At 61.7% G+C, this 55,300-nt stretch carries 62 protein-coding genes and 1 other RNA gene (1 of these 63 only partly in view); 37 read left to right on the top strand and 26 right to left on the bottom strand.

From position 1 onward, the window contains the following. Positions 1-729 carry the 5' end (the start) of an extracellular solute-binding protein gene (locus NNA36_RS12965; RefSeq protein WP_255107648.1) on the bottom strand. The gene continues 1,206 nt to the left of window position 1, outside the view, so only the first 729 of its 1,935 coding nucleotides appear in the window; it begins with the start codon at positions 727-729; the stop codon falls past the left edge of the window. Positions 730-928: 199 nt separating this feature from the next. Continuing rightward, on the bottom strand, positions 929-1,450 hold the full coding sequence (locus NNA36_RS12970; RefSeq protein WP_255107650.1) for a cytochrome c family protein: 522 nt from the start codon (positions 1,448-1,450) through the stop codon (positions 929-931). A gap of 119 nt (positions 1,451-1,569) precedes the next feature. Here NNA36_RS12970 and NNA36_RS12975 point away from each other — a divergent pair, with 119 nt between their 5' ends. After that, on the top strand, positions 1,570-2,406 hold the full coding sequence (locus NNA36_RS12975; RefSeq protein WP_255107653.1) for a prephenate dehydratase: 837 nt from the start codon (positions 1,570-1,572) through the stop codon (positions 2,404-2,406). Positions 2,407-2,420: 14 nt separating this feature from the next. Here NNA36_RS12975 and NNA36_RS12980 read toward each other — a convergent pair whose 3' ends face one another. After that, the gene (locus NNA36_RS12980) at positions 2,421-3,296 is read right to left on the bottom strand and encodes a LysR family transcriptional regulator (protein ID WP_255107654.1); all 876 of its coding nucleotides are present in this window, start codon (positions 3,294-3,296) and stop codon (positions 2,421-2,423) included. Between the two features lie 132 nt (positions 3,297-3,428). On the opposite strand from NNA36_RS12980, the gene NNA36_RS12985 reads away from it, so the two are divergent. Continuing rightward, entirely contained in the window at positions 3,429-4,328 is a 900-nt protein-coding gene (locus NNA36_RS12985) for a TauD/TfdA family dioxygenase (protein WP_255107656.1), read from the top strand. A gap of 45 nt (positions 4,329-4,373) precedes the next feature. On the opposite strand, the gene NNA36_RS12990 is transcribed toward NNA36_RS12985, so the two are convergent. Beyond that, positions 4,374-5,369: a zinc-binding dehydrogenase gene (locus NNA36_RS12990; RefSeq protein ID WP_255107659.1), complete on the bottom strand. Its 996-nt coding sequence runs from the start codon at positions 5,367-5,369 to the stop codon at positions 4,374-4,376. 95 nt (positions 5,370-5,464) lie between these two features. Between NNA36_RS12990 and NNA36_RS12995 the strand changes: the two genes are divergently transcribed. Beyond that, on the top strand, positions 5,465-6,319 hold the full coding sequence (locus NNA36_RS12995) for a LysR family transcriptional regulator (RefSeq protein ID WP_255107661.1): 855 nt from the start codon (positions 5,465-5,467) through the stop codon (positions 6,317-6,319). Positions 6,320-6,322: 3 nt separating this feature from the next. On the opposite strand, the gene NNA36_RS13000 is transcribed toward NNA36_RS12995, so the two are convergent. Continuing rightward, positions 6,323-6,790, bottom strand: a complete 468-nt coding sequence (locus tag NNA36_RS13000) for an SRPBCC family protein (RefSeq protein WP_255107663.1) — start codon at positions 6,788-6,790, stop codon at positions 6,323-6,325. Positions 6,791-6,824: 34 nt separating this feature from the next. After that, on the bottom strand, positions 6,825-7,793 hold the full coding sequence (nudC, locus tag NNA36_RS13005; protein ID WP_255107666.1) for an NAD(+) diphosphatase: 969 nt from the start codon (positions 7,791-7,793) through the stop codon (positions 6,825-6,827). 214 nt (positions 7,794-8,007) lie between these two features. Between nudC and NNA36_RS13010 the strand changes: the two genes are divergently transcribed. The 3 genes from NNA36_RS13010 (at position 8,008) to rsgA (ending at position 11,256) form a co-directional block, all read left to right on the top strand. After that, the gene (locus NNA36_RS13010) at positions 8,008-9,819 is read left to right on the top strand and encodes a bifunctional 2',3'-cyclic-nucleotide 2'-phosphodiesterase/3'-nucleotidase (RefSeq protein WP_255107668.1); all 1,812 of its coding nucleotides are present in this window, start codon (positions 8,008-8,010) and stop codon (positions 9,817-9,819) included. A gap of 55 nt (positions 9,820-9,874) precedes the next feature. Continuing rightward, positions 9,875-9,973, top strand: an RNA gene (gene ffs / locus NNA36_RS13015) — signal recognition particle sRNA small type. A gap of 248 nt (positions 9,974-10,221) precedes the next feature. Continuing rightward, entirely contained in the window at positions 10,222-11,256 is a 1,035-nt protein-coding gene (gene rsgA, locus NNA36_RS13020) for a ribosome small subunit-dependent GTPase A (RefSeq protein WP_255107671.1), read from the top strand. Positions 11,257-11,433: 177 nt separating this feature from the next. On the opposite strand, the gene NNA36_RS13025 is transcribed toward rsgA, so the two are convergent. Beyond that, on the bottom strand, positions 11,434-11,916 hold the full coding sequence (locus tag NNA36_RS13025) for a protein-tyrosine phosphatase family protein (RefSeq protein WP_255107673.1): 483 nt from the start codon (positions 11,914-11,916) through the stop codon (positions 11,434-11,436). 129 nt (positions 11,917-12,045) lie between these two features. After that, complete coding sequence (locus NNA36_RS13030; protein WP_255107675.1) at positions 12,046-12,969, bottom strand: calcium-binding protein; 924 nt, start codon at positions 12,967-12,969, stop codon at positions 12,046-12,048. A 171-nt stretch (positions 12,970-13,140) separates the two neighbouring features. On the opposite strand from NNA36_RS13030, the gene NNA36_RS13035 reads away from it, so the two are divergent. The 4 genes from NNA36_RS13035 to NNA36_RS13050 all read left to right on the top strand — a co-directional run bounded on the left by NNA36_RS13035 (position 13,141) and on the right by NNA36_RS13050 (position 17,553). Beyond that, positions 13,141-14,907 carry a DNA polymerase III subunit gamma/tau gene (locus NNA36_RS13035; RefSeq protein ID WP_255107867.1) on the top strand — a complete coding sequence of 589 codons (1,767 nt, stop codon included), beginning with the start codon at positions 13,141-13,143 and terminating at the stop codon, positions 14,905-14,907. A 92-nt stretch (positions 14,908-14,999) separates the two neighbouring features. Further along, entirely contained in the window at positions 15,000-15,344 is a 345-nt protein-coding gene (locus NNA36_RS13040; protein ID WP_255107677.1) for a YbaB/EbfC family nucleoid-associated protein, read from the top strand. Between the two features lie 47 nt (positions 15,345-15,391). Then, a complete protein-coding gene (gene recR, locus NNA36_RS13045; RefSeq protein ID WP_255107679.1) occupies positions 15,392-15,982 on the top strand; it encodes a recombination mediator RecR in 591 nt (196 codons plus the stop codon). A 110-nt stretch (positions 15,983-16,092) separates the two neighbouring features. Beyond that, on the top strand, positions 16,093-17,553 hold the full coding sequence (locus NNA36_RS13050) for a calcium-binding protein (protein ID WP_255107681.1): 1,461 nt from the start codon (positions 16,093-16,095) through the stop codon (positions 17,551-17,553). A 66-nt stretch (positions 17,554-17,619) separates the two neighbouring features. On the opposite strand, the gene NNA36_RS13055 is transcribed toward NNA36_RS13050, so the two are convergent. Then, complete coding sequence (locus NNA36_RS13055; protein WP_255107684.1) at positions 17,620-18,378, bottom strand: DUF1013 domain-containing protein; 759 nt, start codon at positions 18,376-18,378, stop codon at positions 17,620-17,622. Between the two features lie 133 nt (positions 18,379-18,511). On the opposite strand from NNA36_RS13055, the gene NNA36_RS13060 reads away from it, so the two are divergent. Next, positions 18,512-19,159, top strand: coding sequence for a ribonuclease T2 (locus NNA36_RS13060; protein WP_255107686.1), 648 nt, complete (start codon positions 18,512-18,514; stop codon positions 19,157-19,159). On the opposite strand, the gene NNA36_RS13065 is transcribed toward NNA36_RS13060, so the two are convergent. From NNA36_RS13065 to NNA36_RS13090, 6 genes are all read right to left on the bottom strand, one after another. Next, entirely contained in the window at positions 19,128-19,421 is a 294-nt protein-coding gene (locus tag NNA36_RS13065) for a hypothetical protein (protein ID WP_255107688.1), read from the bottom strand. The genes NNA36_RS13060 and NNA36_RS13065 overlap by 32 nt on opposite strands. A 107-nt stretch (positions 19,422-19,528) precedes the next feature. Then, on the bottom strand, positions 19,529-20,086 hold the full coding sequence (locus NNA36_RS13070; protein ID WP_255107690.1) for a F0F1 ATP synthase subunit B: 558 nt from the start codon (positions 20,084-20,086) through the stop codon (positions 19,529-19,531). 4 nt (positions 20,087-20,090) lie between these two features. Beyond that, positions 20,091-20,618, bottom strand: coding sequence for a F0F1 ATP synthase subunit B' (locus NNA36_RS13075; RefSeq protein WP_255107693.1), 528 nt, complete (start codon positions 20,616-20,618; stop codon positions 20,091-20,093). Positions 20,619-20,709: 91 nt separating this feature from the next. After that, the gene (locus NNA36_RS13080) at positions 20,710-20,934 is read right to left on the bottom strand and encodes a F0F1 ATP synthase subunit C (protein WP_022572950.1); all 225 of its coding nucleotides are present in this window, start codon (positions 20,932-20,934) and stop codon (positions 20,710-20,712) included. A gap of 91 nt (positions 20,935-21,025) precedes the next feature. Next, complete coding sequence (locus NNA36_RS13085) at positions 21,026-21,784, bottom strand: F0F1 ATP synthase subunit A (RefSeq protein WP_255107695.1); 759 nt, start codon at positions 21,782-21,784, stop codon at positions 21,026-21,028. 2 nt (positions 21,785-21,786) lie between these two features. Continuing rightward, on the bottom strand, positions 21,787-22,146 hold the full coding sequence (locus tag NNA36_RS13090; RefSeq protein WP_255107697.1) for an AtpZ/AtpI family protein: 360 nt from the start codon (positions 22,144-22,146) through the stop codon (positions 21,787-21,789). A 200-nt stretch (positions 22,147-22,346) separates the two neighbouring features. On the opposite strand from NNA36_RS13090, the gene NNA36_RS13095 reads away from it, so the two are divergent. After that, positions 22,347-22,676, top strand: a complete 330-nt coding sequence (locus tag NNA36_RS13095) for a metalloregulator ArsR/SmtB family transcription factor (RefSeq protein ID WP_255107699.1) — start codon at positions 22,347-22,349, stop codon at positions 22,674-22,676. Between the two features lie 107 nt (positions 22,677-22,783). Here the strand turns inward: NNA36_RS13095 and NNA36_RS13100 are convergent, their stop codons facing one another. Beyond that, the gene (locus NNA36_RS13100; RefSeq protein WP_255107701.1) at positions 22,784-23,665 is read right to left on the bottom strand and encodes a DMT family transporter; all 882 of its coding nucleotides are present in this window, start codon (positions 23,663-23,665) and stop codon (positions 22,784-22,786) included. Then, positions 23,662-24,543 carry a LysR family transcriptional regulator gene (locus NNA36_RS13105; protein WP_255107868.1) on the bottom strand — a complete coding sequence of 294 codons (882 nt, stop codon included), beginning with the start codon at positions 24,541-24,543 and terminating at the stop codon, positions 23,662-23,664. Before NNA36_RS13105 ends, NNA36_RS13100 begins: the two co-directional genes overlap by 4 nt. A gap of 124 nt (positions 24,544-24,667) precedes the next feature. On the opposite strand from NNA36_RS13105, the gene NNA36_RS13110 reads away from it, so the two are divergent. Then, on the top strand, positions 24,668-25,210 hold the full coding sequence (locus NNA36_RS13110) for an FMN-dependent NADH-azoreductase (protein ID WP_255107703.1): 543 nt from the start codon (positions 24,668-24,670) through the stop codon (positions 25,208-25,210). 51 nt (positions 25,211-25,261) lie between these two features. Here the strand turns inward: NNA36_RS13110 and NNA36_RS13115 are convergent, their stop codons facing one another. After that, on the bottom strand, positions 25,262-25,798 hold the full coding sequence (locus tag NNA36_RS13115) for a prolyl-tRNA synthetase associated domain-containing protein (protein ID WP_255107706.1): 537 nt from the start codon (positions 25,796-25,798) through the stop codon (positions 25,262-25,264). Between the two features lie 469 nt (positions 25,799-26,267). On the opposite strand from NNA36_RS13115, the gene ffh reads away from it, so the two are divergent. The 11 genes from ffh to rpmE all read left to right on the top strand — a co-directional run bounded on the left by ffh (position 26,268) and on the right by rpmE (position 33,519). Next, a complete protein-coding gene (gene ffh / locus NNA36_RS13120; protein WP_255107709.1) occupies positions 26,268-27,788 on the top strand; it encodes a signal recognition particle protein in 1,521 nt (506 codons plus the stop codon). A 111-nt stretch (positions 27,789-27,899) separates the two neighbouring features. Further along, positions 27,900-28,454: a GNAT family N-acetyltransferase gene (locus NNA36_RS13125; protein WP_255107712.1), complete on the top strand. Its 555-nt coding sequence runs from the start codon at positions 27,900-27,902 to the stop codon at positions 28,452-28,454. Then, entirely contained in the window at positions 28,454-29,059 is a 606-nt protein-coding gene (locus tag NNA36_RS13130; RefSeq protein WP_255107713.1) for a GNAT family N-acetyltransferase, read from the top strand. The genes NNA36_RS13125 and NNA36_RS13130 overlap by 1 nt, the downstream gene beginning before the upstream one ends. Then, the gene (locus NNA36_RS13135) at positions 29,052-29,360 is read left to right on the top strand and encodes a chorismate mutase (RefSeq protein WP_255107715.1); all 309 of its coding nucleotides are present in this window, start codon (positions 29,052-29,054) and stop codon (positions 29,358-29,360) included. The genes NNA36_RS13130 and NNA36_RS13135 overlap by 8 nt, the downstream gene beginning before the upstream one ends. Before the next feature lie 71 nt (positions 29,361-29,431). Next, on the top strand, positions 29,432-29,797 hold the full coding sequence (gene rpsP, locus NNA36_RS13140; protein WP_255107717.1) for a 30S ribosomal protein S16: 366 nt from the start codon (positions 29,432-29,434) through the stop codon (positions 29,795-29,797). 173 nt (positions 29,798-29,970) lie between these two features. After that, positions 29,971-30,474, top strand: coding sequence for a ribosome maturation factor RimM (gene rimM, locus NNA36_RS13145; protein WP_255107720.1), 504 nt, complete (start codon positions 29,971-29,973; stop codon positions 30,472-30,474). A 1-nt stretch (position 30,475) separates the two neighbouring features. Next, a complete protein-coding gene (locus NNA36_RS13150) occupies positions 30,476-31,288 on the top strand; it encodes a hypothetical protein (RefSeq protein WP_255107724.1) in 813 nt (270 codons plus the stop codon). A gap of 77 nt (positions 31,289-31,365) precedes the next feature. Then, entirely contained in the window at positions 31,366-32,184 is an 819-nt protein-coding gene (trmD, locus tag NNA36_RS13155) for a tRNA (guanosine(37)-N1)-methyltransferase TrmD (RefSeq protein WP_255107725.1), read from the top strand. A gap of 84 nt (positions 32,185-32,268) precedes the next feature. Beyond that, entirely contained in the window at positions 32,269-32,601 is a 333-nt protein-coding gene (locus NNA36_RS13160; protein WP_255107727.1) for a YegP family protein, read from the top strand. A gap of 310 nt (positions 32,602-32,911) precedes the next feature. Further along, positions 32,912-33,286: a 50S ribosomal protein L19 gene (gene rplS, locus NNA36_RS13165; RefSeq protein WP_255107729.1), complete on the top strand. Its 375-nt coding sequence runs from the start codon at positions 32,912-32,914 to the stop codon at positions 33,284-33,286. Between the two features lie 11 nt (positions 33,287-33,297). Beyond that, positions 33,298-33,519, top strand: a complete 222-nt coding sequence (rpmE, locus tag NNA36_RS13170) for a 50S ribosomal protein L31 (RefSeq protein WP_255107730.1) — start codon at positions 33,298-33,300, stop codon at positions 33,517-33,519. Positions 33,520-33,596: 77 nt separating this feature from the next. Here rpmE and NNA36_RS13175 read toward each other — a convergent pair whose 3' ends face one another. Beyond that, entirely contained in the window at positions 33,597-34,355 is a 759-nt protein-coding gene (locus tag NNA36_RS13175) for an acyl-homoserine-lactone synthase (RefSeq protein ID WP_255107732.1), read from the bottom strand. 289 nt (positions 34,356-34,644) lie between these two features. Here NNA36_RS13175 and NNA36_RS13180 point away from each other — a divergent pair, with 289 nt between their 5' ends. Next, a complete protein-coding gene (locus NNA36_RS13180) occupies positions 34,645-36,033 on the top strand; it encodes a cell wall metabolism sensor histidine kinase WalK (RefSeq protein WP_255107734.1) in 1,389 nt (462 codons plus the stop codon). On the opposite strand, the gene NNA36_RS13185 is transcribed toward NNA36_RS13180, so the two are convergent. After that, positions 36,030-37,199, bottom strand: coding sequence for a benzoate/H(+) symporter BenE family transporter (locus NNA36_RS13185; protein ID WP_255107736.1), 1,170 nt, complete (start codon positions 37,197-37,199; stop codon positions 36,030-36,032). The two genes, NNA36_RS13180 and NNA36_RS13185, sit on opposite strands and share 4 nt — an antisense overlap. A gap of 96 nt (positions 37,200-37,295) precedes the next feature. Between NNA36_RS13185 and NNA36_RS13190 the strand changes: the two genes are divergently transcribed. Genes NNA36_RS13190 through NNA36_RS13200 form a run of 3 tightly spaced genes read left to right on the top strand, consistent with a single transcriptional unit; the run spans position 37,296 to position 39,689 of the window. Continuing rightward, positions 37,296-37,847, top strand: coding sequence for a helix-turn-helix domain-containing protein (locus tag NNA36_RS13190; RefSeq protein WP_255107738.1), 552 nt, complete (start codon positions 37,296-37,298; stop codon positions 37,845-37,847). Positions 37,848-37,885: 38 nt separating this feature from the next. After that, the gene (locus NNA36_RS13195; RefSeq protein WP_255107741.1) at positions 37,886-38,827 is read left to right on the top strand and encodes a hypothetical protein; all 942 of its coding nucleotides are present in this window, start codon (positions 37,886-37,888) and stop codon (positions 38,825-38,827) included. Beyond that, positions 38,727-39,689 carry an NAD-dependent epimerase/dehydratase family protein gene (locus tag NNA36_RS13200; protein WP_255107743.1) on the top strand — a complete coding sequence of 321 codons (963 nt, stop codon included), beginning with the start codon at positions 38,727-38,729 and terminating at the stop codon, positions 39,687-39,689. Before NNA36_RS13195 ends, NNA36_RS13200 begins: the two co-directional genes overlap by 101 nt. A gap of 94 nt (positions 39,690-39,783) precedes the next feature. On the opposite strand, the gene NNA36_RS13205 is transcribed toward NNA36_RS13200, so the two are convergent. Continuing rightward, entirely contained in the window at positions 39,784-40,926 is a 1,143-nt protein-coding gene (locus NNA36_RS13205; protein WP_255107869.1) for a PLP-dependent aspartate aminotransferase family protein, read from the bottom strand. A gap of 109 nt (positions 40,927-41,035) precedes the next feature. Here NNA36_RS13205 and NNA36_RS13210 point away from each other — a divergent pair, with 109 nt between their 5' ends. After that, the gene (locus tag NNA36_RS13210) at positions 41,036-41,671 is read left to right on the top strand and encodes a pseudouridine synthase (RefSeq protein ID WP_255107746.1); all 636 of its coding nucleotides are present in this window, start codon (positions 41,036-41,038) and stop codon (positions 41,669-41,671) included. Positions 41,672-41,685: 14 nt separating this feature from the next. Here the strand turns inward: NNA36_RS13210 and NNA36_RS13215 are convergent, their stop codons facing one another. Then, positions 41,686-43,143 carry a sulfatase-like hydrolase/transferase gene (locus NNA36_RS13215; protein WP_255107749.1) on the bottom strand — a complete coding sequence of 486 codons (1,458 nt, stop codon included), beginning with the start codon at positions 43,141-43,143 and terminating at the stop codon, positions 41,686-41,688. 218 nt (positions 43,144-43,361) lie between these two features. Between NNA36_RS13215 and NNA36_RS13220 the strand changes: the two genes are divergently transcribed. Then, on the top strand, positions 43,362-44,171 hold the full coding sequence (locus NNA36_RS13220) for a division plane positioning ATPase MipZ (RefSeq protein ID WP_255107752.1): 810 nt from the start codon (positions 43,362-43,364) through the stop codon (positions 44,169-44,171). Here the strand turns inward: NNA36_RS13220 and NNA36_RS13225 are convergent, their stop codons facing one another. The 4 genes from NNA36_RS13225 to NNA36_RS13240 form a co-directional block, all read right to left on the bottom strand. Next, positions 44,172-45,035 carry a DMT family transporter gene (locus NNA36_RS13225; protein ID WP_255107754.1) on the bottom strand — a complete coding sequence of 288 codons (864 nt, stop codon included), beginning with the start codon at positions 45,033-45,035 and terminating at the stop codon, positions 44,172-44,174. Further along, a complete protein-coding gene (locus NNA36_RS13230) occupies positions 45,032-46,492 on the bottom strand; it encodes a pyridoxal-dependent decarboxylase (protein ID WP_255107756.1) in 1,461 nt (486 codons plus the stop codon). Before NNA36_RS13230 ends, NNA36_RS13225 begins: the two co-directional genes overlap by 4 nt. A gap of 83 nt (positions 46,493-46,575) precedes the next feature. Beyond that, a complete protein-coding gene (locus NNA36_RS13235) occupies positions 46,576-47,805 on the bottom strand; it encodes an adenylate/guanylate cyclase domain-containing protein (protein WP_255107757.1) in 1,230 nt (409 codons plus the stop codon). A gap of 6 nt (positions 47,806-47,811) precedes the next feature. After that, a complete protein-coding gene (locus NNA36_RS13240) occupies positions 47,812-48,249 on the bottom strand; it encodes a MarR family transcriptional regulator (RefSeq protein ID WP_255107758.1) in 438 nt (145 codons plus the stop codon). Positions 48,250-48,353: 104 nt separating this feature from the next. Here NNA36_RS13240 and hmgA point away from each other — a divergent pair, with 104 nt between their 5' ends. The 7 genes from hmgA (at position 48,354) to maiA (ending at position 55,159) form a co-directional block, all read left to right on the top strand. Continuing rightward, a complete protein-coding gene (gene hmgA / locus NNA36_RS13245; RefSeq protein ID WP_255107870.1) occupies positions 48,354-49,688 on the top strand; it encodes a homogentisate 1,2-dioxygenase in 1,335 nt (444 codons plus the stop codon). A gap of 13 nt (positions 49,689-49,701) precedes the next feature. Next, the gene (gene fahA, locus NNA36_RS13250) at positions 49,702-50,961 is read left to right on the top strand and encodes a fumarylacetoacetase (RefSeq protein WP_255107759.1); all 1,260 of its coding nucleotides are present in this window, start codon (positions 49,702-49,704) and stop codon (positions 50,959-50,961) included. Between the two features lie 11 nt (positions 50,962-50,972). Beyond that, entirely contained in the window at positions 50,973-51,923 is a 951-nt protein-coding gene (locus NNA36_RS13255; RefSeq protein WP_255107761.1) for an MBL fold metallo-hydrolase, read from the top strand. Positions 51,924-52,057: 134 nt separating this feature from the next. After that, positions 52,058-53,680, top strand: a complete 1,623-nt coding sequence (locus NNA36_RS13260) for an FAD-dependent oxidoreductase (protein ID WP_255107762.1) — start codon at positions 52,058-52,060, stop codon at positions 53,678-53,680. A 6-nt stretch (positions 53,681-53,686) separates the two neighbouring features. Then, entirely contained in the window at positions 53,687-53,887 is a 201-nt protein-coding gene (locus tag NNA36_RS13265) for a DUF2783 domain-containing protein (protein WP_255107763.1), read from the top strand. 6 nt (positions 53,888-53,893) lie between these two features. Beyond that, on the top strand, positions 53,894-54,439 hold the full coding sequence (locus NNA36_RS13270) for a VOC family protein (RefSeq protein ID WP_255107766.1): 546 nt from the start codon (positions 53,894-53,896) through the stop codon (positions 54,437-54,439). An 81-nt stretch (positions 54,440-54,520) separates the two neighbouring features. Then, entirely contained in the window at positions 54,521-55,159 is a 639-nt protein-coding gene (gene maiA, locus NNA36_RS13275) for a maleylacetoacetate isomerase (RefSeq protein ID WP_255107767.1), read from the top strand. Positions 55,160-55,300: the final 141 nt, after the last annotated feature.

Raw genomic sequence — 55,300 nt, forward strand, 5'->3', positions numbered from 1 at the left:
CGGCGAGGTCTCCATGCGCGGCTCGTCCAGACGCGCGCCGGTTTCCTCGTACCACTTCTTCGACCACACCGGCACGCCCCCCACCTGATCAATCAGGCTGCGGCGCGAAATGCCTTCGGTGAAATAGAACTTGATGGTGTGATCGTCGATCACCTCGGCCTTGGGAATACGCTTCTTCACCGCCTGCGCATAAGACGGCAGCCCCTGCTCCAAAAGCAGGTTGTGGCTGAACAGCACGTCATGCGCCGTCACCGGCGAGCCATCCGAAAACCGCGCCTCGGGGCGCATGTGGAAAATGACCCAGGTCTTGCCCTCGTCATACTCAAGGCTTTCCGCCAACAGCCCATAGGCTTCGCCATACACATCCGCCGGTGCCGATCCGCTGGCAAGCGCGTCGCCCAAAAGGCTCTCGTACATCATCCAGCTATAGCGCCCGGCCCGCCCCTTGCGGCTGTAGGGGTTCATCGAATCAAACGTCCCCGGCGCCCACAGAGCAATCTCGCCGCCCTTCGGCGCATCCGGATTCACATAGTTGAAATGCTGGTAATCCGCCGGATAAGTCAGGTCACCGTAAAAGGAATAGCCGTGGCTGCGGATGATCCCGTCGTCCTCGGCCGACACCGCCTTGGCCGCGCCCAACAGGGCAACCGCCGCCGCCCCGGCCAACAACCACCGCCCGAACAGGCCGAAATCCGGCATTACGGCAGCTTTCACACGCATCTGGGACATGGCTCTTCCTCTGTCTGCTGGACGATTTTTCGATCTTGTTACTTTTACATAAAGCTAAAGTGCCTGCCTGCCCACATTCAAGGCGTGAAAGGCTCAACAAGGCGTGAAATCGCCGTGCGCATCAGGGGAATCAGTACCCGGAATCAAAAAGGCCGCTGCGCGGAGCAACGGCCTTTTTCAAATTCTCTTATCCGTCAGATCACTGGATGGTCTGCAGATAGGCAATCAGGTTGGCGCGGTCGGTGGCCTTTTTCAGACCCGAGAATGACATCTTGGTGCCCGGCGCAAAGCCTTTCGGGTTGGTCAGGAAGGCATCCAGGTTTTCAGCCGACCAGGTCTCTGCAACCGCAACCAGCTTGCCCGAGTAGCCAAAGCCGTCAACGGCACCAACGGTACGGTCAACAACGGCGAACAGGTGCGGGCCGGTGCCGTTCGCACCGTCTTCCAGCTTGTGGCAGGCTTTACACTTGCTGAACACTTTCGCGCCCTTGCCAGCATCGGCAGCCGCCAGCAGTTCTTCGAGGGTCGGGGCCGCTTCTTCTTCCTCGGCACCCGCATCATCGCCACCTTCGACCTCGATCACATAGGCCTGAGCGGCGTGATCGCCGTGGCCACCACCGGTGTGATACATCACTTCGGCAGCCCACTTGCCCAGCAGGAAGATCAGGAGGGCACCACACAGCGCGCCCAGGGTTTTGGTCATTGTCATCGTGTCAAACATGCTACGTTTCCATCTCGTGGCGTTTGCGGGCTATCTATCCGCTTCCTCTTGGCAAACGCAAGGTATAGTTACCGCGACCAAACGCCCAATTCGCAGACTGTGCAGGGAATAGACAACACATGACCAACCGCATCGCTTTCCAGGGGGAACCCGGCGCCTATTCACACGAAGCCTGCCAGCAGGCCCGCCCCGACATGGAAGCCCTGCCCTGCCACACCTTTGACGAGGTGATCGATGCGGTCAAAACTGGCAAGGCCGACCTCGCCATGCTGCCGATCGAGAACTCGACCTATGGCCGCGTTGCCGACATCCACCGCCTGTTGCCCGAAAGCGGCCTGCACATTGTCGACGAAGCCTTTGTGCGTGTGCGCATCGCCCTGATGGGCCTGCCCGGCGTGACCCTTGACGAAATCGACACCGTCCGCGCCCACCTCGTGCTGCTGCCGCAATCCGCCGGTTTCCTTGAGAAAAACAACATCAAGGGCATCGCCGCCGCCGACAGCGCAGGTGCCGCCCGCGAACTCGCCGAACACCAGACCCGCAACGAAGGTGTCCTCGCCTCCGACCTCGCGGCCGAGATCTATGGCCTCAATGTTCTGGCCTCCGACATCGAGGACCACGGCCACAACACCACGCGCTTTGTCATCATGTCCCGCGAACCCGATCACACCCGCCGCGGCGAGATCGAAATGATGACAACCTTCGTCTTCGAAGTCCGCAACATCCCCGCTGCGCTCTACAAGGGCATGGGGGGATTCGCGACCAACGGCGTCAACATGACCAAGCTGGAAAGCTACATGGTCGACGGCTCCTTCACCGCCACCCGCTTTTACGCCGACATCGAAGGCCACCCCGACGACGCCCCCGTGCGCCGCGCGCTGGAAGAGCTGGACTATTTCACCAACTACCTGAACATCCTCGGTGTCTATCCGGCGGCCAAACCGCGCCACACCTGATCTTGGACGGGGCGTTACGCCCCCATCCCCCGTGCCTCCGCGCGAAACCACGCTAGAACACTCTCCAGATTCGCCTGCCCCGCCTTCTCGGGCCGGTACTCAATGGCGTATTTGGTGTTCTGCGGCGCAAACACCGGCCCCACCTGCACCAACCGCCCCGCGGCCACATGATCCGCCACAAGGTGATGCCAGCCAAGCGCCACCCCCTCCCCGTCCAGCGCCGCCTGCATCATGAACTGATAGTTCGAATGCCGGTACCCACCTCCCGACGCATCAAAGGCCACGCCGAAATGGGCAAACCACTCGGGCCAATAGGCATGGGCCGCCTCCGGCATATCGAAATGCAACAGCTTCGCCCCAAGCAGCGCCTCCGGCTCCTGCATCTCGGACAACACCTGCGGCGCGGCAACCGGATACACCTCTTCACGAAACAGCGGCATCTTCGGCCACCCCGTCTGCCCTTCGGCCCGCCAGCCAATCACCATGTCCACCTCGTCAAGGTTGATGTCCTGCAACCAAAGCGACACCGCAAGGTTGATCGGCGCATCCCCCGCCGCCCGCCGCAACGCGCTGAACCGCGGCATCAGCCAGCCATGCGCAAAAGTCTGCGTGCAGGCCAGCACAAGCCCCTTGCGCTCCGGCGCGGCAGCCACGAACTCCACCGCCTCGAGCATATCCGACAACCCCCGCGACACGGCCGCCGCCAAAGACTTGCCCGAGGGCGTCAGCCGCAGCTTGTTGTGATCGCGCTGGAACATCGCCACGCCCAGATCCTGCTCAAGCGTCGCAATATGGCGGCTCACGCTGGGCTGGCTCAAACTCAGCTCTTCCGCCGCCCGCGTAAAGCTGCCATGGCGCGCCGCCGCCTCGAACACCCGCAGGGGTGTCATCAGTGTCTGCAATCTTCGAAATCGTGCTGTCATACACTGAGCGTATGCAATTGATGCGGATTTTTGAAGTTTATTTGCACCCTATCCAATGCAACGCTTCACAAACTGCATCCAATTCAAAAGGACAACCAGATGCCTGCCGCGAACGGGACCCCGAAAACCACCCCGCTGACCGAAACCTTTGGCGCCGAAGTTCATGACATCGACCTCACCCAGATCATGACCCAGGCCGACTTCGCCCCCCTGCGTGACCTGTTTGACGAACACTCGACCCTTCTGTTCCGCAACCAGAGCCTCACCGACGAGGCGCACCTGCGCATTGCCAATTTCTTCGGCCCGATCGAAGACCGCCTTGCCGACGAACGCCAACCCGGCGAGGCCTACAAGGTGCCCGAGGTCTCGAACGTGCGCGAAGACGGCAGCGTCAGCGAAGCGATGGACCTGCACACGCTGAACCTCAAGTCCAACTTCCTGTGGCACTCCGACAGCACCTTCCTGCCCACCCCGGCACTGGTGAACGTCATCACTGCCCGCATCGTGCCCTCGACGGGCGGCGCCACCGAACTGGCCTCGACCCGCGCCGGATGGGCCGACATGCCGGAAGACCTGAAATCCCGCATCCGCGGTCGCGGGATCTGGCACCGCTACAGCCATTCTCGCAAGAAGATCTCCGAGGAACTGTCGAAACTGCCCATGTTCCACAAGTGGCCCGACCAGCACTGGAGCTCGATCTGGACCAACCCCGCCAACGGCCGCGAGGCGCTCTACCTCGCCAGCCACGCTTTCCGGATCGACGGCTATGACGAGGCCGAAAGCGAGGCCCTTCTTGAAGAGCTCACCGCCTACTGCACACAGCCTCGTTTCGTCTATTCCCACAACTGGAACGTCGGTGACGTCCTGATGTGGGACCAACGCGCCGTCATGCACCGCGGCACCCCCTGGCCCTACGAGGAACCGCGCAAACTCTCCAGCATCTGCAGCAGCGCCCAGGCCCGCGACGGCCTCGACACCATCCGCATGGACGCCGCCTGATCCGAACCATCGCACCGGGCGGCCCACCCCGCCCGGTGCGCACCATCACGCGATGGACAGAACCAGCTTGCCCACGGTCTCTCCCGCCTCAAGCCTGCGATGCGCCTCGCCTGCCTCTTCCAGCGGCAAAACCGTCAGCGTCGGCCGCAACACGCCTTCCCCCAAAAGATCGAACACCTTCTGCAAATCGGCGTGGAAAGCCGTCTGTTTCGCCCCGAAATAGGTGTAGATATCGCTGACCCGCACCGCGATCGACTTCTGGAAATGCCTGGCAAGGTCCTCCTCGAAACTGCCCTGCGGCGGCCCTGCAAGGAAACCAAAGATCACCGCCGTCCCCAGCGGCGCAAGGCTCTCCAGATCCCCTTTCACACTCTCGCCCGACACCGGGTTCAGCGTGATGTCCACACCGCGCCCGCCTGTGATCTCGGCGACACGTGCCACGATGTCTTCGCTGCGATAGTCGATCACGTGATCCGCCCCCTGCGCGCGGGCATAGGCCACCTTATCCGTGCTGACCGAGGCGATCACCTCCAGACCAAGGTACTTGGCAATCTGCACCGCCATCGTGCCGACACCGCCCGCCGCCGCATGGATCAGCACGCTGTCACCCGCCTCTGCCCGCCCGAGGTTCACCAGCATATGCCACGCCGTCAGCGCGTTCACCGGCATCGCCGCCGCGGTGGTGAACGCCACCTCGGCGCCAATCGCCGCCACATAGCTGGCCCCGATCACGGAATGGCTGCCATAGCCACCCGCTCCGATCGGTCCTATCCACGCCACGCGGTCGCCCACGGCAAGGCCGTCGACATCGGCTCCCACCGCCTCGACGATCCCCGCACCTTCGACCCCCGGCACATGCGGCAACGCGGGCATCATGCCCTCAGGCATCTCTCCCCTGCGAATGATCGTATCGATAAAGTTCACCGCCCCGGCATGGTTGCGCACAAGAACCTCACCCCGATCCGGCTGCGCTGTTTCAAGGTCAATGCGCTCAAGAACGTCATGGGCGCCTGTTGCGGGAATGGAAATTGCATATGACATCGGTTTCTCCAGTTTCGTTTCACCAAAGAACCTAGCGATCCACGCATTTCATGATAATATTCACAAATAGAACACTTAATCCCGCTGATAGGATAATGATCTACAACGACCTCGCCCTCTTCACCGCTGTCGCCCGCAACCTGAGCTTCTCAGCCGCGGCTCAGCAGTTCGACATCCCGCTCAGCCGGGTCAGCCGGCGCATTGCCGAACTCGAAGATCACCTTGGCGTCAAACTTTTCGAACGCACCACCCGCAAGGTCCGCCTGACCGAGGAAGGCCGCCGCCTCCTTGACCGCTGTCAGGATCCGATCGAGGCCCTGCTCGACCTCTCCGGCGTTACCGAAGACACCCACAGGCGCATGATCCGCGTCACCGCCGCCCCGCTGGCCCTGCGCGTCGACATCGGCCCGCTGCTGCTCGACTTCGCGCAATCCCGGCCCGACATCACGTTCGATCTGACCCCGACCAACGCCAACCTCGATTTCTTCCGCGACAATATCGATCTCGCTTTCCGCCTTGGACCCTTGGGAGATTCAAGCCTTGTCGCGCGCAAACTCTGGACGCTCACCTACGATTTCTGCGCCGCGCCAAAGCTGTTGGAAAAACATGGCCTCGGTCCGGATCTGGCCCTTGCTCAGTTTCTCGACCTGCCCGCACTGGTCACGCGGCAGCCGTGGATCATCAACCGGAACGAAAGCCTCGATCCCACCAACATCGCTCATGAGCTGGATGATCTGGAGCTTGTGCAAAAGGCCGCCACGCTCGGCCTTGGCACAGCGCTTCTCCCGCGCGAGATGATCAAGGGCGATCTGCTGCCGCTCCGGGTCAAGGGCGCAACGCCCATCGATCGTGACATGTTCGTGGTATACCCGGGCAAACGGCTGCTGCCGTCCCACACCCGTGACCTGATCGACTTCATGGCGTCCCGAGACAGGGCCGGAACGCCCTAGGGATCAAGCCGCCTTGCTCGCGCGGTCTTCCATGTCCCGCGCAAGGCCGGCCAGCTTCTTGTCGAACCGCTTGGAAATGTTCTTCTTGGCCAGTTTCAGAGACTGAACCATCAGGCGTGCCGACAACGTCTTGGGCTTCAGCGTCCCAACAACATTCAGCCGTGTCCGTGTCTTGGAGAGCGGTACCAGCACCACCTCGACGGTGGAATCTAGCCCCTGAATCTGTGCCTCGAAGGTCATTTCGTTGGGACGGTCGAATCCCGTCACCTCGACCTCGGCCTGCCGTTCGCGGCCGCGCATCTGAAATCCGATATCCCACTTCGCGCCAAGGCCCGGCGCCTCAAGGGAATCCAATCGTTTGATCTTGACCCCACGGCGCATCGCCGAACGTTCATGGCGCTCGAAATCCGCGATCATGTCGAAAACTTGTGCGATCGGAACGTCCAGATCTTCCTTGGATTTAAACTTCATAACTCGCCCTCAATGCCTGCTCTTTAATTACGCGTTAATCCAGCCTGTCCGCAAGCCAGTTGCGTAGGATAAAATGCGCGATGGCACCTTTTCGCGCGGGTTTGAGCACCGGATGGGCACCGGAAAAGGCCTGCATCATCTCTTCCCGCGACACCCAGATCGCATCCTCGATTTCGTTGGGATCGATTTTGATCTCCCGATCCAGCGCGTTCCCCCGACACCCGAACATCAGCGATGACGGAAAGGCCCAGGGCTGGCTGGCAAGGTAATCCACCTGCCCGACCTTGATACCGGCCTCTTCAAAGACCTCGCGGCGCACCGCCGCCTCAAGCGTCTCGCCCGGTTCGACAAACCCCGCCAACAAAGAATACATGCCCTCGGGCCACCCCGGCGAGCGCCCCATCAACACGCTGTTGCCGTGGGTGATCAGCATGATCACAACCGGGTCCGTGCGCGGAAAGTGGTGTCCGCCGCACGACGGGCAATCGCGCTGCCAGCCCGCCATCGCCATCTCGCTTTCATGGCCACAAATTGCACAGAACCGGTGCGACCGGTGCCAGCCCAGAACCGCCTTTGCCGTCGCCGCAAGTTCCGCATCCCGCAACCCCATGCGCGACATGATTGCCCGCAACTCACAGAACACCTCGCCCTCGGGCAAATCCGGATGCTGCTGTTCGCTGCGGTCCACGAACTGGCCCAGCGCCTCGGCATCAAGATCCTGCGGAACCCAGCCTGAAATATCGTGCGCAAAGCAATGTCCGCTGTCCTCGCGGCCAAGGTAAATCGGCTTGATCGCCAACTCCTTCAGCGCCGGATGATCCATCGGCAGGCGCACCAGCTCTCCGCGATCCTCCCCCCGCACCAGCGGCTTGCCGCGCCAGAACAGGATGGTGCGTGTCGAGGGCGCGGCCATCGCTTCGGCCAGCGCCGCAGCATCCCCGCGCACCTCGGCCGCCCGGTCCAGCCCCGAACCGCCAAACGTCACTGTCTCCGCATGTTTCATGTCGCCCCTCCTGTTCCCCCAAGGCTTGCCACGCCCCACCCACGGGCGCAATGACACATCCGATCACAACACCCTCATCCGGCAACCTGTGGCCTTTGTGATTCAGATCGAAAGAAAAGCATCACCCCGGTTGAGATCAACCTGAGACAAGATATCTCGGAACACGTAAGGTGCTGGTGTAGTTTGTTTCTTTTCCCAAAACCCAAGCGATACCGTGCCCCAGGATACCCCAGCCCGATTAGCCACCATCCCGCTCACGCTCCTCGCGACAAGCGACGTCCACGCGCATCTGTTGTCCTACGACTACTTCTCCGACCAGCCCACCGAAAAACCCGCCCTCACGCGTCTCGCCACACTGATCGCCGAAATCCGGCGCGACCATCCCAATGTCCTGCTGCTGGACAACGGCGATTTCCTTCAGGGCACCGCCCTGTCCGACCTGTTCTGCGAAAACGGCCTGCCCACCGACATGCCCCATCCGGTGATCGCCGCAATGAACCACCTCGGCTATGACGCCGCCGGCCTTGGCAATCACGAATTCAACCTCGACCTGCCCGACCTAGCCGGCGCCTTGCAACAGGCAACCTTCCCGCGCCTCAACGCCAACCTGCACCCCACCGCGACAGGCACCGCCCTGAACGGTCTCTGGCGCGACCGCCTGATCCTGCGCCGCACGTTCCAGGACACCGACGGCACCCCTCACGACCTCAACATCGGCCTGTTCGGCGTCCTGCCGCCACAGGTTCTTGCATGGGATCACACCCGGATCGGCAGCCGCCTGACCGCCACCGACATGGTCACCGCCGCCCGCGCCGCCACAACCGCCCTACGCGCCGAAGGAGCCGACGTCGTCATCGCCCTTGCCCACACCGGCTTTGGCTCCGAAACCCACGAGGACGGCATGGAAAACGCCGCCCACCCAATCCTCGCTCTGCCCGACATCGACGCCATCGTCTTCGGTCACACCCATCTGCCCCACAGCACCTCCAAGGCCACCCCCGCGGTCCTGCCCGGTGCCGAAGCAAGCCAGCTTGGCCGCATCGACCTCACCCTGACCCGCACCACCACCAAATGGCAGGTCACCAACTCCTCCGCCGCCCTCCTTCCCGCCACGCCGCAAACCCACGGCGAAGATCAAGACCTGCGCGCCCTCCTCGAACCGGCCCACCAACGCACCCTCACGGGCATCCGCCGCCCCGTCGGCACCTTGCCCCGCGCCGTGCACAGCTATTTCTGCGTCCTACCCGACTGCAACCCCGCCTGCCTCATCGCCGAGGCCCAGCGCCACTACGTCGCCCGCCAACTCAAAGACACGCCGCTGGCCGCCCTGCCCCTCCTGTCGGCCAGCGCCCCGCAAAAGAACGGCGGCCGCAGCGGCCCGGACCATTTCACCGACGTCCCCGCCGGCCCCATCGCCCTCAGCCATGTCACCGACATCCAGTATTTCCCCAACGAAATCTCGGTCATGCGCCTGACCGGTGCCGAGATCGCCGACTGGCTGGAAATGTCGGCCAGCATGTACCGCCAGATCACCCCGCATGGCGGCGACCAGCCCCTGCTTGATCCCGCCTTCCCCGCCTACAACAGCGATACGATCTTCGGCCTTGCCTACGAGATCGACCTCACCCAACTGCCGCGCTATGCCACCGATGGCACGCTCCTGAACGCCGAAAGCCGCCGCATCCGCGCGCTGCACCACGACGGCGCCCCCATTTCCCCATCCGCCGATTTCCTTGTGGCAATGAACAATTATCGTTCCGGCGGCGGCGGGTACTTCCCGCATGTCTCTCCCGATCGTATCGTCTTTGAACGCGACACCAAGGTGCGCGACATCCTCGCCGACTACATCGCCACCCTCGACGGCGACCCCGAGATCGCCTTCCCCTGGCGCTTTACCCCGATCCCCGGCGCCTTCGGCCTGTTCGAAACCGGCCCAGCCGCCCGCCGCCTGCTCGAAGACAGCAGCAACCTTCAAGACCTCGGCCTCACCGATCAGGGCTTCCTGCGCCTGCGCACCCCGATCTGATCGTGCCGCATTCGCACCGCTTGCATCTCTGCAAACAGCGCATTATATCCGCCCTTGAGAGGTTGGCGCGGGCAAGCGCCTCGCCAACCTGGTCAGGACCGGAAGGTAGCAGCCACAACGAGCCCCGCTTGGGTCGATGTCCAGCCTCTCACCAACGTCGCGTTCCGCGTAGCGGGTTGCGACGGTCATGTTCTGCTGAAAGCAGGTTACGACGGTCGCGTTCCGCTCTACGGTTACGACGCAACGCCAGATGGCACACCCTAAGACGCCGGAGGATACATGGAGAATGTAGCACCCTTCCGGGCCGTCACTGTCTGAACCCCGACAGTCACCGCCCGGCCGTTTTGAACCGCGCAAGGCTCCTGCCTGCGCCGATTTCGATTCGTATCGGGACTTGGAACATTGACCCAACTTTCTCACACCGACCTTGGATGGTCGGCCCACTTCCACGCGCAGATCGACGTGGACCACCTTCCGCTTGCGGCCCGCATCACCTCGGTGGCGCGTGACCGCCTCTTCGCGCTCACCCCATCTGGCCCGCGCACCATTCTGCCGCCCGCATCCATGTCAACCGGCGCCTTTGCCACCGGCGACTGGGTGATCACCACACCGGATGGCACCCGTGTTGATCGTCTGCTCACCCGGCAAACCTCCCTCGCGCGCCGCGCCGCAGGCACCGGTGCCGACAGCCAGCTCATTGCCGCCAATGTCGACACTCTGGGCATCGTCACCTCCTGCAACGCCGACTTCAACGAGGCGCGGCTGGAACGCTATCTCGCGCTCGCTGCCAGCGCGGGCTGCCTGCCTCTGGTGATCCTCACCAAGGCCGATCTCTGCGATGACCCGCGTGAGTATGCCCGACGCGCCGAACGGCTCTCGCCCTTGGTCACCGCCCTCAGCCTCAACGCCACCGACCCGCTTGAGGCCGAGGCCCTGTCTCCGTGGTGTTCCTCCGGTCGGACGCTGGCCCTTGTCGGCTCCTCCGGTGTCGGCAAATCGACCCTGTCGAACGCGATCACCACGATAACCTCGGCCACGCAGGGCATTCGCGAAGACGATGCCAAGGGCCGGCACACCACCACGGCGCGCGGCCTCTTTGCCACGCGGTTCGGGGGCTGGCTGATCGACACGCCCGGTATGCGCGCGCTGCGCCTTGCCGACGCCTCCGAGGGCATTGAAACCATCTTCGATGACATCGAGACCCTGGCCCGCACCTGCCGTTTTTCCGACTGCCGGCACGAGACCGAACCGGGCTGCGCGGTTCAGGCCGCGATCACCGACGGTACCCTCGCCGAAGACAGGCTCAACCGCTGGCGCAAACTCCTGCGCGAAGACGCCCACAACAGCGCCACCCTGCACGAGGCCCGCGCCCGTGATCGCGCCTTTGGCAAAATGGTGCGCTCTGTCATGAAGGAAAAGAACCGCCACAAGGGCTGAACCAATAGATCGGGGCGCGATCCGACTCGCGCCCCGTTTGCCAACCCGCATGTCCTGAACCTCGCGTCGCCGCACCGTACGGCCCGTTACCGCGCCAAATCCAGCCTTCGGCACCTCCGCAATACCGTCGCAATACCGACGTAATACCGAAACCCGATTTCCCACGATTTCAGCGCGTTAACTCCGATTCGCCGCCCAATCGAACTGTGCGTCCGTTTCCACCGCGCAGGGCCGCACCGCCCGCAACCTCTGCAAGGCCTCTTCCGGCTGTTCCCCCATCTCGACCAACAGCCGCAGGATCGCCATGCCCGAACGCCCGCATCCCCCGAAACAATGCACCAGCACCCGCCCCCCATCGCGCAGAACCGCCTTTGCCTGCACCGCGGTTTCCGGCCATTTCGCAAGGGTCTCCCCGCTCGGCGCGCCAAAGTCGCGGATCGGCAGATGCACCCAGCCAATGCCCTCTGCCTCAAGATCCTCCGCCAGGCCCGCCGCCCCGATCCGCGCCAGTTCCTGCGCCTCGGTCATGGTCAGGACAAGCCTGGGGTTCCATTCGAAAATCATCGCCAGATCAGAAGCATAATCCCCGAACCGTCCCGGTGCCGGGCAAATCCCGATCTCTCCGTTCGACGCCTGCAACGACGCGATAACAAATCCCATGACACCCCTCACCTCTGCCGGCGGCCCGCCCGCTTGCGGCCATACTGCAACCCGCAACAGACATTGCAAACAAAAGATCCCGGCCCCTTTTCAGGAACCGGGATTCTTTCCCAAATACATCGGCTGAAATCAGGTGAAGAGATGGATATCCGAGACGGTAAGCCCTTGGCCACCAACGACATTCACGATCTCGATGCCATCGACCGAGACAATCGCGCCCTTGCCATCCGCACTGTCCGCCACGGTCACCTCGGGATCAACCGCACCATCCCAGACACGTACGCCCAACCGGTCCGCGGCCTTGTCAAAGTCGGTCACCTGCACCTGCGCATAGCCTTCCGCGACCTGCTCTTGCAGCTCCACGATCACAAGGTCAGACCAACCGCCGGTCTCCACCACATCGCCTTCATCCACGACCAACTCGTCACGCCCCGGACCACCAACAACCGTGTCGGGAGAGTTGCCGTCCTGATCCACCGAGATGATGAAATCATCGCCATGACCACCGCGCAATTCGTCATTGCCATAGCCATCGGCAATGGCGTCCTCGCCATCCCCGCCCATGACCGTATCGTTGCCCGCCTCATGCGTGCTCTCTTCGCCAACTTCCGCCTCGTTGTAGGGGAAGCGCACGATGTCATCGTTCACGTTTTCCTGAAAGCGGCCATCAATCCCGTAAACGTCGTCACCATCCCCAAGGTGGATGTCATCATCCCCCGCACCACCCAGAACAAGGTCGATCCCCTCGCCCGCGTGCACGCTGTCATCCTGATCGGTACCAAGCACAACATCGTTGCCACCCTTGGTTTCAACATCCAGCGGACCATCGGAATATTGGACGGCATCACGCACCGCCTGACCCTGCTCCGCCGTCAACTCGTTGCTCTGGACCAGGTCATCAATGTCGGCATTGATCTCGTCTTCATAGTCCTTGTCCGAGACAATATCGACCCCATCGCTCCCGACGGCGTCCGAACCCGCATCATCGTCATCAGAAATAAGAAAAGCAGCCAAACCAATGGAAGCCCCCATCAAAAGGATCAAACCGATCATCAAACCAACTCCTAAAGCTTTATGCTGTATGTCTAATTTCCCAGACACGCGCGCGCTACTGCTAAGTTAAGGATCGCGGAAAATCACCGTTTCCACCCGATCAACAAAGTCAACGGTGGACCTCACTTCCTCACCGCTTTACCCTAGGCCGACGCCGCAACCTGCCGCAGGATCAAAGAGCACCCCATGAGCGACACCGAGCAGAAGGCCTATCAGGTTCTCGCCCGTAAATACCGCCCCGAGACCTTTGCCGATCTCGTTGGTCAGGACGCCATGGTGCGCACCCTGAAAAACGCGTTCGAGGCCGACCGTATCGCCCAGGCCTTTGTCATGACCGGCATTCGCGGAACCGGTAAAACCACGACGGCCCGGATCATCGCCAAAGGCATGAACTGTATCGGCCCCGACGGCACCGGCGGCCCCACGACCGAACCCTGTGGCCAGTGCGAGCATTGCACCGCCATCATGGAAGGCCGCCATGTCGACGTGATGGAAATGGACGCCGCCTCGCGCACCGGCGTGAACGACATCCGCGAGATCATCGATTCCGTCCACTACCGGGCCGCCTCGGCGCGCTACAAGATCTACATCATCGACGAAGTTCACATGCTGTCGACCAGCGCCTTCAACGCGCTGCTGAAAACGCTCGAAGAACCGCCGGCGCATGTGAAATTCATCTTCGCCACCACCGAGATCCGCAAGGTTCCCGTAACCGTCCTGTCGCGCTGTCAGCGCTTCGATCTGCGTCGCATCGAACCCGAGGACATGATCGGCCTTCTGCGCAAGATCGCGACCTCCGAAGGCGCCGAGATCACCGATGATGCGCTGGCCCTGATCACCCGCGCCGCCGAAGGCTCTGCCCGGGATGCCACCTCGCTTCTGGATCAGGCCATCTCGCACGGCGCAGGCGAAACCACCGCCGATCAGGTCCGCGCCATGCTGGGCCTGGCTGACCGTGGCCGCGTGCTTGACCTCTACGACATGATCATGCGTGGCGACGCCGGGGCCGCCCTCAACGAATTGTCCGCGCAATATGCCGACGGGGCCGACCCGATGGCCGTGCTGCGCGATCTTGCCGAAATCACCCACTGGGTCAGTGTCGTCAAAATCACCCCAGACGCCGCCGAAGACCCGACCGTATCGCCCGACGAACGCGCCCGCGGCATCTCGATGGCGGAACAGCTGCCCATGCGCGTGATGACCCGCATGTGGCAGATGTTGTTGAAAGCACTGGAAGAAGTGGCCGCCGCCCCGAACGCCATGATGGCCGCCGAAATGGCGATCATCCGCCTCACCCACGTTGCCGACCTGCCCAGCCCGGAAGAGCTTGTTCGCAAGCTGCAAAACACGCCCGTCCCGCCAATGCCACCCAACGGTGGCCCCGGTGGCGGTGCCCCGGCCCCCAATGGCGGCGGCACGGCACAGGCCTACAGCACCTCGCAGATGGCGGGCGGTCCGGGTGGCACGGTCACCGCGCTGGCCCACGATGCCGAACACGCGCTGGCCCGTTTCGCCACCTTCGATCACGTCATCGAACTGATCCGCAAGAACCGCGATGGCAAGCTTCTGATGGATGTCGAGGCCGACGTGCGCCTTGTCTCCTATCGCCCCGGCCGCATCGAATTCGTCCCCACCGACAACGCCCCTTCGGACCTCGCCCAACGCCTTGGCTCTCGCCTGCAAAGCTGGACGGGCAACCGCTGGGCGGTGATCATCGCCAACCAGGGCGGTGGCGAAACCGTGGTCGAGAAACGCAACGCCGCCGAAAACGCGATCAAGGCCGAGGCCGAGAAACACCCGATGGTGCAGGCCGTCTTCAACGTCTTTCCCAAGGCCAAGATCACCGAAATCAAAACCCAGCGCGAAATCGCCAACGAAGCCATGGCCGAAGCCCTTCCCGAGGTCGAGGACGAATGGGACCCCTTCGAAGAGGACTGACGCGCCCCTTGCCCTTAAGGGCAGATCACACGATATAGACCCCAACCCCAACACACGCGGCCTCTGCCGCCCCGAATTCAGGAGATACCACCATGCTCAAAGGACTGGGCCAGCTTGGCGACATGGCCAAGATGATGAAACAAGCACAGGAAATGCAGGCCAAGGTCACCCAACTTCAGGAAGACCTCGAAACCATGACCGTCACCGGTGAGTCCGGCGCGGGCCTCGTCAAGGCCACCGCCACCGCCAAGGGCGAACTCAAGGGCCTCGACATCGATCCGTCGATCTTCAACGGCGACGACAAGGAAGTGGTAGAAGACCTGATCCTCGCCGCCATCAAGGACGCACAATCCAAAGCCGCCGAGAAATCGCAATCGGAAATGGCCAAACTGACCGAAGGCCTCGGCCTGCCGGCAGACTTCAAAATGCCGTTCTGATCCCCTCGCCCCGGACACGCTCCGGGGCAAATTCTATACGGACCTTCATGAGCAGCAACGACATCGACAACCTGATCGAATTGATGGCCAAGCTTCCGGGGCTTGGCCCCCGTTCGGCCCGCCGCGCGGTGCTGCACCTGATCCGCAAACGCGCGCTGTTGCTCACGCCCTTGTCCGACGCCATGCAGACCGTCGCCGCCACGGCCCGCGAATGCCTGAACTGTGGCAATGTCGGCACCTCCGACATCTGCGATATCTGCGCCTCGGACAAGCGCGCCACCGGCGAACTCTGCGTGGTCGAAGATGTCTCCGACCTCTGGGCCATGGAACGCGCCGGTGTCTTCCGGGGCCGCTATCATGTCCTTGGCGGCACCCTCTCCGCCCTCGACGGCGTCGGCCCCGAAGAACTGTCTATCCCCAAGCTGATCGACCGTGTGACCTCGGAAGACATCTCCGAAGTCATCCTCGCACTCAACGCAACCGTCGATGGCCAGACCACCGCCCACTACATCGCCGACCAACTCGAAGGCCGCGTGCGCCTGACCTCGCTGGCGCAGGGCGTGCCGATCGGCGGCGAGCTCGACTACCTTGACGAGGGCACCATCTCGGCCGCCCTGAATGCGCGCAAAACTCTCTGAGAAACGCATTCAATTCGCGGATATCCCACACCACGACTTTGAATTGTTACCTCACCCCTGTAAGCTTGCCCTGAGCTTCTTGATAAATCTGTTTTCGGTTCCGGTATCTCATGGCCACTTACACGTTCCAGGGCTTTGCTTCCCGCTCCACCTACAATCTCGTTCTGCAAAACGGATACTATGATCAGGTTCTGACCGGCATCCAGATCGCGCAGACCCCGATAAACTGGATCACACAGGGCTCAACCAATTCCACTCGCTACTCGATCGATTTCGACTACGACTCCGGCATCGAGGCAAGCCTCAGCGGCTTCGGCACACACTATGGCATCGATTTTGCCGGTCTGGGCGGCGCCTCCTCGGTCACGGGCCCGTCCTATGCCGCAACCGATCTGATGACCATCACGTGGGCAGGGGGCAGCAAGACATCAACGGTCCTGAACGTCGCCTACGAATGGAACGACCTCGTCAGCAAAACCGGCCATGGCCTCAGCTTCATTGTCCTCGTCGACGGAGACGCCCTGCCGAACTACGCAACCTACAACCAGTGGGCCAACTTTTTGGCCAGTTCCACCCTCTCTTCCACCATGCCTACAGGCTTTGGTGAAGGTGTCACGATCCCCCTGACCAACATCGACGGCTTCGTGTCCCAAACCGAAGACGATTCCCTCGTCGGCACCTCCGGCACCGACAACTACCGACTGGGCGCAGGGAACGATTACATCTCGGGTGAGGACGGGCGGGACTACCTGCAAGGCGAAGCGGGCAACGACACAATCCTCGGCGGCAATCAGAACGATACGCTCTTTGGCGGAAGCGGAAACGACCTCCTGCAAGGAAACGCCGACGACGATCTCATATACGCAGACACCGGCAACGATACCGTGCTAGGAGGATCAGGCGCGGACACGGCCTTCCTCGGCGATGGCCGCGACCTGTTCCAAGACAATGACGCAGCCGGCGGCAACGACACGGTTCAGGGCGGCAAGGGGAACGACACACTCATCGGCGCGTCCGGCAATGACAACTTCCAGGGACAAGACGGCAAGGATCTGATCCGCGGCGGGGCCCACAACGATGTTCTTGATGGCGGCGGCGGCAAGGATCGCCTCTTCGGAGAGGCCGGCAATGACTCGCTGGCCGGTGGCACCTTTGCAGACACCCTGCAAGGTGGGCGCGGCACCGACACTCTGGCTGGCGGACTGGGCAACGACCTCCTTGTCGGGGGTGACGGGTTTGACAGCCTTCAGGGCGGACGCGGTAACGACAAACTCTTCGGCGGCAAGGGCCGGGACATAATCGAAAGCGGCCTTGGCAACGACACGATGTCTGGTGGTCAGGGCGCAGATGAATTCCTGATCGCGCAAATCGCAAACACCGACGCCAAGGTGATCACCGACTACCAGCTTGGCATCGATGACCTGAACTTCTTCTTCGCAACGCAGTCAAACCTGACCGCACAGGTCGTTGGCAACGATACGCTTCTGACCCACAAACGGGGCGGTACCATCCTGATCCAGAATGAGACCGATACCAGCGGCATTCTCGACGACATTTTCGGGATCGTCTGACCCCGGCGCGAAACAAAAAAGCCCGCCAAAACCGGCGGGCTTTCTCTAATTTCGATCAGCGGTCGATCAGGGCTGTTCGTCTTCGTCCAGATCACCGCCCGGCAGGTTGAAGAAGCTGTCCGCGTCGGCGAAATCATCGTCCTTGCGGGTGTCTTCGTCGTCATCGCTGTCACCCGACAACGAGAAAGTTTCCAGACCTTCGATGGCGGTCGGGATCTTCGGCTCGGCTTCCATCTCCAGCGACTGTTCGGTCGACACCAGCTTGCGGCGCTCGTCATCGCTCATCACCGCGCCATCAGCAGCCGCCTTGGCCGCCGCCTTCTGAACCGCCTGGTCCAGCTCAGACTGTTTACACAGGCCAAGCGCAACCGGGTCGATCGGCTGCATGTTGGCGATGTTCCAGTGGGTGCGCTCGCGGATCGACTGGATCGTCGGCTTGGTGGTGCCCACCAGCTTGGCAATCTGGCCGTCCGACAGTTCCGGGTGGAACTTGACCAGCCACAAGATCGAATTCGGACGGTCCTGACGCTTGGACAGCGGCGTATAGCGCGGGCCACGGCGTTTCTCTTCACCCGAAGCAGCGGCGTTGAACTTGACCTTCAGCTTGTGAAGCGGGTTGTCCTGCGCCTTATCGATATCGTCCTGGGTCAGCTGGTTGTTGGCAATCGGGTCGAACCCTTTCACGCCTACAGCCACGTCGCCATCGGCGATGCCCTGGATTTCCAGTTCGTGCATGCCTACGAAATCCGCGATCTGCTTGAAGCTGATCGTGGTGTTGTCCACCAGCCAGACGGCGGTTGCCTTGGGGTGCAGCAGCTTGCTCATTTGCATGTCTCCTTAACACATATCTTCCCCGTTGCCTGACTTCGCAGGCGGCACCGGTTTGAAGGGTGCGGGTTTCCGTTGTCGGGGAACTTGCGGCCTATATAGTAACTTTCGAAGAATAAGGAAAGAGTGAATGCGTACCCCCCTTCTGGCCCTCGGCATGGCCTTGCTGACATCATTGGCCGCCCCTGCAAAGGCGCAGGACAACATCGCTGGCGAATTCGACTATTACGTGCTTGCCTTAAGCTGGTCGCCCAACTGGTGCGCCATCGAAGGCGATGCCAAGGGATCGCCACAATGCGACCCGCGCGAGGATTTTGGCTGGGTGCTGCACGGCCTCTGGCCGCAATACCACCGGGGCTGGCCCGCGCATTGCACCACCATCGAACGCAATCCCCCGCGCTGGCTGACCGAGGAAATGGCCGACATCATGGGCACCTCAGGCCTCGCCTGGTACCAGTGGAAGAAACACGGGCGCTGTTCCGGCCTTCCGGCCGAGGATTACTATGCCCTGTCACGCAGGGCCTATGACAACGTCTCCAAGCCACCCGTGTTTCGCAAACTGGATAAGTCTGTGAAACTGCCCGCCTCTGTTGTCGAACAAGCCTTCCTCAAGGCCAACCCCGATCTCGATGCCGACATGCTCACCATCACCTGCCGGGACGGGTTCATTCAGGAGGCGCGTGTGTGCCTGTCCAAAGAGTTGGAGCCGGTGCCCTGCGGTCGCGACGTGATCCGCGATTGCAGCCTCAAGGACGCTCGCTTCGATCCGGTCCGCTGAACAATCCGCGACGTAATGGGCGCCGGGGCATCCGCGCACGCGCCGGTTGCCCCTCGGTGATCTTGGCAAGAACAACCGTCTGGTGATCGGCGCTGCCAATCCGCGCCTTGCCCTGCATCAAAAGCGTGCCCACCGCCGCCATCTCATCCTGGGTCAGGGCTTCGACCTGCAAGAGCTGGCCTGAAAACAGGCGTTTCTGGACTTCGGCAAGAATTTCCTCCGGGCTTCGCTTGGCCCGGCGCGGGAAGGGAATGAGAACCATGCGGTGTCTCCTTTGGCAGCAGACTCCGACCCTAACATGATTCGCCCCGCAAAAGAAAAACCCGGCCACCTGGGCCGGGTCTCTCGATCGTCAGTCTCGCGATGCGCTTAGTGCAGCTTGGCGTCCACTTCGGCGATTGCTTCGTCGATGAGCTTGTTGCCCTGGGCAGCAGTCATCTGTTTCGCAATCACTTCGTTGGCGGCGCTTACGGCCACGGTGATGGCCTGGTCGCGCACTTCTTTCACAGCAGCAGCTTCTGCCGAGGCGATCTGGTCTCCGGCAGCGGCCAGACGGCGCGCGATCGAAGCTTTCAGGTCTTCCTTGGCCAGGTCCGCAGCATTTGCGGCTTCGGCTTTTGCATGCTCAACGATGCGGTCTGCCTGTTCTTGCACTTCCTTCTGCTTGCGCTCGTACGAGGCCAGCAGGGTTTGTGCTTCTTCACGCAGGGCGCGGGCTTCGTCCAGTTCCGACTGAATGCCTTCGGCGCGCTTGTCCAGCATGCCACCCAGCATCGAGGGAACCTTGAACTTGATCAGCACAAGGATGAACAGGATGAAGGCCAGCAGCACGATGAAGTCGGTGTTCTTCAGCGAGAAGAACGGACCGCTTGCAGCGAATGCAGGCGAAGCGGCGGTCAGGGCGAGGATGGTTGCAAGTTTCCGCATGTCCTTACCCTTTCACTCGTGCTTCAACCGCGGCTGCAACGGCTTTGGCATCGTCCTTGCCACCCATCGCGGACACGATTTCGGTAGCCGCATCGGTTGCCACGGCCTTGATGCTTTCAAGGGCACCGGCGCGGATCTCGGCAATCGCCTTCTCCGACTCGGCAGCCTTGGCTGCGATCTCGGCATCCGCCTTGGCGGTTGCAGCATCCAGATCGGCCTGAATCTCGGCCTTTGCTTCAGCGACGATGCGCTGTGCTTCCGCACGGGCATCTGCGAGCGCCTTGTTATAGGCCTCTTCCGCTTCAACAGCTTTCGCCTTCAGCTCTTCAGCCGCGGCGATGTCATTCGTAATGGTCCCCTGACGCTCTGCCAGAACCGCTGCGATGCGCGGCAGGGCAATGCGCGAAAGGACGAAGTAGATCACGACCAGCGTGACCAACAGCCAGAAAATCTGGTTACCCCAGTTCGAGAAGTCGAGCTGCGGCATGCCCGGTGCAGAGGCTGCCTCTGCGGCGTGCGTTTGAGTCGCCATGTCGTCCTCCTGGGAACTTCCGTTGGGTTACGGGCGGGGCGCTAGCCGTCGTGGCGCGCCCGCGCCCGCACGTAAGGATTGTTCCGTAGGCTTAGACGGCGAACATCAGCAGCAGAGCAACCAGGAACGAGAAGATGCCCAGTGCTTCTGCGAATGCGATACCGATGAACAGGGTGGCGGTTTGCGAAGCGGCTGCCGACGGGTTGCGCAGTGCGCCTGCCAGGTAGTTGCCTGCAACGTTACCAACACCGATAGCTGCGGCGCCCGAACCGATTGCTGCGAGACCTGCGCCGATGTGTGCGAGTTGACCTTCCATTGGTGTATCTCCTTACGATTGGAAGTTAAAACTTGATGTGTGAGGTGTGACGTGTGTGCTTGGGTCAGGCGGGGTCACCCCCGCCAGTTCCTTAGTGCGACGGATGCAGTGCGTCCTTCAGGTACACACACGTCAGAATGGTGAATACGTAGGCCTGGATGAAGGCCACCAGGACCTCGAGACCGTACATGGCGGTGATCGCGACCACCGAAACGGGGCTGACCACTGCGATCGCGGCAAAGCCTGCGAAAACCTTGATCACGGCGTGGCCGGCCATCACGTTACCAGCAAGACGAATGCTGTGGCTGACGGGGCGCACGAAGTAAGAGATCAGTTCGATGATCGCCAGGATCGGGCGCAGCGGCAGAGGTGCGCTCGAGACCCAGAACAGACCGAGGAAGCCAACACCGTTCTTGACGAAACCGACGATGGTTACGGTCAGGAACACCAGCAGCGCCAGAACAACGGTCACGGCAAAGTGCGAGGTGGTGGTGAAGGACATCGGCAGCAGGCCAAGGAAGTTGGCGAACACGATGAACATGAACAGGGTCATGATGTAGGGGAAGAACTTGACCGCGTCCTTGCCGGCCACGTCTTCAACCATCTTGTAGATGAAGCCATACGCCAGTTCGGCAACCGATTGGCTGCGGCTCGGGACGATTGCGCGGCGCGAGGTGCCGAAAACCATCATCGCGATGATTGCGACAACCGCGAGGGCCATCCACAGGGTCACGTTGGTGATGGTGAACATGCCGATGTGATCACCGCCGAACAGCGGCTTCACGATGAACTGATCCATCGGGTGGAATACCAGACCGCCTTCTTCTGCGCCGTGTGCTTCGCTTGCCACGTTTACGTCCTCTCGTCTCTCTCGGCCTCTTCGGCCTCGTGTTTCTCCTGGATCTCTGTAGCGCTGCGCAGCATCGTCTTGATACCGGCCGCGAGACCCAACATTGTAAACAGCACCATGAAGATCGGGAGTGTCCCAATCAGGCTATCCAGCCCGTATCCGATGCCAAAGCCGATCCCTAGACCGGCTACCAGTTCAATCACCATGCGCCAGGCCAGATTGGCTGCCGAATAGTGCTCGTCCACACGTGGCTTGGGGTCCTGGGCCCGTCGGGCCGCCTCGATCCGCTCCTCAAGCTGCGCCATGCGCTCTTTTTGGTCGGGATCGGTCACACGCAATTCCACATTCAGACGTTGGCGCATTGCTACGGTGCAGCACCCTCCGAGTCAACAACGTTAGCGCCCCCACGAAACCACGCATAAACCACTGTAAATAAATGATATTTCACCCTCACCAAAAGGTGCGTCGATTCCGTCGCAGGCCCGCAGGGACCGGATTCACGCGAAATCCCTTATTCAACCAAATGGTTGACGATTATCCCCCACCCCTATTTATGGAAATCATGTCCAACCCGCTCGATACCGTCTTCTCCGCCCTCGCCGACCCCACGCGCCGCACGATCCTGTCGATGCTGCTCGAGGACGACATGGCCGTAACCGACGTGGCCGAGCCGTTTGACATGTCTCTTGCGGCAATTTCCAAACACCTGACAATCCTCACCAAGGCGGGTTTGATTTCCCAGGAAAAACGCGGCCGGGTGAAATGGTGCAAACTGGAACCCGACGCCCTGCGCGAAGCCTCGGTCTGGATGCAGAGCTTTGGACAGTTCGAGGCCGTCAACCTCGACGCCTTCGAACGCTTCCTGGAAACCGAACTGCAGGACGAGGCCTGACGCGCCACCACACAAGACGTTTCGAAACGTCTCGCACAAGCGCCTTCGAAGGCGCTTCCCCCCACCGCCGTCGTCACAAAAAAGGCTTTTCGAAAAGCCTTTGCCCCTCAGTGCTCGTTTCGCAACAGCAGCAAAAGCGCCACCACCGTCATCGCCACACCGCCCCAGACCAATCCGGTGGGCGCCCCGTGGCCCAGAAGGATCTCCCATCCGATCACCCAGCTGGGCACGAGGTAGGTATAGGCCATCACCTTCGCGCTCGGCAGGTTGAGCGTGGCAAACTGCAACAGAACGAAGGTCGCCGCCGAGGCAAAGATCGCGAGATAGAAGACCGTGATCCAGACAATCCCCGGCAACGCCGCCCAATCCGTCGCCACGATGTCACCCCAGCCATAGACCGTCAGGATGACGAACCCGGCGACCAGCATCCCGAAGGTGAACACCACCGCAGGCTCGCCCCGGTTCAGCTTGCGCACCATCGGCGTATAGATCGCATGCGCTACACAGCCCCAGAAATAATAGATCTCGCCCTGTCCGACCCGAAACCGCAGGAACGCGGCCCAGTCAGCCCGGAAGATCACCCAGAGCGCCCCCACGGCACCAATCGACAGAGCCAGCGCCATCCGGCGCGTCGTCACCTGCCGCAACAGAAGGTACCCGAACAAACCCGACATCAGCGGCGTCAGGGTAAAGACGGCGGCGGTGCTGACCGGCGCCGCCGTCTTCAGCCCCTCGAACATCAGGACGAAATAGATGGCGAACAACCCGCCCAGCACCAGATACCGCCAGGGCGCACGCGCCGCGCTGCGCGGCAATCCGGTCGTGGCCAGCGCCGCAACACCGATCACCGCTCCGGCGATCAGAAACCGCAGGGCATTCAACGCCGCCGGTGCAATCTCATTTGCCGCCAGTGACCCGAGCGAAAACGACCCGGCCACAAGCGCGGAAAACACCAGCATGGCCAGATGGCCACGCGCAATCGGGCTCATATGCAATCCCAGTTCTTGATACGCGCCTTCAGGAAGGTGAGGAAGGTCTGCACCTTCGTGGTGCGGTGCAAGTCGACATGGGTCACCAGCCACAACGGTCCGCTCCAATCCGCGCGCGGCTCCATGATCTCGACAAGATCGTCATAATTCGACGCGCTCCACACCGACAGGAAACCGATCCCGGCCCCCGCCGCAACCGCGCGTTCCGTCGCCAGCGCGTCCATCGTTCGAAACACCACCTGCTCGCGCGGAACATGGTCATTCAGCCACTTCAAGAACGGCGCGCGCAGACGCACCTCGTCGGGGCCCACAAACCGGTGCTTGACCAGTTCCTCTTCATCCTTGGGCATCCCGAACCGTTCAACATAGGCCTTGCTGGCATAAAGCCCCACCGGCAGGCTCCCGATGCCCTGCACCACGTTGTCGAGTTCCTCCGGCTGCGGACCAGCCCGCAGTGCCACATGGGCCTCGCCGTATTCCAGGCGAAACAACCGGGTGCCGGTCAGATAGCGGATGATGATGTCGGGATGTTCCTCCTGGAAATCCGCGAGGATCGGCGCCATCAGCGGTGTCATGTTCTCCAGCGAGGTCACAACCAACTCGCCGCGCATTTCCTCGCCGCGCCCCTTGATGCGGCCTTCCAACTGACCGAACTGATCGTCTGTCGCCTTGGCCACGCGCAATAGGTCTTCGCCGGCCTCGGTCGGCGTGTATCCGCGCGCATGGCGCTGGAACAGCTTGACCCCAAGCTTGCCTTCAAGCGCATCAATGTGCCGGATGACGGTGGCATGATGCACGCCCAGCACCTCGGCCGCCCCGCTCACGGTTCCCTTGCGCGCCACCTGATAGGCCGTGCGCACCTCGTCCCAGTTATCCATCATCAAGGCCCTGTGCGAATTTCAACATACTCTGCGCAAATTATGCGAGTTGTGTTTGTTTTTGCAATAACCAAATGTCCCTTCAGAAAGACACGGAAACATCGCATCTGACAAGGACCATCCCATGACCAACACCGTACTGCACATCGACGCCTCCGCCCGCCACGAAGACTCGCTCTCGCGCCTGCAATCCGCCAAAATCGTTGAAGCCCTCGGCGCCGACAAGGTGATCACCCGCGATCTCGCCAACGGCCTGCCCTTCCTGGATGCGGCCTGGGTGGAAAGCACTTTCATCGCGCCGAACGAACGCACCGAGGCCCAGGCCCGCGCGCTTGATCTGTCGGACGAACTGGTGGCCGAACTGCAAGCCGCCGACACCATCGTGATCGGCACCCCGATGTACAACTTCTCGATCCCCGCGGTCCTGAAGGCTTGGATCGACCAGACCGCCCGCGCAGGCGTGACCTTTGCCTACACGGAAAGCGGCCCCAAGGGCCTTCTGGAAGGCAAGAAGGTCATCGTGACCATGGCCACCGGCGGCGTTCCGGTCGGATCCGACTATGACTATGCCTCGACCTACCTGCGCTTTGCGCTTGGCTTCCTCGGCATCACCGATGTCACCATCCTCGACAAGGACGGCAACGCCCCGGAACTGGCCGCAGCCTGACGCTACCAGCGACAACAGATCGGCGAGGGGCCTTCCCCTCCCGACAGTGTGTCAGTCCAGATCCAGCCAGGTCGGGCTGACATCCACCTTTTCAAAGAACACCGCGAGATCGGCAAAGGTCATGCCGATGGTGCGATCATTGACCAGCGGATGCATGTAGATACGGTCCGCCGTCTTCGCCGCCGCATCCATGAAAAAGGTCACACCTTTTTCGGCACCACTCACCATCGCCAGCGGGCTGACCGCGCCGGGACGGATACCCAGGTTTTCCATAAGGCGATCCGCCGACCCGAAAGACAGGTTGCCCACCCCAAGCTGCGCCCCCAGCGCCTTGAGATCAATCTCGCGATCCTGCTCCAGCGTCACCAGATAGTTGCGCTTTTTCTTGTCCCGCAGATAAAGGTTCTTCACGCGAAACGCGGTCTCGCCTTCGACAACAAGCCCCGCTTCCACCGATTTCGCATCTTCCACCGTGCGCAGCGGCACGTGCTCATGAAACGTGAACTCAAGCCCCCAGCCCCGAAGCTGTTCGAGAAGGGCATCCGATGATACCGGCAAGCTGTCCTGATAAGTCGAAGAGGCGTCCATGGCACATGTCTCCCTGATGGCGTGCCTTCCGCTCTTGGCCCATTCAACGCCCCTCCTCAAGCCGGAAACCGACAGCTTTCGGGAATATACGCCTCAAACCCTGCACCCGTCGCGACGATCCGGATCACCCGCAATATCCGGCCCTTTGGCGATAGGTCTGTCGGCACAGGCCCTTTACCTCTGATCGCCGCTCAACAAAGTCGTTCAAATGATGCCATGCACCAACAAGACAAACCCACACCTCCAACGCTCAAAGCGCAACATCGCAAGGCTGCACGCCTTGACTCTCGCCCCCTGCGAGTCTAAACGCCCCTCAAATCCGGGAGTCCGTCAAAACTTCCGGTCCCATGGCCTTTGGCCGGGATCGCCCCCCGTCAGCGCGATGCGCCCACGGGGGACATTGGCGTTTGGGCGGTTCGTACCTATGTTCGGGCCAGATAGCAGCGGTTGAAAAGGAGCCGAGAAAGCGATGTTTGAAAATCTGAGCGAACGCCTTTCCGGTGTCTTCGATCGCCTGACCAAACAGGGCGCCCTGTCCGAAGACGACGTCAAGACCGCTCTGCGCGAAGTGCGCGTTGCCCTGCTCGAAGCCGACGTCTCGCTGCCCGTGGCCCGCGACTTCGTCAAGGCGGTGCAGGAAAAGGCCACCGGCCAGTCCGTGACCAAGTCGGTCACCCCCGGCCAGCAGGTCGTCAAGATCGTCCATGACGAGCTGAAAAACGTCCTCGAAGGCGACAACGAGGAACCCGGTGAACTCAAGGTCGACAACCCGCCCGCCCCGATCCTGATGGTCGGTCTGCAAGGCTCGGGTAAGACCACCACCACCGGTAAGCTCGCCAAGCGCCTCAAGGAAAAGAACGGCAAGCGGGTCCTGATGGCCTCGCTCGACATCTACCGCCCGGCCGCGATGCAGCAGCTTCAGGTGCTGGGCACCCAGATCGGTGTCGACACCCTGCCCATCGTCGCCGGCGAAACCGCCGTCCAGATCGCCAAACGGGCCAAGCAACAGGCCACGCTGGGCGGCTACGACGTCTACATGCTCGACACCGCGGGCCGCCTGCAGATTGACGAAGTCCTCATGAAAGAGGTCGAAGACGTCCGCGACGTAGTGAAACCGCGCGAGACCCTGCTCGTGGTCGACGGCCTGACCGGTCAGGTCGCGGTCGAGGTCGCCGAGGAATTCAACGGCAAGATCGGCATCTCCGGCGTGGTCCTGACCCGGATGGACGGTGATGGCCGTGGCGGTGCGGCGCTCTCTATGCGCGCCGTGACCGGCAAGCCGATCAAATTCGTCGGTCTCGGCGAAAAGATGGACGCGCTGGAAACCTTCGAACCGGACCGGATCGCAGGCCGTATCCTCGGCATGGGCGACATCGTGGCGCTGGTCGAAAAGGCCCAGGAAACCATCGAGGCCGAACAGGCCGAGAAGATGATGAAGCGTTTCCAGAAGGGCCGCTTCAACATGAACGACCTCAAGATGCAGCTTGAACAGATGCAAAAGATGGGCGGCATGGAAGGCGTGATGGGCATGATGCCCGGCATGGCCAAGATGTCGAAACAGGTCTCCGAGGCCGGCTTCGACGACAAGATGATCAAGCGCCAGATCGCGCTGGTCAACTCCATGACCAAGATGGAACGCGCCAACCCGCAAATCCTTCAGGCCAGCCGCAAGAAACGCATCGCCGCCGGTGCCGGTCTCGAGGTCTCCGAACTGAACAAGCTGCTCAAGATGCAGCGCCAGATGTCCGACGTCATGAAGAAGATGGGCAAGATGGGCAAAGGCGGCATGCTGAAACAGGCCATGAAAGGCATGTTCGGCAAGGGCGGCCCCTCGCCCGAGGACATGGCCGCAGGCATGGACCCCAAGCAACTTGAACAGGCCGCCAAGGCCATGGGCGGCAAAGGCGGCCTCCCCGGCGGTCTGCCCGGTCTGGGCGGCGGCATGGGCGGCCTGCCCCCGGGCCTCTCCGGTTTCGGCAAGAAAAAGTAAAGCCCGCGCCATGTCTTCAATGCACCCCAAATACTCCCGCCGGAGGCATCCTGCCCTCCCCACCGCGCCCGGCGCGGCGGTTTCGCGCGGCGTATCGAAAGGGGCTGCCTGATGACCGCGACCACCTTCACCATCCCGACGCTTGAGACCGAGCGCCTGATCATGCGGGCCCACCGCGAAGAGGACATCGCCGCCGAAAAGGCCTTCTTTGCCTCCGATGCCTCGAAATTCGTCGGCGGCCCGCTGCCGCCGCACCGGGCATGGCGCTCCATCGCCATGGTAGTCGGCCACTGGGCCCTGCGCGGCTTCGGCTTCTGGGCGCTCGAGGAAAAAGCCACCGGCACCTACATGGGCCGCGTCGGCCTGTGGTATCCCGACGGCTGGTTCGAACGTGAAATCGGCTGGACCCTGATGCCTGCGGCACAGGGCAAGGGCTTTGCCACCGAAGCGGCACTGGCGTCGCGCGCCTATGCCTATGACATTCTCGGCTGGGACACCGCGATCTCCCAGATCGACCCGAAAAACGAGCCCTCCAAAGGTGTAGCGCGACGCCTCGGGGCCCGTTTCGAACAGCACTTCGAAGATCCCGAATACGGCACCATCGAAATCTGGCGCCACCCGGCCCCCGAAGACCTCGTCAATGGCGGAATGGAGGCATACGCGTAATGGCCACCAAGAACATCCCCATCCTCGAAACTAAGCGCCTCGTGCTGCGCGGCCCGGAACCCGAGGACTATCCGAACTTCAAGGCGACCTTCGCCTCCTACCGCTCGCGCTTCATGGGCGGCCCGCTCAACCCGTATGAGACCTGGATGCTCTATGCGGCCGAGATCGGACACTGGAACATCCGCGGCTATGGCATGTGGATGATCCACGACAAGGACACGGATGAAACCTACGGCATGGCTGGCGGCTGGATGCCCGCCGCCTGGCCCGAACGCGAAATCGCCTGGATCATCTGGCCCGACAAGGCCGGCCACGGCTACGCGCTCGAGGCCACCCACGCCGCCCGCAAGTATTTCTATGATCAACTCGGCTGGGACAGCGCCGTCTCCTACCTCGATCCCAAGAACCTCGACTCGATCCGCCTCGCGGAACGTCTCGGGGCGCAAAAGGACAAAGAGGCCGCCTCGGTTGATGGTCACGACGTTGTCTACCGCCACCCCTCGGCAGACCAGCTGAAAGACAGCCAGATCAACCACGGCATCGAGATGGAAATCAGCCACTACGCCGACCCGATGTTCAAACCGAAAGGATACGCGCTTGACTGACCCCGTGACCGACGACGTGATCCGCGCGTCCGAGATCCTCGCCGAACACCGCGAAAGCATCGACCGCCTCGATGCCATCCTTGTCTACACCCTGGGCGAACGCTTCAAGCACACCCAGGCCGTTGGCAGGCTCAAGGCCGAACATGCGCTGCCGCCGTCCGATCCGGACCGTGAATCCAAGCAGATCGCGCGCCTCGAAGACCTTGCCAACCGGGCCAATCTCGACCCGGAATTCGCCAAGAAATTCCTGAACTTCATCATCGATGAGGTCATCAGGCACCACAAGAAACACCAGCAGTAAGGCTGGTAGATCGAACAACAGGAATGACGGGGCCAGGCCCCTCAAATAGCTTAGGAACAGGAGTAATCACCATGGCTATGAAAATTCGTCTCGCCCGCGGCGGCTCGAAAAAGCGTCCCTTCTATCGCGTTGTTGCGGCTGACAGCCGTATGCCCCGCGATGGCCGTTTCATCGAGAAACTGGGCACCTACAACCCGCTTCTGCCGAAAGATTCGGAAGAGCGGGTAAAACTGAACATGGAACGCATCCAATACTGGCTCGACCAGGGCGCTCAGCCCACCGACCGTGTTGCACGTTTCCTCGAAGCGGCTGGCACCCTCGCCAAGACCGAGCGCAACAACCCGAAAAAAGCCGAGCCGGGCCAGAAAGCCAAGGATCGCGCTGAAGAAAAAGCCGCCAAGGCAGCTGAAGCAGCTGAAGCCGCAGCCGAAGAATAAGGCCGGTTTTCTCACCACTTTGGTGACGGGGCGCTCCTTGCAGGGGCGCCCCGATGCGTTTGAGCTCACAGTTTTTTCGCCCGCAAAGCCAACCACCCCGGCCAACGGGTTGCCCTTGGCCACCGGATAAGGGAAAACAGGGATCAACACGGCAAACGGGGCGGAAGATCGAAATGACTGAAATGGTCTGTGTCGGCGCAATCGCAGGGGCCTATGGCGTCCGGGGCGAGGTGCGCCTCAAGAGCTTCACCGCCGAGGCCGAGGCCATCGCCGACTATGCGCCGCTGACAACCGAGGACGGAACGCAGAGCTTTACCCTGACCATCACCCGCGCCATCAAGAATGGCCTGGCGGCCCGCCTGTCCGGGGTCTCGACCAAGGAAGAGGCGGACGCGCTCAAGGGCACTCAGCTTTTCGTGCCGCGCGACCGCCTGCCCGATCTCGATGACGACGAATTCTACTATACCGATCTTGTGGGCCTCGAAGTCCGCGACACCGGCGGCACGGTGCTTGGCCATGTGAAATCGGTGCAGAACCACGGCGCAACCGACCTTCTGGAAATCCACGGCCCCGGCCTCAAGGCAACCGTCCTTCTGCCCTTTACCCGCGAAGCCGTACCCACCGTCGACATTTCCGGCGGCCGCATCATCGCTGATCCGCCCGAAGGGCTGTTCTGAAATGCGCCGTCTTCTGATCCATGCCGGTTTTCACAAGACCGGCACCAAGAGCGTTCAGAAAATGCTCTTCAAGAACCGTCAGCTTCTTGCCCCAACAACCCATGTCCTGCTGAACAAGAACCTCAACGGCATCGACAAACTGGCCCGCGCCTATTCCTCCGAGGTCGCCACCGCCGATCTGATCGAACTCACGCAACGGTTCGCAGAACTGCTCGAAGACATTCCGTCGGATGACACCCGCGACATCCTGATCAGCTCCGAAGACCTCTGCGGCCTGATGCCGGGACGGCGCGATATTGTCACCTACGACATCGCCCCGATCCTGATGAAGGCCATCTCCCACACCCTGGAAAAGGCGCTGGCAACACCAACCGAGGTGATCTTCTACTTCTCGATGCGTGAGGCGCAATCCTGGCTGCACAGCTGTCACAGCCATCACGTGCGCGTTGTGCGCATGACCATGCAGCCCGAGGCTTACCACAGGGCCTATGCCGAATCCGCCGATCTGCCGCGCATCATTGACAAGGTCCGCATCGCCGTCGCACCCCATCGCGTTGAAACGGCGTGGCTCGAAGACTTCACCAACGCCCCCCTTGGCCCCCTGCAACCAATCGCCGATCTGCTCGACTGGCCCGAGCCCCTGCGCCGCGAGATCAAGCTGCTGCCCCCGGCCAACGTCGGTATCCCGGACGAGTTGCGCCACGAGTTTCTGCTGATCAACGAGGCCACCGAAGACGCCGAGGAACTGCGCAACGCCAAGGAAAACGCCCGCCGCCGCTACCGCCTGCGCCAGCGCGCCAAACAAAACAGCTGACCGGACCCGGGCTAGACCTTGCCCGCGTTTTCCGGCATGGGACAGCCACCAGAAACCGAACCCGCGAAAGACACCCCATGACCGACAAACCCCGCTCCCATGGCCGCAAGTCGATCTCCGTCTCGTTCAAACCGCGCGAACTCGTCACGCATAACCCGCGTCTCGCCGGTGTCTGGACCGCCCGTATCATCACCCTCTTCCCCGAAGCCTTTCCCGGTGTCCTCGGCGAAAGCCTGACCGGCAAGGCCCTCAAGGATGGCAAGTGGCAGATCGAAACCACCGATCTGCGCCCCTTCGGCGAAGGCAAGCACCGCAATGTCGATGACACGCCCGCAGGCGGCGGTGCCGGCATGGTCCTGCGCGCCGATGTGCTGGGCAAGGCGATTGATCACACTCAGAAGGGCGCACGCGGCAGGCTGCCACTGGTCTATCTCTCCCCCCGCGGGCGCCGCTTCGATCAACAGATGGCGCGGGACTGGGCCGCCTGCGATGGGGTCACCATGCTCTGCGGCCGCTTCGAAGGCGTCGATCAGAGGGTTCTGGACCACTACAACATTCAGGAAGTCTCGCTGGGCGACTTTGTCCTCACCGGTGGCGAAATCGCCGCGCAGGCCATGATCGACGCCACCGTCCGCCTCCTGCCCTCGGTCCTTGGCAATGCCGAAAGCATCGAGGACGAAAGCCACTCGAACGGCCTTCTGGAACACCCGCAATACACCCGCCCCGCCGAATGGATGGAGCGCAAGATCCCCGATGTCCTGATGTCGGGCCACCACGGCAAGATCGCCGAATGGCGCCAGCAGATGGCCGAGGACCTGACCAAAACACGCCGCCCCGACATGTGGCAGGCCTATTGCAAGGCCAGGGGTCTCGACCCGGATGGCACAAACGACTGAAAACCGCAGGCACACCAATCCGTTGCGGCCCGCCCCGCGAAGTGCTTTAGTGCCCCAAAGCAGATTTGATCAGGGATGGATAACATGGCTGCAAAATTCGAACTCTACACCGACAACGCCGGTGAATTCCGCTTCCGCCTCAAGGCAGGCAACGGCGAGAACATTCTGGCCAGCGAAGGCTACAAGCAAAAGGCCAGCGCCGAAAACGGCATCGCGTCGGTCCGCAAGAACGCGCCCGAAGATGCCCGCTACGAGCGCAAGGAAACCGCGGCCGGCAAGTACATGTTCAACCTCAAGGCCACCAACGGCCAGGTGATCGGCACCTCGCAAAGCTACACAAGCGCATCGGGCCGCGACAACGGCATCGACTCGGTCATGCGCAACGCCCCCGAGGCCAAACTCGAAGACCTGACCTGAGCGGTCAGGACACAATCAGGTTGGGCAGCCCTGCCCAACCTTGAAAACAAGGCCGTTTCCGTTTTCTTGGCCTTGCCACACCCCGATTTCCCCCCTATACACCGCCCGTCCGGGACTCGAATGAGTCGTTCGGACCTGTTCTGTATTCCATTGTCGGGGATTTCTTCATCCCTGAACCGGATCGGGCAGAAGACGCAAGAAACGACGGCTTACCTCTGGCGGGCGCTGCGGCGGACCCGGTGAAGACACAGAGCTCTTGGACGACACCAACTTCGTGGACCAACCACGAGCAAATCTAGGAGATGGTCAGATGGATCTGATCGCACAACTCGAGGCGGAACAAATTGCCGCCCTGGGGAAAGACATCCCCGACTTCAAAGCCGGTGACACCATCCGCGTCGGCTTCAAGGTGACCGAAGGTTCGCGCACCCGTGTGCAGAACTACGAAGGCGTCTGCATCAGCCGTAAAAACGGTTCGGGCATTGCCGGTTCGTTCACCGTTCGCAAGATTTCGTTCGGCGAAGGCGTAGAGCGTGTATTCCCGCTGTACTCGACCAACATCGACTCGATCACCGTTGTTCGCCGTGGTCGCGTACGTCGCGCCAAACTGTACTACCTGCGCTCGCGTCGTGGTAAATCGGCCCGTATCGCAGAAGACACCACTTACAAAGCCAAGAAAGCCTAAGGAGCGGTATCATGAAAAAAGACACTCATCCCGATTACCACTTCATCGACGTCAAAATGACCGACGGCACCATCATCAAGATGCGTTCGACCTGGGGCAAAGAAGGCGACACTCTGGCTCTCGACATCGACCCCACCGTGCACCCGGCATGGACCGGCGGCACCTCGCGCCTGCTGGACGCCGGCGGCCGCGTGTCGAAGTTCAAAAAGAAATACGAAGGCCTGGGCTTCTAATCCCCGCCACATCGGTTTCAAAAGAAACGCCGCTCCTTCGAGCGGCGTTTTTCTTTGTCCGGATCGTGGCGCAGGCTTCAGTGCATCTGCTCGACAACGTTCAACAGGACGGCCTGCGACTTGTCCTTGCCAAACTGCATCCGCGGCCCGCAGGGAAACCCCTTAAGGTTCATCCGCCGCAACCAGCGGGACCACACGGCGGGCACAATCCCGATTACATGTGTCGCCCCCAGCTCGCGGGCGGTGTGTATCATCCCCTCCATCAGCTTGGTCTGCACCTGCAACCGGCGTTTCGCCGGCACGTTCCCGGTAATGAAAATCCGCGACGCCTCCCAGATGTTCTTTTTCACTGGCGCGTCAATGAAAAGAATGTCCGGCGGGATCTGGTCAAGCAACCCCAACTGCGCATCCCGCAACATATAGGAATACATCCCGCACTCTGCCGTCGTCGGGATCATCCGCACTCCACCAAGGATTTCGCCGTACTCATGAAGCACGATCCACCGGCTGAACGGGGTGTCGTACTGGTCGAACTCCATCCCGTCGACCTCGGGCAGTCCCCAGCCCTTGTCCTCCACGAATATCTGTCGCCGCGCCTTGAGAAAGTCGACATAGAGGTTGCCATAGGTGCTCATGTTGGCCACCGATAACACCGTACAGGTGACATGACCTGCGTCTGTCACTTCACTTGTCTTGTCGTGAGTGGCCGCCTTTCCCTTGAGCACCGCCTGCGCCGCCACCAACTCGCTCTCCCCATCCCCATGGGCCGGAGCAAGCCCGGGCAAGACCCTGGCACCTTTCTTTTCAAGGCGGCTCTTGTCGTATCGCCGCGTCATTTTTTGCCTCAACTTATAGTTGTTTTAACAAACATGGCAAAAATGGACGCGAGTCGCCACAGAAAAAACAACCTTTTGTTGAGTTAATGCCCAATTTGCGGTATCAGGTGACATGTCAGTCACGCCAATAGGGACTTTCAATTACGATACTGGTGCGTAACAAGTATATGTTTTCATTACCTGAACGGAAAAATCCGCGGGCAATAAACACTCAAGAGCAGGCTTCGAACGCATGGCGAAATGGATCCGCGGCTTTGCCGCGAAAACCGGGTGGCATAGCAGCTTCCGGATGGAAAAACAGATAAAGGACTACATCCTAGGCGGGATGAGTCTCATCTGGCAGCGCCAGGCAACCTTCCTCGCTGCAACCATTCTCTCGGCCTATTACTTTGATCCAACCGTGGCCCTGTTCTGGTACTCGCTGGTCCTTCTGAGCGAGTTCATCGACAACACCATCTCGCGCCGCATCCTGCGTCACGGCAAGTGGTCGCTGGCCGATGGCCGTCGGTTCATGATGTACCTGCTCGGCAGCACGGTGATCAGCTCGGTCACCATCTGCGGCTTCGTCATATCCATGGCCACCAAGGCCGGCCCCACCGCCTATTTCACCCCGCTGTTCTTCCTGTTCGCGGCCGGCATCTTTGCCGCCGTGAACAACCACCAGATCCTGCCGGTCCTGCTCTTGCGCCTGCTGATGTACGGGCTGTCGTTCCTCTACATCCCGCTGCACGACCTGATCGGCTACTGGCCCCCGATTGATGACATCCTCTGGCTGCAACTCTTCACCAGCCTCTTCGTGATGTACTTCGTCATCGACTGCTCGTTCATTTTCCTCAAGCTCTATCGCCACAACCTCCGGCAACTGAAGAACCTGCAAAAGGAACACGAGCGCACCAAGGTCGCCTACAAGGCCAAGACCGAGTTTCTCGCCACTGTCAGCCACGAATTGCGCACCCCCCTCACCTCCATTTCCGGCAGTCTCAGCCTGATCAGTTCCGGCGCCCTCGACGCCGCACCGGAAAAACGGCAGGCCATGCTCAAGATCGCCGAAAGCAACTGCGCGCGCCTGACGTTCCTGATCGAAGACATCCTCACCCTGCAATCGCTCGAGTCGGATGAGCTCACCCTCAGCTTCGAACCTCTCGAACTGGGCGAATTCCTGCACGACGTGCGCGATGCCATGCACGACCGCGTCGAAACCGCGGGCATGACGCTGACCGTCGGCCAGTGGCCCGCCGGCATCCACATCCGCGCCGATCAGGCCCGCCTATTGCAACTGATGAAGAACCTCGTATCGAACGCGGTGAAATTCTCGGACAAGGGCACAACCGTCACCCTCTCTGCCGACATCACCGGCGGCATGGCACGCCTTGCCGTAGCCGATCAGGGCATCGGCATCCCCCCCGGGGCACAGGCCAAGATTTTCGAAAAGTTCACCCAGCTCGACAATTCCGACCAGCGCAAGGTCGGCGGCGCGGGCCTCGGCCTGAACATCGCCCAGCTCATTGCCGAAAAACACAACGGCACCCTGACCTACGAAAGCACGCTTGGCGAGGGCTCGACCTTCTACGTCTCGATCCCCATGACCGAGAAAAAACCAAGCGCGTCGCCACAGGACAAGGAAAAGCCTACCACTTCAAAACGCCTGCGCGGCGCGGCCCGTCGCAAGGCCGGTTAGGCCCAGGGCCGATCCTCGGGCGACAGGACATAAAGCACCGTCACCCCGAACAAGAGCCCCCAAACCGGCGAAGCGATCCCCGCAAAGCTGATCCCGGAAACGGTGACCAGAAAGGCCACAAGCGCCGCTTCACGCGCTGATGGCCGCTCCAGCGCCCCGTTCAGCGCATTGCCGATGGTCGCCAGCAAGGCCAGCCCCGCCACCGTAACCACCAGCGCCTTGGGTGCCACGAGGAACAGGCTCACCACCGCCGCACCGAACAGACCGAGCAGCAGATAGACAACACCACTCACCGCCGCCGCCCAATAGCGCGTGGCCTTGTCCTCCCCCGCCTCCGGCCCGGCACAGATCGCCGCCGTGATCGCCGCCAGATTGATCGCAAAGCCGCCAAACGGCGCCAGCACAAGGCTCAGCAGACCTGTCACCGACAAGGCAGAAGACACCGGCGGCGCATAGCCAGACGCCTTCAACACCACCACGCCCGCCATGTTCTGAGAGGACATGGTCACAAGGTACAAAGGCACCCCCACCCCGATCATCACCGACAGGGACCACTCCGGCATCACAAGGACCGGTCGCGCAATCTCAAGCGCCCCCACGCCGCCCTGAAACTGGTCTGAGACCACCGCGACACCAATCCCCACCAAAAGAACCAGCGGGATCGTCATGCGCGGCATCAAAAGACGCCCCACCAGAAACGCAACACACATCGCCCCCACCAGCACCGGCGCATCCGGCAGGGCCGTGAACACCCCAAGCCCGAACTGGAACAGCACCCCCGCCAGCATGGCATTTGCGATGGCATCCGGAATGATCTTGGCCAGCTTCTCGAACCATCCCGTCACGCCAGTCAGCCACAGAAGCACGCCGCAGAACACGAAAGCTCCCACCGCCTCGCCCAGCGGCACCCCCGGCAGGGCCACCGCCAAAAGCGCCGCGCCCGGGGTCGACCATGCGGTCAGGACGGGCATCCTGTGGCGCAGGGAAAGATACAGGCTCGACACCCCGCAGCCGACCCCAAGCGCCAGCATCCAGCTATTGGCCTGCGCCTGCGAGGCCCCCGCCGCCTCGATGGCCTGAAAGATGATCGCCACGCTGCCGGTGTAGCCCACCAGCACCGCCACGATACCCGCCACCACGTGGCTCATGCGCAAGTCCGCCAACATGTCTTTCCCGTGCCTTTCGCCATTTCCGCCCCTATAACTGGGGCAACAACAGGCACTATAGGCTTTGTGCGTTATAACGCACAACTGAAATTTCGCATGTCCGAAGACCCCATCACCATCAATCTGCGCGCCATCCGCGCCAAGGCCGGCCTTTCCCTCTCCGCAACCCAGGATCTCACCGGCGTGTCCAAGGCCATGCTCGGCCAGATCGAACGCGGCGAATCCAGCCCGACCATCGCGACCCTCTGGAAGCTGGCCAAGGGCTTCCACCTGCCCCTCACCGCCTTCATCACCGATCCGGGCCTGCCCGCCGACGACACCATCGCCTTTCCCGAAAGCATCACGGTGCAGACCCTCTTTGCCTTCGACCCCGCCCTTGGCAACGAAAGCTTCATGATCACACTCGCCCCCGGCCAGTCACATGAATCCCGCGCCCACGACAAAGGCGTGATCGAAGACGTGGTGGCCATACACGGCAAGATCGAAGTGCTGCATGGCGGAACCTGGCACCCGCTCGCCCCGGGAGAGGCCCTGCGCTTTGCCGCCGATCAACCCCACGGCTATCGCACCGTCGGCAATACGGGTGCACGGTTTCACAACACCATCCACTACCCCGAACCGCTTGCGAGCCCCTCTGCAATCCCCTAGCCTTTTCCCGAAGGTCACTTTGTTTTCAGGTCGGTTTCATGACGCTCAAGCTGGTTTCGGTTCTGCGAGAGTTTACCCTCGAAGACAAATCCACCCCCGACAACGCCAATTTCGTCTTCGACAGTTATGTAAACTGCCCCAACCACGGCCTGACCCGCTTTGCCCGCAAGATCGAAGATTCACAGCAGCCTTGGGTCGACACCACCGTCGTAATGAACGGATCGCAGGTTGTCGGAAGCGGTGAAGACCCCCGCGCCTTCCTCTGGCGCGGCAGCCCCTGCATCAGCGCCGCGTTCTTCAACCCGGGGCACGGCTTCATCAACAAGATCTACATCCTCTCGGAAAACCGCTGGCTCACCCTGCTGCCTCCGGACAACCTGGACGCAGGCAAAAACTGGAGCCCCTTCGTGAAGGACGGAGACCTCTATTTCGTCCACGGGTTTTCCCCCTTCCGCGTCTTCAAGGCGCGTATGCTGCACGAAAACGATGGCTTCCTCCTGCTCGACACTGTCGCGGAACACGAGATGCCCACCCGCAAGGCAGACGACAACTATACCCGTCTGCGCGGCGGCTCCAACGCGCTTCAGTTCGGCGACCTGATTGTCGGCGTCGGCCACACCAACGACCGCATCGGCCCAAAGGTGCACACCAACACCTACCACCGCCCCTTTTTCTTCGTCTACCACCCGGACAAAAGCCTCGCCTACTACGAATGCGCCTTTGATTTCCCTGAACGATATCGCATCGTCGATCCGACCTCCTTCTATGAAAAGGACGGCAAGCTGTTCCTCGTGACCTGCGAAACCGAACAGGTCTGGCACCACACGCCACAACAGGGGCGCATCTGCCTCTACGAACTCGAACGACCCGGAGATGAGAATGAAGACAGCTTTGGTTTTGGGGGCCGGCGGATTCATCGGTGGCCAGATGGTCAACCGTCTAAAATCCGAAGGCTACTGGGTGCGTGGCGTCGATCTTAAGTCCCACGAATTCCAGACTACGCAGGCCGACGAATTTCTCCTCGGGGACCTGACCCATCAGGATTTCGCCGCACAGGCGATGGACCGCGACTTTGACGAGGTCTACCAGTTTGCCGCCGACATGGGCGGGGCCGGTTATATCTTCACCGGTGATCACGACGCGGCCATCATGCAGAACTCGGCCCAGATCAATCTCAACGTTCTGGCCCGCGCTCACCACCATAGCTTTGGCCGCATCTTCTATGCCTCCTCAGCCTGTATCTACCCGCAGGAAAACCAGGAAGATCCGGACAACCCGGTCTGCTCGGAACACTCGGCCTATCCCGCCCATCCCGACAGCGAATACGGCTGGGAGAAACTGTTCTCCGAACGCCTCTACCTGTCCGCCGCCCGCCAGTACGGCCTAACCGTGCGCATCGCACGCTACCACAACATCTTCGGACCAAACGGCACATGGGAAGGCGGCCGCGAAAAGGCCCCCGCCGCGCTCTGCCGCAAGGTCGCTGAAACGCCCGACGGCGGCAGCATCGACGTCTGGGGCGACGGTCTGCAAACCCGCTCGTTCCTCTATATCGACGAATGTATCGAAGCGACCCGCCGCTTTACCGCCTCTGACTTCGAAGGCCCGGTCAACATCGGCTCGGACGAGATGATCTCGATCAACGATCTGGCCCGCATGGCCATCGACCTGTCGGGCAAATCCCTCACCATCACCAACATCCCCGGACCACAGGGCGTCCGCGGACGCACCTCCGACAACAGTCTGATCCAGCAGGAACTCGGCTGGTCCCCCGATGCCCCCCTGCGCGACGGCATGTCCAGAACCTATGACTGGATCAACACGCAGGTGCAAAACCGTTAACTTCTGGCGCGGAGGCGCGGCCGGCACCTCCGCAATACCGCCACGATACCGACGTAATACCGACGTCGGTTTTCGCGTTAACCTTTGCGCCGGATCACTGCCCCAGCGCCTGCCCCAGATCGGCAATCAGATCCCCGGCATCCTCGATCCCCACCGAGATCCGCAACAGGTTCTCGGGAATGCCGGTATGCGGTTCAATCGTATGGCGATGCTCGACAAGGCTCTCCACCCCACCAAGCGACGTGGCCCGATGAAACAGGTTCAACCGCCCCGCCACCTTCAGCGCCTCGTCCCGTCCGCCCTTCACAAGGAACGACATCAGGAACCCGAACCCGCCCTGCATCTGGACCTTGGCAAGCTCATGCCCGGCTTGGCTTTCCAGACCGGGATAAAGCACATCCTCGACCTGTGGATGATCGGCCAGAAACTCTGCCACCTGCATCGCGTTCTGACACATCCGCTCCACCCGCAACGGCAGGGTCCGCATCCCGCGCAGCAGCAACCACGCCTCGAACGGCCCCATCACCGCCCCGGCGCTGGCGCGATCATTCCTGATCTCATCCCAGACCGCATGGCCCTCACGGGTCACAAGCACGCCACCCAACACATCCGAATGGCCGTTGATTGCCTTGGTCGCCGAATGCATCACCATGTCCGCACCATGCTCAAGCGGCTTTGACAGGATCGGCGTCGCCGCTGTTCCATCCACCACCAAAAGCGCCCCTGCCCCATGCGCCGCCTCGGCAGCGCGGGCAATATCCACTGTCTTCAGCCAGGGGTTCGACGGGCTCTCGATCCACACAAGATGCGCCGCCCCTTCTGCACAGGCCGCCGCAAACGCCTCTGCATCGCTGGCATCCACCTCGCACATCGCCACCTCGCGACGTTCGCAAAACTCGCGAATCCACTTGGTCGTGCCCCAGTAGATGCCCGACTGCACAACCACGCGCCCCCCGTTCGGAACCGTCCGGAAAAGCGCCGCCACCGCCGCCATGCCACTGGGAAACAACAGCGCCTCGCTGCCACCTTCCAGCTGGGCCAGCACGGATTCGGCCTGCCGCACCACGTCGTTGTGGTCACGCGCATAGGTGTTTGCCGGGTTCAGCGGGTCATAGTCGCGGTCCCTTGCAAAGGTTGTCGAGGGCTGGATCGGCGGCACCACACCACCGCTTTGCATGTCGATTGCCCCACCGGCCTGCGCAGCCAGCGTCGCCGGTTGCATGTCCTTGAATTCCATCTCGCACCCCATGTCATGTCTCGCGCCCATCTGTCGCCATTCGCCTGCAACTTGCAAGCCCCCCTCGCCGCCCTCTATGACTGGACAACCGCTGTTCCAAAGGCCTCGCATGTCCCGCACCATCCTGTTCAACAAACCCTATGACGTGCTGTCGCAATTCACCGACAAGGGCACCGAGGGCACACCCCGACAGACCCTGTCAAACTTCATCGACCTGCCCGGCGTCTATGCCGCCGGCCGCCTTGATCGCGACAGCGAGGGCCTTCTGGTCCTCACCAACGACGGCGGTCTGCAACAGAAAATCGCCAACCCGCGCAACAAGTGGCCCAAGACCTACTGGGTTCAGGTCGAAGGCATCCCCTCCGACGAGGCCCTCGAAATCCTGCGTAAGGGCGTTGACCTGAAAGACGGCAAAACCCGCCCCGCCGAAGCCGCCCGCATGGACGCGCCCCCCAACCTCTGGCCACGCACCCCGCCCATCCGCGTGCGCAAATCTGTCCCCGACAGCTGGCTCCGGCTCACCATCCGCGAAGGCCGCAACCGACAGGTCCGCCGCATGACCGCCGCCATCGGCCACCCGACCCTGCGCCTGATCCGCTATGCCATCGGCCCCTGGACCCTCGACGGCCTCCTGCCCGGCACATGGAATGATGCCCCACCGCACCGCCTGCCACCCGAACCAAATCCGCGCACAGGCAAAACCACATCAAAACCCAAACCGCCCCGCAGACCGCGCCGCCGCTAGGGCTTCAATGCACCTCAAATACTCCCGCCGGAGGCATCCGACATCTCGGCCTGCTCGCCCGGTGTTGGGGTGTGGTTGAACAGGTAGGCCGTCAAACAGGCCTCGCGCCCACCCAAGGCTTCGATCTTGCGCCGCTGGTCGGCAAAGGCTTGTGCATTCACCGCCTCGGGTTCGCAAATCTCGCGCAACCGCGCCGCCCCATCTGACAGCGCGTCCTGCACCCGCGCACTCTCTTCCCCGGCCAGATCGTGCAGCTCATGAGGATCATCGGCGAGATCGAACAATTGCGGCGCATGGCCAACGTAATGCACATATTTCCAATCCGCCCAACGCACCATGAAGGTGCCCGTGGTCGAGCCGCCATCATGATACTCACTGAACCCCGTACGCTCCGGGTCATCCGCCCCCTGCGCCAGACCAACCAGCGACACGCCAACGGCGGGCACATCCACATCGGCAACGTCAAAAGCCGTCGCCGCCACATCCACGAGATTGGCACAGGTCGTCACCCGCCGCCCCTCCGGCACCCCCGGCCCGGCAAGGATCATCGGCACCCCGGCTGACTGTTCGTACATCACCTGCTTGGTCCAGAACCCCTGATCCCCCATCATGTCCCCGTGATCCGAGACATACAGAACCAACGTCTCCTCCGCCTGCCCGCTCTCTTCAAGCGCCGCCAGAACCCGCCCCATGCAATCGTCCATGAAAGACGTCAGCCCATAATAGGCCGCCTTCGCCTCGCGCAGTCTGGTCTCGTCGAAATACCGGTCATAGTCCCAGAACCCCGCGACATTCTTCAACTCGGAATGCTTAGGCCCACCCGCGCCATACCCGACAGGCAAATCCATCTCCGCCGGGTCATAGAGGTCATACCACTCCTTCGGACAGGTCAGCGGATAATGCGGACTGACCAGAGATACAAACGCCGCCCAGGGCCGCTCTGCCCCCGCCCTGTCACGCAACCACGTCTCGGCCGCTGCCGTGATGTCACGGTCATACTGCGTATAGCTGCTCTCGCCCACGCCCACATCCGCTGCAAGCTCCGCCGCCGCGCCATAGTCCGGCAGGTCCTCGCGCAACAGGCCGATCGGCCAACCGATGCCGCCCACCACGTGCATCGGCAAAATCTCTTGCGAAAACCCGTTGTCGTCCTCGCCCGACCGGAAGTGCAGTTTGCCGATCGACACCACATCCCTACCGGCATCCCGCAACACGTGCATCCAGCTGCGCCGCGATCCGTCATAGGGCGTCGCGCTGTCCCAGTTGCGGATGCTGTGCACCCAATCCCCGGTCGCCAGCGCGGCCCGCGTCGGCACGCACATCGGCGACGGCGTATAGGCGTTCTCGAACACCGCCCCCCGTGCCGCAAGCGCATCAAGGTTCGGGGTCTTCACGATCGGATGGCCCATACAGCCCATCGCATCACGGCGATGTTCGTCGGAAATCAGGATCAGCAGGTTCTTCGGTGTCATCTCTCGCCTCCTGCGCCCAGAAAACCAATCCCGCCACGGGGGCGCATGTTCATTCCCGACATGCCCTGCCAAAGGCGACATTTGCAGATATCCACAGGAAACTGCCCCCAACAGGCAGTCATGGCGCTTCCCCTTGCGCCCGCCACAACATATAGTGCGCTGCAAGCGGCGTCCAAAAGGGCACCAATAGATCAGTAGGGTGAGCGGGGACCGAAGACATGGCACATATCATCGTTGTCGGGAACGAAAAGGGCGGTGCGGGCAAATCCACCGTATCAATGCACATCGCAACCGCGCTCTCGCGCATGGGCCACAAGGTCGGTGCGCTTGATCTCGACCTGCGCCAACAAAGCTTTGGTCGCTATGCCAACAACCGCAAGGCCTTCATGGCCGAGGCCAACCTCGACCTGCCCGGCCCCGATTTTCACCAGCTGCCCGAAATCGACCCCGAGAGCCTGCAACCCGGCGAGAACATCTACGACCAGCGCCTGTCGCTGGCCGTGGCCACGCTGGAACCCGATTGTGATTTCATCCTGATCGACTGCCCCGGCTCTCATACCCGCCTCAGCCAGGTCGCCCACTCGCTGGCCGATACGCTGGTCACCCCCCTGAACGACAGCTTTGTCGATTTCGACCTGCTCGCCCATATCGACGCCAATGGCGAAAAGATCCTCGGGCCTTCGGTCTATTCCGAGATGGTCTGGAACGCGCGCCAACTGCGGGCGCAGGCCGGTCTCAAGCCGATTGACTGGGTGGTCCTGCGCAACCGCATGGGTGCCCAGCAGATGGTCAACAAGGAAAAGATGGGCAAGGCGCTGGAAAACCTCGCCAAGCGCATCGGCTTCCGCGTCGCCCCCGGCTTTCATGAGCGCGTGATCTTCCGCGAACTCTTCCCGCGCGGCCTCACTCTGCTCGACCTGCGTGACATCGGTGTCAAACAGCTCAACATCTCCAACGTCGCCGCCCGTCAGGAGTTGCGCGACCTGATGAAATCCCTGGAACTTCCGGAAGTCGAAATCGACTTCTGATCAGGCGCCCTTGCGGCGCATCAGAACCACCGCGTTCGACACCGCCAGCGCCCCGATCACGACAGCGCCGCCAATCAGGGCCCAGACGCCGGGGTTCTCACCCAGAACGAACCACACCAGAAGCGGTGCCAATACCGATTCCAGCAGGATCAACAGCGCCACTTCTGCCGAGGTGATGTATCGCGGCCCCAGGGCCAGGAACGTCGCGCTGCCGACGATAAAGGCACCGTGCAGGGCCACGATCCAGATCTGTTCGCGTGGAACGTCCATCACATCGACCCAGAACATCAGGCAGACCGCGCTGCCGACATAGGCCAGAGGAATCGCCGGCACCATCGACACCTGCCGCACACGCCGCGCTGCCGTCAGGCCCGCCGCGAAACTCGCCGCCACCAGCATGGCGACGAAATCCCCAAGCAAAGAGGCGTTCTCGGTCTCGCCCGATCCATAGGCGATCACCGCCAAACCCGCGATCACCGCCGCGATGGTCACCGTCATCCGCGGACTGATCCGTTCATGCAGGAAAATCCGACTGAAGATCGCGGCAAAGATCGGCATGGCGGCAATGATGAACACCGCATTCGCAACGCTTGTCAGGCTGATCGCCAGCACGAACAGCACCCCGCTGACGGCCAGTGTCACAACATAGACCGCCCCGTGCCAGCCGGTGCCCAGAACCGCCCGAAACGGCTGCGTGCCCTGCAAAATCAGCACGCCAAGAAAGATACCCAAACCGGAAATCATGTTCCGCCAGAAGGCAATCACCAGCGGCTCGGCCTCGATGATCCGCACGAACAGCGAATCCGGCACCACCAACAGCGCGCCCAGCGTGGTGATCAACAGCCCCTTGGCCTGCGGGCTCACACGTTTATCTCCCCGGCAATCCTTCGCACCGCCGCCAGCAGGATGTCCATGTCCTCCTGCCGGGTCCGGTGATTGGTGATATTCACCCGGATCGCGATCCGCCCCCCAAGCTTGGTGGTCGAGGGAACGGCAATCCCGTCTTCCTGCAACCGGATCACGATTTCCTCGTTCAACCAGTCGAGCTTGTCTGGCGCAACACCATCACGCACCACACGGAAACAGCAGATGTTCATTGCCACGGGTGCCATCAACTCCACGTCATTGCCCGCCGCGACCAACGTCCCGAGATAGGCCGCTTGCGCACAGTTGCGTGCCACCATCGCCCCCAGCCTGTCGGTGCCATGTTCCGCGATCTGCGCCCAGACCTTCAGCGCCAGAAACCCGCGCGACAACTCTGGCCCATATTCTACCGGCCAGGGGTTCCCCGCCGCCAACCCGCGCTCGGCCCCCTTGAGGTAATCCGGCCGCTCCGAGAACGCGCGCCGATGCGCGTCTTCGGACCGCACCAGAACAAGACCGGCGCTATAGTTCACATGCATCCACTTGTGGAAATCCAGCGCCAGCGAATCCGCCCGTTCCAGCCCCTTTAGTTTGGGGCGCACCGCATCGCTCAGCATCCCCATCGCGCCAAAGGCCCCGTCCACGTGCAGCCAAAGGTCCTCGTCGGCCGCCATATCCGCCAGCCCATCAAGATCATCAATCGCACCGACATTCACCGCCCCCGCCGTGCCGATCACCGCGAAAGGCCGCAAACCCGCCGCGCGATCCCGCGCAATCGCCGCCCGCAGCGCGGCAAGATCCACCCGAAAATCCCTGTCCGTCGGAATTTTCCGCAGCGCATCCGACCCCAACCCGAGAATATCAAACGCCCGCGCCACACAGGAATGGGTCTGTTCAGAGGTATAGCCAACAAGCCGCGCACCTTCGACACCGCCGGTGCGGCTCTGCCAGTCCAGCGCCCGGTCCCGCGCCGCCTTGAGGGCCACCACCGTCGCCACCGACGTGCCCGAAACGATCAGGCCGCTGGCCCCTTCGGGAAAACCAAACATCTCGCGACACCAGGCCACCACCTGTTTCTCGACATAGATCGCCCCGTGATCGCGCCCGCCAAGGTTGGCATTCATCGCCGATGCGGCAATCTCGGCCACCACGTTGCCCGGTGTGCCGCTGCCATGCACCCAACCGAAAAACCGCGGATGGGTATTGCCCACGCCATAAGGCAATAGCGCCTCAAGCCGGTCTTTCACGGCCTCCCCGCCAAGCCCCTCGCGCGGCACGGGCACCGCATAAGCCGCCTTGTCTTCCTCCGGAAAAGGTGTCCAGACCCGCCCCGCCTCGGCCCCCTGCATCCTGTCCATTGCAGCATCCAGCATCGCATGGGCACGGGCGCGAAACGCCTCCCAGTCTTCAGGGTCCAGCCCACCGGCTGCAAGGGGTCTTTCGGGCTCGGCCACCATCTGCGTTCCTCATTGACGTTGGGGTACTCCCGCATCAGTGCGCAGAACGCAGGCAAAGGTAAAGGCCAATCAAGCGGATTGGATCAGTCCAGTTTCTCTTCGATCGAGAAAAGCACCTTCGGCTCGGAAACACCGCGCAGCCAATGTTCGCCAAGGGGAATGAACTCGTGATCGACATCACCCGCCGCTGCGCGCACCTCGGCAGAGATCACGATCGGATGGCCCAGCGCCGCATTCAATGTCCCCATCCGCGCCGCCGTGTTCACGGTCGATCCGATCACCGTAAAGTCGAGGCGCGTATCAGCACCGATATTGCCATAGAGAATTTCACCGGCATGCAGCGCCATCGTATACCCCGTTGCCGGTTCGCCCGCCGCCATGCGACGTTCGTTTGCTTCGCTCATCTCGCGCCGCAGCCGATCCGCCGTGCGAAGCGCCGCACGCGCCGCCTCGCCGATGTCATCCTGCCCAAACATGGCCAGCATCCCGTCGCCCATGAACTTCAGGACATTGCCCCCTTCGGACCGCACCGCATCCACCGCAAGCCCGAAATAGTCATTCAGCATGGCAACCGTCTGTCGCCCGGTCGACCGCTCGGTCAGGGCGGTAAAGGCCGCAAGATCAAAGAACAGGATCACGGCGTTGACCGCCTCGACACTGCCGCGACGGATTTCTCCCGACAGCACGCGCCGTCCTGCATCCCGCCCAAGGTAGACCTGCAACAGGGTCTTTGCCGTCTGCCGGTTCGCCGCCGATTTCAGCGCCAACCCCAGTTCCTGAACCGTGTTGCGCAGAACATCCAGATCGGATTCCGAGAAACCCTCCGGGCCGTCAGACGTCCAGGAAATCATCACCCCTTCGGGCATGTTGTTCGGAGTGAGCTGTTCCGGCATCTCCTCGCGGCCAAAGCTGATCGCCATCGTGAGGTAGTCGGTCGCCCCTTCCTGCTGCAAACCGCGCACAACCGGAAACCGGCTGACGCACCCCGGTTCGGTCAGCCGTTCGCGCAACTCACCGGCACCAGAGGTCAATACCTCATAGAACGGGCTTTCGTGCCATTCCGGCGGCGGCGTCTCCATGTAGGGGTATTGCTCATCCGTCACGCCCCCTTCGGGCCGCCAGGTAAATCCGATCCCGCCAAACTTGGGATGAAAGGACCGGTGCGCCACCTGCACCCGCATGATCGGCACGCCCAGCGCGACGACCTTTGCACAGTACCCTTCCAGAAGCTCGGCTTGCCCCGCCCCTTCCAGCCCCATTTGTACCAGCCAGCGCGCCAGTTCGCGCGCTTCGATGGATCGCCGTTTTGCCATGTAATCCTATTCCAGTTCACCCAGCCGCCTGAGCATCTTACGCAGAAGGCGCACTTCTTCGTCGGTGAATTTCGCACACAGTCGTGCGTCGTATTCGCGTGCGACCTCACTTAAGTCTTCATAGGCGGCACTACCAGAGGGGGTCAGGATCAAATTTTCTTGTCTTCGGTCGTTCTCGGACCGCTCCCGCGCCACGAATCGCTTTTCGACAAGTTTCTGCACCGCGCGGCTGATCTTGGTTTTATGAATCTTGGCGCGATCCACGATTTCGGTCGCCGTCATCTGCCCGAAACTGCCAAGATGGAACAGCACCCGCCATTCGGTACGCAACATTCCGTATTTATTCTTGTATAGTTGGGTGAAAGCGAGGCTGCTCTCTTCCGCCGCCTGGTTCAGCAAGTACGGCAGAAAGACCCCAAGATCGAAATCATCTTTTTTTGACATTTTGCGCGTCCTCCTGCTTGTTAGTTACAAAAACAACTATTACCAAAGCAACCAAATTCGAAACAGGAGCGCGCGAAATGACCAAACATACTGTTCCGACCCGAATGCAGATGGCCCCCTCGATGGCCGGCCCGCACGAAGGTTACATGCCCGGCTTCGGCAACGACTACGAAACCGAGGCCCTGCCGGGAGCCCTGCCGCAGGGCATGAACTCGCCGCAGAAATGCAACTACGGCCTTTACGGCGAACAGCTCTCGGGCACGGCCTTCACCGCCCCTGCTCACCAGAACGAACGCACCTGGTGCTACCGTATCCGTCCGAGCGTCAAGCACTCGCATCGCTATACCAAGATCGACGTGCCGCACTGGAAGTCGGCGCCCAATGTCGACCCAGACGTGACCAGCCTCGGCCAGTACCGCTGGGATGCGGTTCCCCACTCGGAACAGCCGCTGAACTGGATCACCGGCATGCGCACCATGACCACCGCCGGCGACGTCAACACCCAGGTCGGCATGGCCAGCCACGTCTACCTGGTGAACACCTCGATGGAGGATGACTATTTCTTCTCCGCCGACAGCGAACTGCTCGTGGTGCCGCAAGAAGGTGTTCTGCGCTTCTCGACCGAACTCGGCATCATTGATCTCGAGCCCAAGGAAATCGCCATCATCCCGCGCGGCTTGCTCTATCGTGTCGAAGTGCTCAAAGGTCCGGCGCGCGGCTTCGTCTGCGAAAACTATGGCCAGAAGTTCGAACTGCCCGGCCGCGGCCCGATCGGCGCCAACTGCATGGCGAACCCCCGCGATTTCAAGGCACCCGTCGCAGCCTTCGAGGACCGCGAAGTGCCCTCGACCGTCACCGTCAAATGGTGTGGCCAGTTCCACAAGACCGAGATCGGCCAGTCGCCGCTCGACGTGGTGGCATGGCACGGCAACTACGCCCCCGTGAAATACGACCTGCGCACCTATTGCCCGGTCGGCGCGATCCTCTTTGATCACCCCGATCCCTCGATCTTCACCGTCCTGACCGCCCCCTCGGGCCAGCCCGGCACCGCCAACATCGACTTCGTGCTGTTCCGCGAACGCTGGATGGTGATGGAAGACACCTTCCGCCCACCGTGGTACCACAAGAACATCATGTCCGAGCTGATGGGCAACATCTATGGCGAGTATGACGCAAAACCGCAGGGCTTCGTGCCGGGTGGCGTGTCGCTGCACAACATGATGTTGCCGCACGGGCCCGACAAAGAAGCCTTTGAAAAGGCGTCCAACGCCAACCTCGGCCCGGACAAGCTGGACAACACCATGTCCTTCATGTTCGAAACACGCTTCCCGCAGCACCTCACCGCCTTCGCCGCGAACGAGGCTCCGCTGCAAGACGACTACATCGATTGCTGGGCCGATATCGAAAAGAAATTCGACGGCACTCCGGGCAAGAAATAAGGAACAACAACCTATGCCTCTGATGAAAAGCTGGGTGGCTTCGGCCAACGACGCCAACCACCCCTTCCCGCTGAACAACCTGCCCTACGGAGTTTTCTCGACCGCCGGCACCGAGGAACGCTGTGGCGTTGCCATCGGTGACATGATCCTCGACATGGCCGCCGCTGAAGAAGCGGGCCTTGTCTCGATCTCCGAGATCCCGGTCTTCGACGCGCCCTATTGGAACGATCTGATGGACATGGGTCAGGACGCCTGGTCCGAACTGCGCGCCCGCCTGACCGAGATCCTCGCCGAAGGCAGCGCCGATCAGGCCACCGCCGAGGCCTTCCTTGTGCCGATGGCCGATGCCACCCTGCATATGCCCATCGCCGTCAGCGAATACACCGACTTCTACGCCGGTCGTCAGCACGCCGCCAACATGGGCGCGATCCTGCGCGGCTCGCCCGATCTGCCCGCCAACTGGCTGCACATCCCGATCGGCTACAACGGCCGTGCCTCCTCGGTGGTGATCTCGGGCACCGACATCCACCGCCCCAACGGCCAGCGCAAGGCCCCCGACGCCGAAATGCCAAGCTTCGGCCCCTCCATGCGTCTCGACATCGAGCTGGAAATGGGCGCCATCGTCGGCACCGCCTCGGATTTCGGCCAGCCGATCACCGTGGATCAGGCCGATGACATGATCTTTGGCTATGTCCTGCTGAACGACTGGTCGGCCCGCGACATCCAGGGCTGGGAATACCAACCGCTCGGGCCGTTCCAGGGCAAGGCCTTCGGCACCTCGATCTCTCCTTGGATCGTTACCGCCGCCGCACTGGAAGAATTCCGCGCCCCGACCCCGGAGCGTGAAAAGGAACTGCTGCCCTATCTCGACGGCAGCAAGGACGGCCTCTACGACATCGACCTCGAAGTGCTCATGCAGCCCGAGGGCGCCGAGACAGCCTCGGTTGTCGCCAAAACCAACTACAACCGCATGTACTATTCGGCGGCGGAACAACTGTGTCATCACGCCATCGGCGGCTGTGGCATGAACGTCGGTGACCTTCTGGGCTCGGGTACGATTTCCGGCCCGAACAAGGGCGAATACGGCTCGCTGATGGAAGTCAGCTGGGCAGGTCGCGAACCCTTCACCCTCGACACCGGCGAAACCCGCACCTTCATCGAAGACGGCGATACCCTCACCCTGCGCGGCAACGCACGCGGCGACGGTTACACCATCGGCTTCGGCGACTGCACCGGCAAAATCCTGCCCTCCGTGGCATGGCCCGCAAAATAAGGAAGACCCCAATGGCAAAAGCATTCGCGTCCCAAGGGGACATGACCGAAAAGAAAATCACCTTTGATGAAATCGGCGAGGGCCTCTACGCCTTCACCGCCGAGGGCGACCCGAACTCGGGCGTCATCATCGGGGACGACAGCGTGATGATCGTCGAGGCACAGGCCACCCCGCGTCTGGCCAACAAGGTCATCGAATGCGTGCGTTCGGTCACCGACAAGCCGATCACCCACGTTGTCCTGACCCACTACCACGCCGTGCGCGTGCTTGGTGCCTCGGCGTTCAACGCCCAGCAGGTGATCATGTCCAACGCGGCCTACAACATGGTTCTGGAACGCGGTCAGGAAGACTGGGACAGCGAATTCCAACGCTTCCCGCGCCTGTTCGAAGGTCACGAGTCGATCCCAGGCCTGACCTTCCCGACCACCACCTTCTCGGACGAGATGACCGTGTTCCTTGGCAAGCGCCGCGTGAACATCAAACAGATCGGCCGCGCCCACACCGCAGGTGACGCCATCATCCACGTGCCGGATCAGAACGTCATGTTCACCGGTGACATCGTCGAGGATCACTCGGCCTGCTATTGCGGCGACGGCCACTTCGCCGACTGGGGCCAGACCTTGGACAACATCAAGGCCTACGACGTCGACGCCATCGCACCGGGCCGCGGCGGCGCACTGGTTGGCAAAGAGGCCGTGGAACGCGCCATCGAAAGCACCCGCGACTTTGTTCAAAGCACCTACCTGCCGGCCGCCCGCGTGGCCGCGCGCGGTGGTTCGCTCAAGGAAGCATGGGACGCGGTTCGCGCCGAATGCGACCCGAAATTCGCCGATTACGCGATCTACGAACACTGCCTGCCGTTCAACGTGGCCCGCGCCTATGACGAAGCCCGCGGCATCGCGCATCCCCGTATCTGGACCGCCCAGCGCGATCTGGAAATGTGGGAAGCCCTGCAAGGCTAAACTGCTCTGATCCCCTTGTGCGCCTTGTTTCAGATCAGCGCACAAGGGCCAGAACACAATAAAATAGACTGCAATGGCGCCACTCGAGGCAGTGGTTTCGATACGTGCGCCCGAATTTTGGAGGAGATGAACCCATGTTTGACGACCGGTATACGCTCGCTTACAAGCGCTACCCCTACAAGAAATCCCCCGATCAGGACGCAAGCACCCCCGTGCGCCATCCCGTCGTTGTGATGGGCGGCGGCCCGATCGGCATCGCAACCGCGCTGGATCTTGGCCTTCAGGGCATCCCGACCCTGGTCCTTGATGACCACGAAGGCGTCGGCATGGGCTCCCGCGCCATCTGCTTCGCCAAGCGCTGTCTCGAAGTCGCCGATCGCTACGGCTGCGGCGAACCGATGCTCGACAAGGGCGTCGTCTGGAACGTGGGCAAGGTCTTCCACAAGGACGACCAGGTTTTCGAATTCAACCTGCTGCCGGAAGAAGGCCACAAGTACCCCGCCTTCATCAACCTGCAACAGCCCTACTACGAGAGCTTCCAGCTCGACCGCTTCGAAGAGCTTCAGGCCCAGGGCGCTCCGATCGAGGTGCGCGGCAAGAACCGCATCGACAACGTCGAGGTCAAGGACGACCACGTTGTCCTCACCATCATGACCCCGGACGGCGAATACACCATCGAAGCCGACTGGCTGATCGGCTGTGACGGTGCCTCTTCGCCGCTGCGCGAAATGCTGGGCTATGACTTCACCGGCAAGGTCTTCCAGGACAGCTTCCTGATCGCCGACATCAAGATGAAGGGCGATGTCGACTTCCCGACCGAGCGCTGGTTCTGGTTTGAACCCTCGCACGGCGAAGGCGCCTCGATGCTGCTGCACCGCCAGCCCGACGATGTCTGGCGCGTCGACTTCCAGATCGGCTGGGACGTGGACCGCAAGGAAGAGATGAAAGAGGAAAACATCCGCCGTCGCCTCGACGCCTTCCTCGGTGGTGTCGAATACGACATGGTCTGGTCCTCGATCTACACCTTCCAGTGCAAGCGCATGGAACAGTTCCGCCACGGTCGTGTCTTCTTTGCCGGCGACGCCGCCCACCAGGTCTCGCCCTTCGGTGCCCGAGGTGCCAACTCCGGCATGCAGGACGTCGACAACCTCGGCTGGAAACTCGGCCTCGTGATGGCGGGCAAAGCCCCCGAGAGCCTTCTGGATACCTACAACTACGAACGTATCCACGGCGCGGACGAGAACATCCTGAACTCGACCCGCTCGACCGACTTCATCACCCCCAAGTCGAACATGTCGACCTTGCTGCGGGATTCGGTTCTGGCCCTGTCGGAACACTATGAATTCGCCCGCCCGATGGTGAACTCGGGTCGCCTTTCGGTGCCCTGCACCTATGACGGCTCGCCGCTCAACTCGGCTGACGCGCTTGACGGTCCGGCCCGCACCCGGCCCGGTTCGCCCTGCCCTGACGCGCCGCTCGGCGATGACTTCCTGCTCTCCAAGCTGGGCAACGAATTCATCCTGCTGACCATCGACACCGACGCCCCCGAGGAATTCGAGGAAGACGGCATCACCGTCAAACGCCTGGCCCTGTCGACACATGACGACCCGACCATGCTGCTGAAAGAACGCTATCTCGGCGACGCGCCCTCAGCCGTCTACCTGATCCGCCCTGACCAGCACGTGGCCGCACGCCGCGCCACCTTTGACGAAAACCAAATTCGCGCAGCCGTACGCCGCGCAACCGGCAAGGAGTAAACCCCCATGTCCGATCTGATCCTTACCCCGAACATCAATGGCGTTGACGATTTCTACGCCGAACTGATCGCCACCCACGAAGGCCTCTCCGACGAGGACAGCCACGCGCTCAACGCACGCCTGGTTCTGGTGATGGCAAACCACATTGGAGACCGCGCGACCCTGTCTCAGGCGCTGGCTGCCGCCGCGCTCAAATCGGAGGAGTGACCCGAAATGAAAATCGAAAAAATCCACCACGTGGCCTATCGCTGCAAGGACGCGAAAGAGACCGTTGAGTGGTACGGCAAGATGCTGAACATGGATTTCATCCTCGCCATCGCCGAGGACCATGTTCCGTCGACCCACGAACCCGATCCCTACATGCACCTCTTCCTCGATGCGGGTGACGGCAACGTTCTGGCCTTCTTCGAACTGCCGACCAAGCCGGAAATGGGCCGCGATCCGAACACCCCGATCTGGGTGCAGCACATCGCCTTCAAGGTGAAGGACCGCGCCACCCTGATCGAGTTCAAAGAACATCTCGAAGCCAATGGCGTCGAAGTGCTGGGCGTCACCGATCACTCCATCTTCCACTCGATCTACTTCTTCGATCCCAATGGCCACCGCGTCGAGCTGGCCTGCCCGGATCCGGAAGAAGAAGCCATGCTCAAGCGCATGGACGAAGTGAAATGGGACATGCTGAACGAATGGTCCGTGACCAAGAAAGCACCCAAGCACGCAGACTGGCTGCACGCCAAGGAACTGAACAAAGACGTTTAACATCGCAACTGAATTGCGTTAAGATGTTAACAACCGGCCTCCCGGGGCCGGTTGTTCTTTATCAGACGGGACCAAAGATACATGACCGACACGATCCTCTACGACTACTGGCGCTCTTCCGCGAGTTACCGGGTGCGCATCGCGCTCAACTTGGCGGGGATCGACTACAAGGCCGTGTCGATTGATCTGGTCGCAGGCACCCACAAATCGCCCGAGCATATCGCGCGCAACCCGCAGGGCCTCGTCCCCGTGCTCGAGATTGACGGCCACCGTTTCACCCAGTCACTGGCCATCCTTGACTACCTGAACGACACCCGGACCCTTGGATTGCTGCCCGCCGATCCCGCCGCCGCCGCCAAGGTGCGTTCACTGGCGCACTCTGTCGCCGTTGACGTGCATCCGGTCTGCAACCTCGGGGTTGTCGGCCACGTCTCCCGCCTCCTGCCGGACCAGCCCGAAGCCAAGGTCGACTGGATGAAACACTTCATCACGCCGGGCCTCGCCGCCTTCGAGGCCCTTCTGGCCGATTTTGACCAATCGCCGTTCTGCTGCGGTGACACCCCGTCGCTTGCTGACGTCTGCCTGATGCCACAGCTCTACAATGCCCGCCGCTGGGGCGCAGACTTCAGCGATTGCGCCCGAATTCAGGCCGTCGAGCGGGCCTGCGCCGACCATCCGGCCTTTGCTGACGCCTACCCGGATCAGCTCAAACCGGTCTGACCGGCCGCCAGTCAAGCTCCCAAAGCCGCGCCTTCTGCGCGGCTTTTTCTTTTCGCGTCAGCCACATACCCACATCCACCCCAATACGTTACAAGAATTTCCATTACTGATTGCTTTGTGTAATGTTTTTCTTGCCTCGAA

This window comes from Shimia sp. CNT1-13L.2 (genome assembly GCF_024331145.1).
GTDB lineage: Bacteria > Pseudomonadota > Alphaproteobacteria > Rhodobacterales > Rhodobacteraceae > Shimia.

Coding starts and splice junctions, on each gene's coding strand:
- NNA36_RS12970 (WP_255107650.1), bottom strand. CDS start 1,450: ATGTTTGACACGATGACAATGACCAAAACCCTGGGCGCGCTGTGTGGT.
- NNA36_RS12975 (WP_255107653.1), top strand. CDS start 1,570: ATGACCAACCGCATCGCTTTCCAGGGGGAACCCGGCGCCTATTCACAC.
- NNA36_RS12980 (WP_255107654.1), bottom strand. CDS start 3,296: ATGACACCCCTGCGGGTGTTCGAGGCGGCGGCGCGCCATGGCAGCTTT.
- NNA36_RS12985 (WP_255107656.1), top strand. CDS start 3,429: ATGCCTGCCGCGAACGGGACCCCGAAAACCACCCCGCTGACCGAAACC.
- NNA36_RS12990 (WP_255107659.1), bottom strand. CDS start 5,369: ATGTCATATGCAATTTCCATTCCCGCAACAGGCGCCCATGACGTTCTT.
- NNA36_RS12995 (WP_255107661.1), top strand. CDS start 5,465: ATGATCTACAACGACCTCGCCCTCTTCACCGCTGTCGCCCGCAACCTG.
- NNA36_RS13000 (WP_255107663.1), bottom strand. CDS start 6,790: ATGAAGTTTAAATCCAAGGAAGATCTGGACGTTCCGATCGCACAAGTT.
- nudC (WP_255107666.1), bottom strand. CDS start 7,793: ATGAAACATGCGGAGACAGTGACGTTTGGCGGTTCGGGGCTGGACCGG.
- NNA36_RS13025 (WP_255107673.1), bottom strand. CDS start 11,916: ATGGGATTTGTTATCGCGTCGTTGCAGGCGTCGAACGGAGAGATCGGG.
- NNA36_RS13030 (WP_255107675.1), bottom strand. CDS start 12,969: ATGATCGGTTTGATCCTTTTGATGGGGGCTTCCATTGGTTTGGCTGCT.
- NNA36_RS13040 (WP_255107677.1), top strand. CDS start 15,000: ATGCTCAAAGGACTGGGCCAGCTTGGCGACATGGCCAAGATGATGAAA.
- recR (WP_255107679.1), top strand. CDS start 15,392: ATGAGCAGCAACGACATCGACAACCTGATCGAATTGATGGCCAAGCTT.
- NNA36_RS13050 (WP_255107681.1), top strand. CDS start 16,093: ATGGCCACTTACACGTTCCAGGGCTTTGCTTCCCGCTCCACCTACAAT.
- NNA36_RS13055 (WP_255107684.1), bottom strand. CDS start 18,378: ATGAGCAAGCTGCTGCACCCCAAGGCAACCGCCGTCTGGCTGGTGGAC.
- NNA36_RS13060 (WP_255107686.1), top strand. CDS start 18,512: ATGCGTACCCCCCTTCTGGCCCTCGGCATGGCCTTGCTGACATCATTG.
- NNA36_RS13065 (WP_255107688.1), bottom strand. CDS start 19,421: ATGGTTCTCATTCCCTTCCCGCGCCGGGCCAAGCGAAGCCCGGAGGAA.
- NNA36_RS13070 (WP_255107690.1), bottom strand. CDS start 20,086: ATGCGGAAACTTGCAACCATCCTCGCCCTGACCGCCGCTTCGCCTGCA.
- NNA36_RS13075 (WP_255107693.1), bottom strand. CDS start 20,618: ATGGCGACTCAAACGCACGCCGCAGAGGCAGCCTCTGCACCGGGCATG.
- NNA36_RS13080 (WP_022572950.1), bottom strand. CDS start 20,934: ATGGAAGGTCAACTCGCACACATCGGCGCAGGTCTCGCAGCAATCGGT.
- NNA36_RS13090 (WP_255107697.1), bottom strand. CDS start 22,146: ATGCGCCAACGTCTGAATGTGGAATTGCGTGTGACCGATCCCGACCAA.
- NNA36_RS13095 (WP_255107699.1), top strand. CDS start 22,347: ATGTCCAACCCGCTCGATACCGTCTTCTCCGCCCTCGCCGACCCCACG.
- NNA36_RS13100 (WP_255107701.1), bottom strand. CDS start 23,665: ATGAGCCCGATTGCGCGTGGCCATCTGGCCATGCTGGTGTTTTCCGCG.
- NNA36_RS13105 (WP_255107868.1), bottom strand. CDS start 24,543: ATGGATAACTGGGACGAGGTGCGCACGGCCTATCAGGTGGCGCGCAAG.
- NNA36_RS13110 (WP_255107703.1), top strand. CDS start 24,668: ATGACCAACACCGTACTGCACATCGACGCCTCCGCCCGCCACGAAGAC.
- NNA36_RS13115 (WP_255107706.1), bottom strand. CDS start 25,798: ATGGACGCCTCTTCGACTTATCAGGACAGCTTGCCGGTATCATCGGAT.
- ffh (WP_255107709.1), top strand. CDS start 26,268: ATGTTTGAAAATCTGAGCGAACGCCTTTCCGGTGTCTTCGATCGCCTG.
- NNA36_RS13125 (WP_255107712.1), top strand. CDS start 27,900: ATGACCGCGACCACCTTCACCATCCCGACGCTTGAGACCGAGCGCCTG.
- NNA36_RS13130 (WP_255107713.1), top strand. CDS start 28,454: ATGGCCACCAAGAACATCCCCATCCTCGAAACTAAGCGCCTCGTGCTG.
- rpsP (WP_255107717.1), top strand. CDS start 29,432: ATGGCTATGAAAATTCGTCTCGCCCGCGGCGGCTCGAAAAAGCGTCCC.
- rimM (WP_255107720.1), top strand. CDS start 29,971: ATGACTGAAATGGTCTGTGTCGGCGCAATCGCAGGGGCCTATGGCGTC.
- NNA36_RS13150 (WP_255107724.1), top strand. CDS start 30,476: ATGCGCCGTCTTCTGATCCATGCCGGTTTTCACAAGACCGGCACCAAG.
- trmD (WP_255107725.1), top strand. CDS start 31,366: ATGACCGACAAACCCCGCTCCCATGGCCGCAAGTCGATCTCCGTCTCG.
- NNA36_RS13160 (WP_255107727.1), top strand. CDS start 32,269: ATGGCTGCAAAATTCGAACTCTACACCGACAACGCCGGTGAATTCCGC.
- rplS (WP_255107729.1), top strand. CDS start 32,912: ATGGATCTGATCGCACAACTCGAGGCGGAACAAATTGCCGCCCTGGGG.
- rpmE (WP_255107730.1), top strand. CDS start 33,298: ATGAAAAAAGACACTCATCCCGATTACCACTTCATCGACGTCAAAATG.
- NNA36_RS13175 (WP_255107732.1), bottom strand. CDS start 34,355: ATGACGCGGCGATACGACAAGAGCCGCCTTGAAAAGAAAGGTGCCAGG.
- NNA36_RS13180 (WP_255107734.1), top strand. CDS start 34,645: ATGGAAAAACAGATAAAGGACTACATCCTAGGCGGGATGAGTCTCATC.
- NNA36_RS13185 (WP_255107736.1), bottom strand. CDS start 37,199: ATGTTGGCGGACTTGCGCATGAGCCACGTGGTGGCGGGTATCGTGGCG.
- NNA36_RS13190 (WP_255107738.1), top strand. CDS start 37,296: ATGTCCGAAGACCCCATCACCATCAATCTGCGCGCCATCCGCGCCAAG.
- NNA36_RS13195 (WP_255107741.1), top strand. CDS start 37,886: ATGACGCTCAAGCTGGTTTCGGTTCTGCGAGAGTTTACCCTCGAAGAC.
- NNA36_RS13200 (WP_255107743.1), top strand. CDS start 38,727: ATGAAGACAGCTTTGGTTTTGGGGGCCGGCGGATTCATCGGTGGCCAG.
- NNA36_RS13205 (WP_255107869.1), bottom strand. CDS start 40,926: ATGGAATTCAAGGACATGCAACCGGCGACGCTGGCTGCGCAGGCCGGT.
- NNA36_RS13210 (WP_255107746.1), top strand. CDS start 41,036: ATGTCCCGCACCATCCTGTTCAACAAACCCTATGACGTGCTGTCGCAA.
- NNA36_RS13215 (WP_255107749.1), bottom strand. CDS start 43,143: ATGACACCGAAGAACCTGCTGATCCTGATTTCCGACGAACATCGCCGT.
- NNA36_RS13220 (WP_255107752.1), top strand. CDS start 43,362: ATGGCACATATCATCGTTGTCGGGAACGAAAAGGGCGGTGCGGGCAAA.
- NNA36_RS13230 (WP_255107756.1), bottom strand. CDS start 46,492: ATGGTGGCCGAGCCCGAAAGACCCCTTGCAGCCGGTGGGCTGGACCCT.
- NNA36_RS13235 (WP_255107757.1), bottom strand. CDS start 47,805: ATGGCAAAACGGCGATCCATCGAAGCGCGCGAACTGGCGCGCTGGCTG.
- NNA36_RS13240 (WP_255107758.1), bottom strand. CDS start 48,249: ATGTCAAAAAAAGATGATTTCGATCTTGGGGTCTTTCTGCCGTACTTG.
- hmgA (WP_255107870.1), top strand. CDS start 48,354: ATGCAGATGGCCCCCTCGATGGCCGGCCCGCACGAAGGTTACATGCCC.
- fahA (WP_255107759.1), top strand. CDS start 49,702: ATGCCTCTGATGAAAAGCTGGGTGGCTTCGGCCAACGACGCCAACCAC.
- NNA36_RS13255 (WP_255107761.1), top strand. CDS start 50,973: ATGGCAAAAGCATTCGCGTCCCAAGGGGACATGACCGAAAAGAAAATC.
- NNA36_RS13260 (WP_255107762.1), top strand. CDS start 52,058: ATGTTTGACGACCGGTATACGCTCGCTTACAAGCGCTACCCCTACAAG.
- NNA36_RS13265 (WP_255107763.1), top strand. CDS start 53,687: ATGTCCGATCTGATCCTTACCCCGAACATCAATGGCGTTGACGATTTC.
- NNA36_RS13270 (WP_255107766.1), top strand. CDS start 53,894: ATGAAAATCGAAAAAATCCACCACGTGGCCTATCGCTGCAAGGACGCG.
- maiA (WP_255107767.1), top strand. CDS start 54,521: ATGACCGACACGATCCTCTACGACTACTGGCGCTCTTCCGCGAGTTAC.